At 72.8% G+C, this 57,671-nt stretch carries 50 protein-coding genes (1 of these 50 running past the window's edge); 31 read left to right on the top strand and 19 right to left on the bottom strand.

Going from position 1 to position 57,671, the window contains the following annotated elements; translation table 11 throughout:
* On the top strand, positions 1 to 3,040 hold the 3' portion of the coding sequence (locus tag AC0682_RS08925) for a molybdopterin-dependent oxidoreductase (RefSeq protein ID WP_478532050.1). Its footprint begins 1,340 nt before the window's first position; only the last 3,040 of its 4,380 coding nucleotides appear in the window; the start codon falls outside the window, past its left edge; its stop codon occupies positions 3,038 to 3,040.
* Between the two features lie 93 nt (positions 3,041 to 3,133).
* On the opposite strand, the gene AC0682_RS08920 is transcribed toward AC0682_RS08925, so the two are convergent.
* The 5 genes from AC0682_RS08920 to AC0682_RS08900 form a co-directional block, all read right to left on the bottom strand.
* Positions 3,134 to 4,165, bottom strand: coding sequence for a methyltransferase (locus AC0682_RS08920; RefSeq protein ID WP_478531819.1), 1,032 nt, complete (start codon positions 4,163 to 4,165; stop codon positions 3,134 to 3,136).
* 107 nt (positions 4,166 to 4,272) lie between these two features.
* Positions 4,273 to 5,697 carry an FAD-binding oxidoreductase gene (locus AC0682_RS08915; protein WP_478531817.1) on the bottom strand — a complete coding sequence of 475 codons (1,425 nt, stop codon included), beginning with the start codon at positions 5,695 to 5,697 and terminating at the stop codon, positions 4,273 to 4,275.
* Positions 5,698 to 5,853: 156 nt separating this feature from the next.
* Positions 5,854 to 6,348, bottom strand: coding sequence for an adenylyl-sulfate kinase (locus AC0682_RS08910; protein ID WP_478531816.1), 495 nt, complete (start codon positions 6,346 to 6,348; stop codon positions 5,854 to 5,856).
* A 16-nt stretch (positions 6,349 to 6,364) separates the two neighbouring features.
* A complete protein-coding gene (locus AC0682_RS08905; protein ID WP_478531815.1) occupies positions 6,365 to 8,017 on the bottom strand; it encodes an FAD-dependent monooxygenase in 1,653 nt (550 codons plus the stop codon).
* 16 nt (positions 8,018 to 8,033) lie between these two features.
* Positions 8,034 to 9,674 carry a carbamoyltransferase family protein gene (locus AC0682_RS08900; RefSeq protein ID WP_478531814.1) on the bottom strand — a complete coding sequence of 547 codons (1,641 nt, stop codon included), beginning with the start codon at positions 9,672 to 9,674 and terminating at the stop codon, positions 8,034 to 8,036.
* Between the two features lie 644 nt (positions 9,675 to 10,318).
* Here AC0682_RS08900 and AC0682_RS08895 point away from each other — a divergent pair.
* From AC0682_RS08895 to AC0682_RS08855, 9 genes are all read left to right on the top strand, one after another.
* Positions 10,319 to 11,659: an alkaline phosphatase family protein gene (locus AC0682_RS08895; protein ID WP_478531813.1), complete on the top strand. Its 1,341-nt coding sequence runs from the start codon at positions 10,319 to 10,321 to the stop codon at positions 11,657 to 11,659.
* Between the two features lie 81 nt (positions 11,660 to 11,740).
* Complete coding sequence (locus tag AC0682_RS08890) at positions 11,741 to 12,094, top strand: hypothetical protein (protein WP_478531812.1); 354 nt, start codon at positions 11,741 to 11,743, stop codon at positions 12,092 to 12,094.
* Positions 12,091 to 13,530: a hypothetical protein gene (locus AC0682_RS08885; RefSeq protein WP_478531810.1), complete on the top strand. Its 1,440-nt coding sequence runs from the start codon at positions 12,091 to 12,093 to the stop codon at positions 13,528 to 13,530. Before AC0682_RS08890 ends, AC0682_RS08885 begins: the two co-directional genes overlap by 4 nt.
* The gene (locus tag AC0682_RS08880; protein WP_478531808.1) at positions 13,527 to 14,735 is read left to right on the top strand and encodes a cytochrome P450; all 1,209 of its coding nucleotides are present in this window, start codon (positions 13,527 to 13,529) and stop codon (positions 14,733 to 14,735) included. Before AC0682_RS08885 ends, AC0682_RS08880 begins: the two co-directional genes overlap by 4 nt.
* Positions 14,732 to 15,484, top strand: coding sequence for a 4'-phosphopantetheinyl transferase family protein (locus tag AC0682_RS08875; protein WP_478531807.1), 753 nt, complete (start codon positions 14,732 to 14,734; stop codon positions 15,482 to 15,484). The genes AC0682_RS08880 and AC0682_RS08875 overlap by 4 nt, the downstream gene beginning before the upstream one ends.
* Before the next feature lie 92 nt (positions 15,485 to 15,576).
* Entirely contained in the window at positions 15,577 to 17,088 is a 1,512-nt protein-coding gene (locus tag AC0682_RS08870; protein ID WP_478531806.1) for an aldehyde dehydrogenase family protein, read from the top strand.
* A 43-nt stretch (positions 17,089 to 17,131) separates the two neighbouring features.
* Positions 17,132 to 17,971, top strand: a complete 840-nt coding sequence (locus AC0682_RS08865) for an LLM class flavin-dependent oxidoreductase (protein ID WP_478531805.1) — start codon at positions 17,132 to 17,134, stop codon at positions 17,969 to 17,971.
* 61 nt (positions 17,972 to 18,032) lie between these two features.
* Positions 18,033 to 18,797, top strand: coding sequence for a phytanoyl-CoA dioxygenase family protein (locus AC0682_RS08860; RefSeq protein ID WP_478531804.1), 765 nt, complete (start codon positions 18,033 to 18,035; stop codon positions 18,795 to 18,797).
* Positions 18,794 to 19,384, top strand: a complete 591-nt coding sequence (locus AC0682_RS08855) for a hypothetical protein (RefSeq protein ID WP_478531803.1) — start codon at positions 18,794 to 18,796, stop codon at positions 19,382 to 19,384. Before AC0682_RS08860 ends, AC0682_RS08855 begins: the two co-directional genes overlap by 4 nt.
* A gap of 45 nt (positions 19,385 to 19,429) precedes the next feature.
* Here AC0682_RS08855 and AC0682_RS08850 read toward each other — a convergent pair whose 3' ends face one another.
* From AC0682_RS08850 to AC0682_RS08835, 4 genes are all read right to left on the bottom strand, one after another.
* Positions 19,430 to 20,539: a DUF4346 domain-containing protein gene (locus AC0682_RS08850; protein WP_478531802.1), complete on the bottom strand. Its 1,110-nt coding sequence runs from the start codon at positions 20,537 to 20,539 to the stop codon at positions 19,430 to 19,432.
* Entirely contained in the window at positions 20,526 to 22,367 is a 1,842-nt protein-coding gene (locus AC0682_RS08845; protein ID WP_478531801.1) for a B12-binding domain-containing radical SAM protein, read from the bottom strand. The genes AC0682_RS08850 and AC0682_RS08845 overlap by 14 nt, the downstream gene beginning before the upstream one ends.
* Before the next feature lie 100 nt (positions 22,368 to 22,467).
* Complete coding sequence (locus AC0682_RS08840; RefSeq protein WP_478531800.1) at positions 22,468 to 22,752, bottom strand: acyl carrier protein; 285 nt, start codon at positions 22,750 to 22,752, stop codon at positions 22,468 to 22,470.
* Positions 22,753 to 22,784: 32 nt separating this feature from the next.
* Entirely contained in the window at positions 22,785 to 24,323 is a 1,539-nt protein-coding gene (locus AC0682_RS08835; RefSeq protein ID WP_478531798.1) for an alkaline phosphatase family protein, read from the bottom strand.
* A gap of 539 nt (positions 24,324 to 24,862) precedes the next feature.
* Between AC0682_RS08835 and AC0682_RS08830 the strand changes: the two genes are divergently transcribed.
* From AC0682_RS08830 to AC0682_RS08775, 12 genes are all read left to right on the top strand, one after another.
* Positions 24,863 to 25,807, top strand: coding sequence for a glycosyltransferase family 2 protein (locus AC0682_RS08830; RefSeq protein WP_478531797.1), 945 nt, complete (start codon positions 24,863 to 24,865; stop codon positions 25,805 to 25,807).
* Complete coding sequence (locus AC0682_RS08825) at positions 25,804 to 26,697, top strand: PIG-L deacetylase family protein (RefSeq protein WP_478531796.1); 894 nt, start codon at positions 25,804 to 25,806, stop codon at positions 26,695 to 26,697. Before AC0682_RS08830 ends, AC0682_RS08825 begins: the two co-directional genes overlap by 4 nt.
* Positions 26,670 to 27,782 carry a radical SAM protein gene (locus AC0682_RS08820; RefSeq protein WP_478531795.1) on the top strand — a complete coding sequence of 371 codons (1,113 nt, stop codon included), beginning with the start codon at positions 26,670 to 26,672 and terminating at the stop codon, positions 27,780 to 27,782. Before AC0682_RS08825 ends, AC0682_RS08820 begins: the two co-directional genes overlap by 28 nt.
* Position 27,783: 1 nt before the next feature.
* Positions 27,784 to 30,096 (top strand): AMP-binding protein, encoded by a 2,313-nt coding sequence (locus AC0682_RS08815; RefSeq protein WP_478531794.1) that lies wholly within the window; start codon positions 27,784 to 27,786, stop codon positions 30,094 to 30,096.
* Positions 30,096 to 30,869 carry an SDR family oxidoreductase gene (locus AC0682_RS08810; RefSeq protein WP_478531793.1) on the top strand — a complete coding sequence of 258 codons (774 nt, stop codon included), beginning with the start codon at positions 30,096 to 30,098 and terminating at the stop codon, positions 30,867 to 30,869. The genes AC0682_RS08815 and AC0682_RS08810 overlap by 1 nt, the downstream gene beginning before the upstream one ends.
* Positions 30,866 to 32,017 carry a Gfo/Idh/MocA family protein gene (locus tag AC0682_RS08805; RefSeq protein ID WP_478531792.1) on the top strand — a complete coding sequence of 384 codons (1,152 nt, stop codon included), beginning with the start codon at positions 30,866 to 30,868 and terminating at the stop codon, positions 32,015 to 32,017. The genes AC0682_RS08810 and AC0682_RS08805 overlap by 4 nt, the downstream gene beginning before the upstream one ends.
* Positions 32,017 to 33,120, top strand: coding sequence for an LLM class flavin-dependent oxidoreductase (locus AC0682_RS08800; protein WP_478531791.1), 1,104 nt, complete (start codon positions 32,017 to 32,019; stop codon positions 33,118 to 33,120). The genes AC0682_RS08805 and AC0682_RS08800 overlap by 1 nt, the downstream gene beginning before the upstream one ends.
* A 20-nt stretch (positions 33,121 to 33,140) precedes the next feature.
* A complete protein-coding gene (locus AC0682_RS08795) occupies positions 33,141 to 33,518 on the top strand; it encodes a hypothetical protein (RefSeq protein WP_478531789.1) in 378 nt (125 codons plus the stop codon).
* A 15-nt stretch (positions 33,519 to 33,533) separates the two neighbouring features.
* Positions 33,534 to 34,463: a transglutaminase-like domain-containing protein gene (locus tag AC0682_RS08790; protein ID WP_478531787.1), complete on the top strand. Its 930-nt coding sequence runs from the start codon at positions 33,534 to 33,536 to the stop codon at positions 34,461 to 34,463.
* Between the two features lie 104 nt (positions 34,464 to 34,567).
* The gene (locus AC0682_RS08785; RefSeq protein ID WP_478531785.1) at positions 34,568 to 34,990 is read left to right on the top strand and encodes an MmcQ/YjbR family DNA-binding protein; all 423 of its coding nucleotides are present in this window, start codon (positions 34,568 to 34,570) and stop codon (positions 34,988 to 34,990) included.
* A gap of 60 nt (positions 34,991 to 35,050) precedes the next feature.
* Positions 35,051 to 35,449, top strand: a complete 399-nt coding sequence (locus tag AC0682_RS08780) for a VOC family protein (RefSeq protein ID WP_478531783.1) — start codon at positions 35,051 to 35,053, stop codon at positions 35,447 to 35,449.
* A gap of 37 nt (positions 35,450 to 35,486) precedes the next feature.
* Positions 35,487 to 36,377 (top strand): ROK family protein, encoded by an 891-nt coding sequence (locus tag AC0682_RS08775; RefSeq protein WP_478531782.1) that lies wholly within the window; start codon positions 35,487 to 35,489, stop codon positions 36,375 to 36,377.
* Positions 36,378 to 36,520: 143 nt separating this feature from the next.
* Here AC0682_RS08775 and AC0682_RS08770 read toward each other — a convergent pair whose 3' ends face one another.
* From AC0682_RS08770 to AC0682_RS08755, 4 genes are read right to left on the bottom strand one after another with little or no spacing between them, the layout of a single operon-like run.
* Entirely contained in the window at positions 36,521 to 37,894 is a 1,374-nt protein-coding gene (locus AC0682_RS08770) for an alkaline phosphatase family protein (protein ID WP_478531780.1), read from the bottom strand.
* A 31-nt stretch (positions 37,895 to 37,925) separates the two neighbouring features.
* The gene (locus AC0682_RS08765; protein WP_478531779.1) at positions 37,926 to 38,363 is read right to left on the bottom strand and encodes a type II 3-dehydroquinate dehydratase; all 438 of its coding nucleotides are present in this window, start codon (positions 38,361 to 38,363) and stop codon (positions 37,926 to 37,928) included.
* Positions 38,360 to 39,727, bottom strand: coding sequence for an alkaline phosphatase family protein (locus AC0682_RS08760; protein ID WP_478531778.1), 1,368 nt, complete (start codon positions 39,725 to 39,727; stop codon positions 38,360 to 38,362). Before AC0682_RS08760 ends, AC0682_RS08765 begins: the two co-directional genes overlap by 4 nt.
* A gap of 16 nt (positions 39,728 to 39,743) precedes the next feature.
* Complete coding sequence (locus AC0682_RS08755) at positions 39,744 to 40,010, bottom strand: acyl carrier protein (RefSeq protein ID WP_478531776.1); 267 nt, start codon at positions 40,008 to 40,010, stop codon at positions 39,744 to 39,746.
* A gap of 510 nt (positions 40,011 to 40,520) precedes the next feature.
* On the opposite strand from AC0682_RS08755, the gene AC0682_RS08750 reads away from it, so the two are divergent.
* From AC0682_RS08750 to AC0682_RS08720, 7 genes are all read left to right on the top strand, one after another.
* Positions 40,521 to 41,687 (top strand): aminotransferase class I/II-fold pyridoxal phosphate-dependent enzyme, encoded by a 1,167-nt coding sequence (locus tag AC0682_RS08750; RefSeq protein WP_478531775.1) that lies wholly within the window; start codon positions 40,521 to 40,523, stop codon positions 41,685 to 41,687.
* Between the two features lie 132 nt (positions 41,688 to 41,819).
* On the top strand, positions 41,820 to 42,476 hold the full coding sequence (locus AC0682_RS08745) for an HAD-IA family hydrolase (RefSeq protein WP_478531774.1): 657 nt from the start codon (positions 41,820 to 41,822) through the stop codon (positions 42,474 to 42,476).
* Positions 42,473 to 43,486, top strand: coding sequence for an LLM class flavin-dependent oxidoreductase (locus AC0682_RS08740; protein ID WP_478531773.1), 1,014 nt, complete (start codon positions 42,473 to 42,475; stop codon positions 43,484 to 43,486). The genes AC0682_RS08745 and AC0682_RS08740 overlap by 4 nt, the downstream gene beginning before the upstream one ends.
* A 3-nt stretch (positions 43,487 to 43,489) precedes the next feature.
* On the top strand, positions 43,490 to 45,100 hold the full coding sequence (locus AC0682_RS08735) for a serine hydrolase domain-containing protein (protein WP_478531771.1): 1,611 nt from the start codon (positions 43,490 to 43,492) through the stop codon (positions 45,098 to 45,100).
* Positions 45,101 to 45,163: 63 nt separating this feature from the next.
* Entirely contained in the window at positions 45,164 to 46,006 is an 843-nt protein-coding gene (locus tag AC0682_RS08730; protein ID WP_478531770.1) for an SAM-dependent methyltransferase, read from the top strand.
* Between the two features lies 1 nt (position 46,007).
* Entirely contained in the window at positions 46,008 to 46,829 is an 822-nt protein-coding gene (locus AC0682_RS08725; RefSeq protein WP_478531769.1) for an SAM-dependent methyltransferase, read from the top strand.
* Between the two features lie 171 nt (positions 46,830 to 47,000).
* Positions 47,001 to 48,365, top strand: a complete 1,365-nt coding sequence (locus AC0682_RS08720) for a cytochrome P450 (RefSeq protein ID WP_478531767.1) — start codon at positions 47,001 to 47,003, stop codon at positions 48,363 to 48,365.
* A 70-nt stretch (positions 48,366 to 48,435) separates the two neighbouring features.
* Here AC0682_RS08720 and AC0682_RS08715 read toward each other — a convergent pair whose 3' ends face one another.
* Both AC0682_RS08715 and AC0682_RS08710 read right to left on the bottom strand, forming a co-directional pair.
* Positions 48,436 to 48,849 carry a PPOX class F420-dependent oxidoreductase gene (locus AC0682_RS08715; RefSeq protein ID WP_478531766.1) on the bottom strand — a complete coding sequence of 138 codons (414 nt, stop codon included), beginning with the start codon at positions 48,847 to 48,849 and terminating at the stop codon, positions 48,436 to 48,438.
* The gene (locus tag AC0682_RS08710; protein WP_478531764.1) at positions 48,846 to 49,880 is read right to left on the bottom strand and encodes an aldo/keto reductase; all 1,035 of its coding nucleotides are present in this window, start codon (positions 49,878 to 49,880) and stop codon (positions 48,846 to 48,848) included. The genes AC0682_RS08715 and AC0682_RS08710 overlap by 4 nt, the downstream gene beginning before the upstream one ends.
* 205 nt (positions 49,881 to 50,085) lie before the next feature.
* Between AC0682_RS08710 and AC0682_RS08705 the strand changes: the two genes are divergently transcribed.
* Complete coding sequence (locus tag AC0682_RS08705; protein ID WP_478531763.1) at positions 50,086 to 50,997, top strand: hypothetical protein; 912 nt, start codon at positions 50,086 to 50,088, stop codon at positions 50,995 to 50,997.
* 82 nt (positions 50,998 to 51,079) lie between these two features.
* Here the strand turns inward: AC0682_RS08705 and AC0682_RS08700 are convergent, their stop codons facing one another.
* The 3 genes from AC0682_RS08700 to cysD all read right to left on the bottom strand — a co-directional run bounded on the left by AC0682_RS08700 (position 51,080) and on the right by cysD (position 54,653).
* On the bottom strand, positions 51,080 to 52,105 hold the full coding sequence (locus AC0682_RS08700; RefSeq protein ID WP_478531761.1) for a 3-dehydroquinate synthase family protein: 1,026 nt from the start codon (positions 52,103 to 52,105) through the stop codon (positions 51,080 to 51,082).
* 76 nt (positions 52,106 to 52,181) lie between these two features.
* Positions 52,182 to 53,615 carry an MFS transporter gene (locus tag AC0682_RS08695; RefSeq protein ID WP_478531760.1) on the bottom strand — a complete coding sequence of 478 codons (1,434 nt, stop codon included), beginning with the start codon at positions 53,613 to 53,615 and terminating at the stop codon, positions 52,182 to 52,184.
* 132 nt (positions 53,616 to 53,747) lie between these two features.
* Positions 53,748 to 54,653, bottom strand: a complete 906-nt coding sequence (gene cysD / locus AC0682_RS08690; protein ID WP_478531759.1) for a sulfate adenylyltransferase subunit CysD — start codon at positions 54,651 to 54,653, stop codon at positions 53,748 to 53,750.
* A 437-nt stretch (positions 54,654 to 55,090) separates the two neighbouring features.
* Between cysD and AC0682_RS08685 the strand changes: the two genes are divergently transcribed.
* Positions 55,091 to 55,909, top strand: a complete 819-nt coding sequence (locus AC0682_RS08685) for a shikimate dehydrogenase family protein (protein WP_478531758.1) — start codon at positions 55,091 to 55,093, stop codon at positions 55,907 to 55,909.
* A gap of 155 nt (positions 55,910 to 56,064) precedes the next feature.
* On the opposite strand, the gene AC0682_RS08680 is transcribed toward AC0682_RS08685, so the two are convergent.
* A complete protein-coding gene (locus AC0682_RS08680; protein ID WP_478532048.1) occupies positions 56,065 to 56,748 on the bottom strand; it encodes a siderophore-interacting protein in 684 nt (227 codons plus the stop codon).
* Positions 56,749 to 57,671 lie beyond the last annotated feature (923 nt).

The following is a 57,671-nucleotide window of genomic DNA, read 5'->3' as shown; positions in this document are numbered from 1 at the left end:
CGCCACGCTGTGGGCGGAGTCCGACGGTGTGATGGTCAACTCGGAGCGGAACCTCACACTCGTCCAGGGCGTCGTCGACCCGCCCGGCCAGGCGCTGCCGGACTGGCAGCTGATCGCCCGGGTGGCCTGCGCGATGGGGTACGCCGACGCCTTCACGTACACGAGCGCGGAGGAGGTCTTCGACGAGCTGAAGCGCGCCTGGAACCCGCAGACCGGCTGGGATCTGCGGGGCGTCACCTACCGGCGGCTGCGCGAGACCCCGGTGCAGTGGCCCGCCGCCTCCCCGGAGGGTTCCGGCCGCCACCCGATCCGCTATCTCAACGACGGCCGGAGCCAGCGGCTGCTGGAACGCCCGGACGGGAGCCGCCCCCGGCTCGCGTTCCCCACCCCCTCCGGCAGGGCCCGGTTCTTCGCCCGCCCGTACCTGCCCGCCGCGGAACTCCCCGACGACGACTACCCGTTCGTCCTCAACACCGGACGCGTGCAACACCAGTGGCACACCCTCACGAAGACCGGCAAGGTCGCGAAGCTGAACAAGCTCGACCCGGGACCGTTCGTCGAACTCCATCCGGACGACGCGGCCGCCCTGGGAGCCCGGGACGGCGACCCGGTGGAGGTGGCCTCCCGGCGCGGCCGGGCCGTCCTGCCCGCCTTGGCCACCGACCGCGTACGCCCAGGCAACTGCTTCGCGCCGTTCCACTGGAACGATCTGTTCGGGGAGTACCTGAGCATCAACGCGGTCACCAGCGACGCCGTCGATCCGATCTCGTTCCAGCCCGAGTTCAAGGTCTGCGCCGTGGCAGTGCGGGTGGTGACCGCACCGCAAGGCCAGGAGGCCGACCCGCTGCCGGGCCGGCAGCCGCAGGAGGGTCCGGCGGCCGATGAGCCGACCGGCGTACGAGGAGGAGCGGAGGGAGCCGACGCCGCCCTGCCCGTCCCCGTCCCGGCTCTCGCCGCTCTCTTCGGCCTGCCCGGGCCCGCCGGGCTCCCCGGGCCGACGCTACGGGAGTCGGAACGGCAGTACCTGTCCGGTTTCCTGGCCGGTCTCGCGCAGGCGCCGCCGGGCGGGGTGCCCGTCCTGCCCGCGGCCGCGCCCCTCGACCCGGCGACGGCGCTGTGGGTGGACGGTGTGCTGGCGGGGGTGTTCTCCCGTGCCGCTCCCGGTCCCGAAACCCTCGCTCCTGCCTCACCGGGCCGCGCTCCCGTCCCGGCCGGTGACGCCGACGCGGCCCCCGCACCCCGGCGGCTGATCGTGCTGTGGGCCTCGCAGACCGGGAACGCGGAGGAGTTCGCCGCCGCCACGGCCGCCGGTCTCACCCGGGCGGGGCGGGCCCCGGCGCTGCTCGCCATGGCCGACGCCACGCCCGGCCGGTTCACCGCCGACACCGACCTGCTCGTCGTCACCAGCACCTTCGGGGACGGTGACAGCCCGGACAACGGTGCCGGGTTCTGGCAGGCCCTCTCCGCCCCCGACGCGCCCCGGCTGGAGGGCCTGCGCTACTCCGTCCTGGCCTTCGGGGACTCCGGCTACCACGATTTCTGCGGCCACGGCCGCCGCCTGGACGAACGTCTCGCGGAACTCGGCGCCACCCGTCTGCACCCGCGTACGGAGTGCGAACCCGACTACGAGGAGGCCGCCGCCCACTGGCTCGCCCAGGTCACCGCCGCCCTCTCCACGGCGGCCGACCCGCGGCCCGCGACGGTCCCGCCGTCGGCAAGGACCGCGACAGCCGGAGCGGGCGACGGGAGCGGCGCGGCGACACCGCCGACGACCCCGGCACCTCGGGCACCGCATACACCACCGACAGCTCAGGCACCATCAGCGGCCCAGGTGCCACTGCCATCGCACACCGCCGTACCCACCACATCCCCCGCATGCGCCCCGTCCTTCGCATCCGCCCCGCCGCCCGCATCCGCCGCTTACTCCAAGGCGTCCCCCTTCTCCACCCTGCTGGTGGGCAATCGGCTGCTCAGCCTGGCCGGATCGCAGAAGGAGGTCCGGCAGTTCGCCTTCGACACCCGGGGCGGAGAACTCGCGTACGAGGCCGGGGACGCGCTCGGCATATGGCCGGCCAACGGCTCCGCGCTGGTGGCCGAATGGCTCGCCCTCACCGGCCTTGACCCCGAGGGGCGCATCGCCCTCCCCGACGGCACCGACATGCCGCTCCGCGAAGCCCTGCGGACCCGGTTCGACCTGGCCCGCATCACCCCGGACCTCCTCGGGTTCGTCGTCGCACGGACCGGCGACCGCCACCTCCAGCAGCTCCTGCGCCCGGACAACAAGGGCGAGCTGGCCAAGTGGAGCTGGGGCCGGCAGGCGGCCGACGTGGTGGGTGCCCACCCCGTACGGGCCTCGGCGGCCGAGTGGGCCGGGGTCCTCAAACGGCTCCAGCCCCGGCTGTACTCCATCTCCTCCAGCCCCCTGGCCCACCCCACCGAGGTGCGTCTGACGGTCTCGGTCGTGCGCTACACCAACGACCTGGGCCGGGACCGCAAGGGGGTGTGCTCCACCTATCTGGCGGACTGCGCCGACGACGGTCCCGTCCAGGTGTTCGTCCGGCGCTCGCCGCACTTCCGCCCGCCGTCCGAGGCCACCACCCCGATGGTCATGATCGGCCCCGGCACCGGCGTCGCACCGTTCATCGGCTTCCTGGAGGACCGCCGGGCCCGGGGGCACACGGGCCCCAACTGGCTCTTCTCCGGCGGGCAGCGCGAGGCCACCGACTTCTACTACCGCCAGGAGCTGGAGGCCTTCGCCTCCACGGGCCACCTGGACCGCCTCGACCTCGCCTTCTCACGCGACCAGCGCAACAAGATCTACGTCCAGGACCGGATGCGCGAGCACGGCCCACGGCTGTGGCGATGGCTGGAGGACGGCGCCCACCTGTACGTGTGCGGCGACGCCACCCGCATGGCCGAGGACGTCGACCGTGCCCTGCGGGAGATCGTCTCCGCACACGGCGGCCTGGACACGGACTCGGCGGCCGCCTACGTCGGGCGGTTGGCCGACGACCGGCGCTATGTCCGTGACATCTACTGAAGGGGCGGCCGGGACACGTGCCCGCGGGCTGCCCCCGAGCGGAGGCGCGCCCCGGTCCGTGGTCCCGGGGCCACGTCAGCCCCGCGGCCCCGGTCAGGCCCGGCGGGTCTCCAGGATGCGCAGGTCGTCACTGACCGGGACCGTGCGCACCACGCGCAGGCCCGCCCGCTCGGCCAGGGCCCGGTAGTCCGACTCCGGCCGGTCCTGGCCACCCACCAGAACGGTCAGCAGCAGCCCTCGGAACAGGGCCTCCTGGTCGGACTCCTCGTCCACCACCCCCTCGATGACCAGCAGGGCGGAGTCCGGCCGCATCGCCGCCTTGATCTGCTCCAGGATGCGGACGATGGTGTCGTCGTCCCAGTCGTGCAGGGCACGCTTGATCGTGTAGAGGTCGGCACCGGCCGGCACCTGTTCGAAGAAGTCCCCGGCGACGACCTCGTACCGCCCGGCGACATCGGCCGCCTCCAGGTGCGCCTGGGCGAGCGGCACGATCTCGGGGCGCTCGAGGATCGTGCCGACGACCTCGGGGTGTTCGGTGAGTATCGCGGCCAGGAGACTACCGAGCCCGCCCGCGACGTCGACCACCGTCCGGGCCCGGGAGAAGTCGTACGCCCTGGCGACCCCGGTGGCCTCCTGCCGCGACACCGCGTTCATGGCCGCGTTGAACCGCTCCTTGGCGTCGGGGTCGTTCTTGGTCAGCTCCCAGAACGACACCCCGTCGTTGGCCACCTCGAAGGAGGAGCCGCCGGTGCGCACCGAGTGCAGGAGGTCGCCCCACGCGGCCCAGTGCCAGTTCGCCGCCATGAACCGCGCGTCGGTGGACTCGGGGTTGCCGGGTTCGGAGACAAGCACGGCCGACAGCGGTGACTGGGAGTAGGTCCGGCCGTCCGGGTGCCGCCGGAAGACCCCGAAGACCGACAGCGCGCGCAGCAGGCGGCCGAGGGTCGGGGCGTGGGTGCCGGTGAGCTCGGCCAGTTCGGGCACGGTGCGCTCGCCCTGCTCCAGCAGGTCCGGCAGGCCCAGTTCGACGGCGACGTGGATGGCGCGCGCCCGCCACGCTCCCTGGAGCAGCTCCACCATCTGCTTGTCGGGGCCCTTGTCCGCTGTGTCGATGTGCTCGTTCATCCGTCTCTCCGTCATCACTCGGCTGGCTGGGTCGGCTGGTGAGCACAGGAGATGCACCCGCGGGCGGTTCCCGGGTGTCGCTGGAACCGCCCTGGGAGATGGGAGGGCTACACCTCTGTGGAAACCGGCGGGATGTTGTGGTTGGCGCGGAACATGTTGCGGGGGTCCCACGTGGTCTTGAGGGCGCGCAGTCTCGCGTACGTCTGCGGAGTGAACGCCCGGCTGACACTCTCGGCGTCGGCGTGGGCGACGCCTGCCATGAAGTTGAGCATGCGGGTGCCGTTGTCCCACGGCGCGAAGCGCTCCACGACCCGGTCCTGATCAGCCAGTACGGCATCGTCCTCGCCGATGCCCAGGACCCCGGCCGCGTACACCTGGAAGGGGGCGTCGACGTGGGCGACGGCGTTGGGCACCTGGGGCGGGCGGGCCAGCGCTCCGCCGAGCTGGCGGACCTCCAGGCCCACGGCGCTCTGCTCGCCCGGCCCGACCTGGGCGAGGACGGCGTCCACCACGTCGTGGTCGAAGCGGCTGAGCTGGAAGGTGTTGATGTGGTAACGGCCGGGCGTGGGAGGGTCGTTGTGGATGGTTCCGACCTCGGTGTACGGCATGTCGGCCACCGTGTCGAGCAGGGTGGGGGCGAGGTCGCGCAGCGGCCGGATGAGCCGCTCGCCCTCCTCGGGCGAACCGAGGTAGCACAGCCGCAGGTGCAGGGCGAACTTCCCGCGCAGCTCCGGCGGCACCCCGTCGACGTCGGGCCAGTCGAGCATGAAGAACGAGGAGCTCATCTCCTCGGGCATGTCGGCGGCCCACTCGCTGTAGAAGTGCAGCGCCTCGCCGGCGGACTCGGCGGGGAAGAAGAGGCCGCCGCCGTAGATCCGCGCCACCTCGAACAGCTCGACCTCGATGGCCGTCACGACGCCGAAGTTGCCCTTGCCGCCGCGCAGCGCCCAGAAGAGGTCCGGGTTCTCCTCCTGGGTGGCGACCCGCAGTTCACCGTCCGCGGTGACGACCTCGATGCGCCGTACGTGGTCGGCCGCGTACCCGTGGCGCCGGGACAGGACGCCGATGCCGCCGCCCAGCGTGTAGGAGACGGCGCCGACGAAGGGGGCCGAGCCGTTGAGCGGGGCGAGGCCGTGCTCGGCCGCGGCCGGCAGGACCTCCTCCCACAGCACCCCCGCCTCCAGCCGCGCCACGCGCCGCCCGGGGTCCACCTCCACCCCGTTCATCCCGCGGGTCGCCAGGAACACGGTGTTCTCGTCGGCGGGCACGGCCGCGCCGTGGCCGGTGGCCTGGACGGCGACCGCCCAGTCTCGGTCGCGCGCGAAGCGGACCGCCGCCACGACGTCCCGCGCCTCGGCCACGGCCACGGCCACCGCCGGGCGGTGCTCGACGGCTCGGTCGAAGCCGTCCACGTGCTCCGTGTATCCGGGCTGGTCCGGCAGGAAGACCTCCCCCGCCACACGGTCGGCGAGTTGGCGCACCTCTTCGGGGGACAGTCCCGCCTTGTCCGACCCGCTCCTGTGCTCGCTCACTTGTCGCCCTTCTTTTCCGCTGTGCTGTTCATGTGTTCCACGACCCGCCCCTCCGGCCCCGGTTGGACAGGTCTACGGCGAGCAGCGCGTCTGCGCGACAGTACTGAAGCCACGGGGACCACCGGCCGGAACGAGCCACACCGCACCCCTCCCCCTTCACGCGAGTTCGCACCGCTCCAGCAGGTTCATCAGGTCCCTCACCGACTCCTCGGTGCTCTGCCGGTAGGCAGGAAGGGTGAGGTCGCACCGGTCCGACGCCCTGTGCGGGTCCTCGGCGTCCTCGGTCCCGGCGGCGAGGTGCACCTCCAGGCAGAGGGTGGCCGACCGGAGGTGGCGACGTCGGACGGCGTCCGTCTGTGTCGCGTCGGCGGTGGTCACCGGCACCAGGGCGAGGACGCCGTTGCGGGCCAGTACCTCGGCGACCAGGCCGACGTGCCGGACATCGGCGGCACACCGCGTGCGGCCGGGTTCGGGGCCGGGGCCGGACAGGGCGGGCTGATCGTCCCGGTCCAGCACGTGCACACGCCGGCCGACCGCCTCCAGGCGTCGGGCGAGTCCCGTCACCACGTTCGTCTTGCCCGCGCCCGGCGCTCCGGTGAGCCACAGGGTGGCACCGGGCCGGCAGGTGCAGAAGGAGCGGGGGGATGCCATGGGTCACTCCGGAGTGTCAGCGATGAGGGTGCGGCGCGGGCCGGGAGCGGGCGGCGATGCCGCGCACCGCCGATGCCAGCCCACGGTGGCGCCGGGCATCGGGCACGGGTTCGGCCGACTCGGTGCGCCAGGCCACGAAGCCGTCGGGGCGGACCAGCACGGCGCCTCGGGGCCCCGTACCGCAGGACCGGGCGAAGTCGGCGGGCTGGGCGGGGTCGGCCAGGACGGTGTGGGCGGCCACCGGGACACCGAGCTCGGCCGCCACCCCGGCGGCCGTGCGCGCCCACCGGCCGTCGGTGGCGAGCAGGGTGAGGCGGGGGCCGTCCGGGCCCGGCGCGCACAGGTCGAGGGTGGAGACCGGCGCCGCCCCCGCTGCGTGCGCGAGCCGTACCGGCACGTGCGGCAGCCGGGTGCCGGGCGCTCCCGACAGGTCGAAGGCGGGCGGAAAGGCTCCGCCGGGCTCCGCCTCCGAGCCGGGCACGGCCGTTGAGCGATAGCGGTAGCCCATGATGATGAGGCGGGGGTCGCAGGGGACCGCGCCGTCGAGCCGTTCGGGGGGCACCCCGTCGAGGAGGAGGGTCTGCTGGGCGGTGGCGGAGCCGACCGGCCGCCGTTCGGTGTCATAGGTGTCCAGGAGGCCGGGGGCCGCCCAGCCGCGCAGGACGGCCGCGATCTTCCAGGCCAGGTTGTGGGCGTCCTGCATCCCCATGTTCGAGCCGTAGCCACCGGCAGGGGGGTGCAGGTGCGCGGAGTCCCCGACGAGGAAGACGGGTCCGCGGCGGTACCGTTCGGCGACCTTGTGCCGTGCCTGCCAGCGCAGGGTCCCGGTGGCCTCCACGGCGACCGACGGGTCGCCGATCGCGGCGCGCACCAGGCTCAGGCACCGGTCCGGGTCCGGCGGGCCCTCGCCGACGGCCCGGCTCTCCACGGCGGCCGCCCAGCTGTGTGCCCCTCCCAGTTGCATCACCGCCCCGCTGAACTCCGGGTTCTCGATCATGCTCATGAAGAACCGGCGCCCCTTCACCAGGTGGCGGAGGTCCGCACGGAAGAAGATGCTGGTGCGGGAGGCCACCGTGCCCAGCCCCGTGGCGGCGATGCCCACCCGCTCCGCGATCGTGCCGTGGGCCCCGTCGGCGGCGATCAGGTACCGGGCGCCGAGCGTGTCCGTCCCCCCGTCCGGGCGGCGCACCCGGGCCCGCACCTCGTCCTCGCGGACCGTCAGCCCGACGAGTTCGTGTCCGAAGCGCACGTCCGCGCCCTCCCGTAGAGCGGCCTCTCTCAGCAGCGGCTCCATGCGGTCCTGGCCACACCAGTAGGGCGGGCAGGGGCCGGGGACCGCGAGCTCCTCCGCGCCGGTCTCCAGCACCTCGGCACCGTCCAGCTCGCTGAGCGAGCGGACGGCGACGACCGTGCGGGGCAGGACCCGCTCGGGCTGGGTCTCGACGCGCGGGTCGTGGCCCGTGACGACCTCGAAACCGGCCTCGGCGAGCGCGTCCTGGAGTCCCGCCTCGCGCAGCAGCTCGGCGGTGCGCCGGGTGACGTGGGTGGCTCGGGGCAGGGTGGACGTGGAGGCCCTGCGGTCGACGAGGACGACCGGGACGCCGACGCGTGCCAGGAAGACGGCGGACGACAGCCCCGCCGGTCCGCCGCCGACGACCAGTACGGACATGGGGCAGCCCCTCCGCTCAGCCCTTGCTCACCAGTTGGTCGCCGACGACGAGGTGGTCCAGGTTCATGGACGCGAAGGCCGCGAGAGCTTCCTCGGGGGTCTCGACGATGGGCTGACCGGCGACGTTGAAGGAGGTGTTGAGGATCACCGGACACCCGGTGATCCGCTCGAACTCACCCAACAGGCGGTGGACGGCCGGGTTCTGGCGCTGTTCCAGCGTCTGGTGCCGGGCCGTGCCGTCCACGTGGGTGGCGGAGGGGATGGCATCCGGCCGGGTCACCTTCGTGACGATGAGCATGTAGGGGGAGGGCTGGTCGAGGTCGAAGAAGTCCGCGCTGCGCTCGGCGCGGATGACCGGGGCGTAGGGGCGGAACCACTCGCGGAACTTGACGTGGTCGTTGAGGTGGTCGCGTACCGAGGCGGGAAAGGGAGCGGCGAAGATGCTGCGGTGGCCCAGTGCCCGGGGCCCGAACTCGCTGCGCCCGTCCCACCAGCCGACGATCCTGCCGTCCGCCAGCAGCCCGGCGACCGTCTGTGGCAGGTCCTGGGGGCTCCGGGCGGGGAGCCCGGAGGCGGCGACGGCCCGCTGGGCCCGGTCGCGCGGGTAGGCAGGCCCCAGGTAGGCGTCGCGCAGAGCCGGCAGGCGGTCCAGGGGAACGCCTTCGAGTTCGTGCAGTCCGTAGTAGGCGCAGCCGAGGCTGACGCCGTTGTCGCCTGCGGCGGGGACCACGAAGATCCGCTCGAAGGGGGTCTCCTTCAGGATGCGGCCGTTGGCGACGCTGTTGAGGGCCACTCCCCCGGCCAGGCACAGGTCGGTCAGTCCGGTCCGCTCGTGCAGGGCCCGGGCACAGTGCACCAGGGCACGTTCCAGCACGTCCTGGGCCGCCCGGGCGATCGCCGCCTTCGTGTCGAAGTCGGCGTTCCTGGCGAGCCGGGACAGGACGTGTGCGCACTTGCTCGCCGAGATGCTGATCCCGCCTCCGGGCAACAGCGTCACCAGCTCCGACAGTTCGTCGACGAAGCGCTCGTCGCCGTAAGGGGCGAGCCCCATCGTCTTGCCGTCCTCGCTGACCGGGAACGAGGTCTTGGGCCCCGTGTAGGCGAGCCCTATGGCGATGCTCGCCGTGCGGTAGAAGTGGCCGAGCGAGTTGTCGGTCTCGCCGGGCTGGTAGTAGGCACTCTCCGAGCCCGCGTCCACCAGGTGGGTGCCGCTGACGCGGTCGAGCAGCCGGATCCCTCTCCCGTCGGCCACGTACGAGCTGATGGTCTCGGCCTCGCGGACACCGGAACCGGCCTTGTCGCCTGTGGTCAGGCTGCCGGAGTTGTCGCACACCAGCACGGCGGCCCGACTCATGCCCGAGGCGCCGAACGCGCTGTAGGCGTGGGCGAGGTGGTGGTTGATCACCCGCACCCGGCGGCGGAAGGAATGGTAGAAGGGGCGCGGCACCAGTTCGCAGGCGACCACGTGCTCCACGTCGGCCCCGGTGGTACCCAGCTGCTCCAGGCACGCGCGGCGGCTGGCGCCGGCCAGCAGGTCCGCGCCCAGACCGTACTTGCTGCGCATCAGGCGTTCCTCGTCGACCGCGACGAGACGCTCGCCGTCGGTGGCGCACGCCGCCCAGTCATGACCTGATCCGCCGAGGCCCAGCACGGACATGGCGCGTCCTTTCCTTGGAGGGAGACCGATCCCCTTGGCGGACATCGATCGACACATGCCGCAGCCCTGGCCCGGTGTGAGGGAACGGACGGCGAAGTGCCGCGCACGGCGGGGGCACGCGTGCCCCGCGCCTCGGCGAACGAGCTGAAGCGGAACGGGGGCGGGAGGCGCTCTGAGAAGCGACAGACGTCGTAACGGATCTCTGAGGAGCAGGAGTTCAGGAAACCGGAGCGGTGGGCAACTCTAGCCAACCGGCCGCGCGCACTGTCAAGGACGGGGCGCTCCTGCACGGCCGGTTGTCCGAAACGCCATCACCACCCGGCCGTGTTCGCGTTCCGTCACACTCCGGCGGGGGCACCGGACCCACAGGTGGTGCGCGGCGCCGCACCACGGGTCCGCACACCGCCCGGCGCGTGGCCTGCCGCAGCTTTCGGTCATCGTCGGCCGGAGACGGGCGGGAGAGAACCCGAGCATGTACGGTCGCACTTGTGCTGGGGGACGCTCTTCCACGTCCCGCGATCGCGCCCGTCCCATCGGCGTGACCCCCCGCGTCCCGCGGACACCTCCGCCGGAACGCGGCGCACCACCGACATCCCGTACATGGCATGCCTGTATCCCCGGACCGCCGGACGAGGGAGTGCTGGGTGGCAAAGCAGCGACGCACGATCGTCATCATCACGGAGGGCGCGGCGCCCGCCCTGCTGGATCGCTGGTGTGCCTCCGGCCTCCTGCCGGGATACGCCCGGCTCCGAACCGAGGGTTCCCACGGAGCGCTCCGCGCAGAGGGAACTCCCTACGAGCCTCCGGGGCTGTTGAGTGTCCTCACCGGTCAACGCGCCGCCGACCACGGGTTCTTCTCCTACTGGACGTGTCACGACCCCGAATACGTGCCGCAGGTGCTGGGCTCCGCCGACCGCCGGCATCCGCTGCTGTGGCAGCAGGATTCCTTCGCGGGTCTGCGCTTCGCGTCCATCGGCCTGTTCGGCACCCACCCCGTCGAGCCCATGGACGGGGCGGTGATCAGCTATCCGATGCACGCGACCCTGCACGCCTGCCACCCCCGCGACCTCCAGCGCCGGCTGGCCCGGCAGGGCATCCGCCCGGTGCACGACGTCTCGATCTTCTGGACCGGCCAGCCCCGCGAGCAACTGCTGCCGCGGCTGCTGGAGGCGGACCGCCACCGGGGCAGGGCGGCCCTCGCTCTGCTCCCCGAGTCGAACGTGGTGATCGTCAACCTCACCAGCATCGACCGCACCTCGCACATCTACTGGCAGGAACTGGAGCACGGTCCCGAACACGAGCAGGAGAGCGCGGTGTTCGCCGCGTACCGCACCTGCGACCAGATCATCCAGGACGCCCTCGCGCTGGCCGACGACCACACGGACGTCCTGGCGTTCTCCGAGATCGGATTCGGGCCGCTGCGCGACTACTGCTCCGTCAACGACGATCTCGAACGGGCAGGTCTGCTGGCCAGGACCCCGGACGGGCAGATCGACCGGGCCCGCACGACGGCCTTCGAGGCGGTGCAGGGCACCCACGGGGTGAACATCAACGTCCGCGACCGCTACAAGCACGGCACGGTCCGCGAGCAGGACTACGAGCGGGTGCGCGCCGAGGTCGGCGCGGCGCTCGGGGAGATCCTCAACCCCCGGACGGGCCACCTCCTCCTCGACGCGGTGCACACCCGTGAAGAGGTGTACCCGGGCACCGCCACGGCCGGTGCCCCCGATCTGGTCATGGAGCCGGCGGACTGGCGCTACCTGCCGCTGGGCGACCCCCGCTGGGCCACGCATGTGCACCGGACCTGGCAGAGCGGCTGGCACCGCCGGGAGTCGTACTGGGCGGGGCTCGGCCCCGGCTTCGCCGCCGGCCACACCGACGCGGCCGCGGCCTCGCCGGTGGACATCCCGGTCACCCTGAGCCGACTGCACGGACGTGCCACCCCAGGGAGCTGGCCGGGCCGCGCCCTCGCGACAGCCGCCTGACCTCGCCCTTCCACCACCGCCTGCCCCTGACTTCCCGTACTCCCTCCCCGTCCGCACTCTCACACTCTGTGGAGGTCCTCCGTGCCCGAGGTACGTGCACCCGAACGACGGCGCGAACAGCGCAGGTCCGTGACCGAGCCGGGCACGGAGGCGAACCGGCGCGAGCTGGCCGGGGCCGCCCGGTTCACCGAGTGGCGGCCCGCCACGGCGGACGCGCTCTCCTGGGAGGGGACCCCGGAGCAGGCTCCCGCCGAGCTGCTGAGCGCGGCGCTGCTGGAGGGGCTGCTCGGCCACCCCTGGGACCACGGCTTCCCCCGGTACGCGTGGCACCGGGACGGCGACATCGTCCAGGAGTTCCGGCTGACCGGGCGGGCGCCCGGCGAGTACACCGGCTACACCCTGCACCCGAGCGAATGGCCGGAGGGCATCGCGTGACGACACTTCCCGACCTGTCGCTCAGCTGGAAGTGGCAGCCGCCGCCCGCCGGGACCGAGGGCGAGACCGGCGCCACCTGGGCCGAATTCGAGATGTCCGTCGGTGGCCTTCCGCCGCTGACGACGGTGGAGGACCCGCGGGCGGGCACCCTACGGCCGTACACGGTGGGCTCGCTCTACCCGCTCGCCGAGTGGATCGCCTTCAACTGGTGGTCGCTGCTGGCCGACGCGCGTCCCGGCACCCAGATCTCGCAGCTGCGGTTCGCCTACCGCAACGGCGTCGGCGACCCCCGCGGCTCCTGGTGGTCGCGGTCCCGGCGGCACATCCTGCGCGCCGCCTGCGACGGCTTCCGCTGGCCCGACGTGCTGTTCGTCCCCGAGGGCCACCAGACGCGGATCGTGTGGATGCCCGACGGGGGCCCGGACCCGCGCGGGGGCACCCGCTTCACCGGCCGGGGCAACACCGTCGTCGGCAGCGCCTCCCTCGCCGAGACGCTGCGCGGCTTCGTCGACGCCGTCGTCGCCCGGCTGGTCGAACGCGAGGTCGAGGGCACACCTCTGCAACAGGAGTGGGCCGCGATCGGGGCGACCGGGGAGGAGGAGGCGGAGTTCTGCCGCTGCGCCGCCCGCCTGGGACTCGATCCGTACACGGAGTCCGCCCCCTACGCACCGGCCATCGCCCGGGCCCGCGGGGAACTGCCCGAGGTGATGGGCCTCGACTTCTTCAACTCCGTCAGCCCGGACCGGATCGCCGACCAGCTCCAGTGGATCGAGCGGGCCCGCCGGGTGGCCGGTGACGCGCCGCCCGGCCGTCCCCTGGACCCGGCGATCGCGGAGCTGCGGGAGGTCTGCGCGGACGTGAGGGAGCTGTTCTACGACCCCGACCGCCTTGAGAACCCCTGGCACCTGGGGTACGAGCTGGCCCACCGGGTCCGTGCCTGGGCCGGAGTGGCGGACACCGAGCGCTTCGACCCGGACGCCCTGCTCACGTACTACACGGAGCCGGTGCCGTACGTCGACCGCGGGCTCGTGGCGTACGGCAGCCGGAACGCGGCGGCCGGCCCGGCCCTCGTCTCCAGCCGCCGCTACACCGAGCGCCCCCGGCGGTTCCTCCAGGCGCGCGCCCTGTGCCACTTCCTCTTCGACGAGGACGAGAACTTCCTCATCGTCGCCTCGCACACGCACCGCCAGCACCTGGCCCGGGGCTTCGCACTGGAGGTCCTGGCGCCCGCCCAGGGCATCGCCACCCTGCTGGGTCGGCCGACGGGCCTGGTGACCGCCGAGGACGTGGAGCAGATCGCCGAGGACTACGGCGCCGGCACCATCGTGGTGGAGCACCAGCTCGACAACCGGGTGCTGGCCCAGGACTTCCCCTTCGAGCCGGTGGCGCCCTCCGTGCGCAGGGCCGGGGCCTACCCGCGAGGGTCGGGCCGGTGAGCACGTCGGCGGACGACGTGTTCCCCTATCCAGCGGGGCCGGACGGCACCGTCCCGCCCCGGTACGGGCGGCTGCTCGCCGAGGAGCCCGTCTCCCGGGTACGCCTGGCCGACGGGGGCGAGCTGTATCTCGTCACCCGGCACAGCGACGTGCGGACCGTCCTGACCGACCCGGTCTTCAGCCGGTACGCGGCGGCGGTACTGCCCGGCAAGGGCTTCGGCCGGGGGCAGGGCGCCGGGATCGTCGACCTCGACCCGCCGCAGCACACCGTGCTCCGCACGCCGGTCGTCTCGGCGTTCGGCCCGGCCCGGGTGGCACGCCTGCGCCCGCGCGTCGAGGCGATCGCGGGCGAGCTGCTGTCCGGGCTGGGCGGCGAGACGGGCCCGGTGGACCTCGTGCGGTCCTACACCGCGCCGTTCGCGGGCCGCGTCATCGTCGAGCTGCTGGGATTCGAGGGGGAGCGATGGCAGGGCGTCACCGGTGACGTCGAGGCGCTGCTGATGTCCGGGGATGCCGAGAACCCGCGGGCCGCTGCCTGCCGGGACCGGCTGCAGGACGCCTTCACCACGCTGCTGAAGGCGCGTGACCGGGAACCGGGCGACGACGTCGCCACCGTGCTGCTCGGCCACGACGACCCCGCGGCCGGTGGCGGAGCGCTCACCGGGACCCAGCGGATCACGCTCCTGCACGGACTCGTCATCTCCGGCTACATCGGTATCCGTGACCTGCTGGCACGCCACCTGTACGGGGTGCTCGCCCGGCCGGGGGTCCGGGACCGGCTGGTGGCACGGCCCGAGCTGGTGCCCGGCGCCGTCGAGGAGTTGCTGCGCTTCTACCCGTCCAGCAACGACGGCCTGCTGCGGCTGGCCACCCGGGACGTGGAGCTGTCCGGGCACACCGTGCCGGCGGGCAGCCCGGTGCTCCCCCTGGTCTCGGCGGCCTGCCGCGACCCGCGTCTCGTGGAGCGGCCCGACGAGCTGCTGGTGGACCGTGCCCCGACGCCGACGCTCGCCTTCGGCGCCGGGCCTCACCAGTGCCCGGCGGCCGACCTCGCCAGAGTCCAGCTGGCCACCGGCATCGGGCGGCTGCTCGCCGCCCACCCCGGTGTCCGCCTGGCGGTCCCGGCGGCGGACGTCGAGCACACCTCCCAGCTGCTGCCGCTCGGCATCGCCGAGCTGCCCGTCCTCCTCCACTCCCCGGCATGAGCGCCGCGCCCGCCCACGTACGCCTGTGGTGCGTGTCCACTCAGGCCACGGCACCGGTGACGGCACACGCCCGGGAGCTGCTGCCGGTCCAGGACCGCGAGCGGATGGCCCGGCTCCGGGCGGCCGCGGACCGGGACCGGTTCGCGCTCAGCCATGCCGTTCTGGCCCGCTGTCTGGGCTCGCTGACCGGGGTCGCCCCGACCGCGCTGCGCTTCGCCCAAGGCGGTGACGGCAAGCCCGAGCTGGTCGGGCGGGGGTCCGGTGCCCGGCCCGCCTTCAGCCTCTCGCACACGGCGGGGCTGACCCTGCTCGCGGTGACGTGGGGCAGCGCGGTGGGGGCCGACGTGGAGCGGGTGCGGCCGGTAGCCGCGGCGAAGATCGCGCGGCGGTACTTCCCTGCCGAGGAGGCGGCGGCGGTGGCGGCCCGCCCCGCGTCCACCGCGCCGGAGCTCTTCTTCCGGCTGTGGGTACGCAAGGAGGCCGGCGTCAAGGCGTGGGGCGGGCGACTCGTCCAGGGGCTGCGCACACCCGTCTGCCCGACGGCCCACGGGCGGCCCGGCGACTTCACCACCCTGGGCGCCGACGGGCGCTCCTGGCGGGTGCGGGACCTGCCCGGGGTGGCGGGGCCCTACCTCGCGGCGGTGGCGGTGGCCGGGGAGGAGGCACGGGGGCGGATCGAGGTGCGCACGCTGACCGTGGAGGAGTTCCTCCGGCGGGGGCCGTCCGCCGGCCGTGCCCTTCGCGAGTGACCTGCCCGGCGCGCCGTGCGGGCGGCAGCCCGGCGGCGGGCCGGGTGAGCCGGACCCGGCGACCATGACCGACCTGGAGTCAGGAGGGCCCGATGGGCGAGCACTTCCCGAGGTACGTGGACGGCCGGCCGGCACCGGCAGCGGACGGTGCGACCTTCCGGTCGTTCGAGCCGGCGACCCGGCGCCACCTCACCGACGTGCCGCGCTGCGGCGAGAGTGACGTACGCGCGGCCGTAGCCGCGGCGCGCCGTGCGTTCGACGAAGGCCCGTGGCCCCGGATGGAGCCCCACGAGCGGGCCGCCGTACTGCGGCGGGTCGCCGAACGCCTCACCGAGGAGTCCGGGCGCCTGGCCGAACTGGAGGTGCGCGACAACGGCACGACGCTGCGCAAGGCGCTGGGTGCGGACGTGCCCGGCGCCCGCGCGGCCTTCGCCTGGAGCGCCTGGTGGGCCGAGCAGCTGCCCGACCGGCTGGCCCAGGGGCACGGTGTGGCGGACGCGCGGTATCTGCGCTGGCATCCGCTGGGCGTGGTGGCCGCGATCGTCCCCTGGAACCTGCCGCTGCTGCTGTCCTCGTGGCGCGTCGCGCCCGCCATCGCGGCGGGCAACACCTGTGTGATCAAGCCTGCTTCGTTCACCTCGGTCACCGCGCTCGAACTGGTCCGGCTGCTGCACGAGTGCGGGCTGCCGCCCGGGGTGGTGAACGTGGTCACCGGGCCCGGCGGCACGACCGGTGACAGTCTGGTACGGGCCCCCGGTGTGGACCTGGTGGCCTTCACGGGCTCGGACGCGGTGGGCGAGAGCATCCGGCTCGGCTCCTCGGGCACAGGAGCCGCGCCCCGGCTGGACCTGGGCGGCAAGTCGCCGAACGTGGTGCTCCGGGATGCCGACCTCGATCGGGCTGCCGCGGGGGTGGCCTGGAGCATCTTCCTGCACAACGGGCAGGTCTGCATGGCCGGTTCACGCGCGGTGGTCCACACGGCGGTGTACGAGGACTTCGTGGAGCGGGTGCGCGGACTGGCCGGGCGGCTGCGCCTGGGCGACCCGCTGAGCCTGGAGACGGATCTCGGCCCGCTGGTCTCGCGCCACCAGGCCCGCACCGCCCAGCACTTCGTCCGCGTCGGGGTGTCGCAGGGGGCGGAGGTGGTGTGCGGCGGGGGCCCTCCTGACGCCGACGTGCTGCCTGAGGGGCTGGACCCGGGCGCGTTCTTCCTGCCGACCGTCCTCAGTCACGTCGACCCCGGCAGCACGGTGGCCCAGCAGGAGATCTTCGGCCCCGTCCTGTCGGTGATCAGAGCAGACGACGACGCGGAGGCCGTGCGCATCGCCAACGGGACGCGGTACGGGCTGAGCGCCGGGGTCTGGTCGGCCGACGCGGAGCACGCGCGCTCGGTGGCGGAGGCCCTGCGTGCCGAGCAGGTGTGGGTGAACGACTACCGGCTGGTCGACCTCGAACTCCCGCCCGAGAGCACGACCACGGCCGATGCCGTCTGGACGCGGCTGACCTGCGAACTCGACGGCTACCGCCGCCGCCAGTGCGTCGCCGACGTCTCCTACGGCCGGGCGGCGCACGCCGTGACCCCCTACGGGCTGCTGGGGCTGTGACGGTGCCCGCCCCGCCTCTCCTCCTGCGCTGCGGAGTCCTTCCATGAAGATCGGTATCGCGTTCCCCAACACCGTCCCCGGCGCCTCCGGGAAGCTCCAGGTCGACTGGGCCGTCCGCGCCGAGAGCCGGGGCTTCTCCACCGTCGCCGCGACCCAGCGCCTGTGCTACCCGGGGCACGAGCCGCTGGCGGTGCTGGCCGCCGCCGCCGCGGTGACCTCGCGGATCACGCTGGCGACCAACATCCTGGTGGCTCCCCTCACCACGACGGCGGTGCTCGCCAAGGAGGCGGCGACGGTGTCCTCGCTCGCGGGCGGCCGGTTCCTGCTGGGGCTCGGCCCCGGCGTGCGGGCGGACGACTTCGAGGCGGCGCGGCGCGACTTCGCGTCCCGGGGCGCTGCCTTCGACCGGCAGTTGGCGGAGCTGGCCCGGCTGCGCGAGCACCACGACCCGGGCACACTCCCCGGCCCCGTACCGCCGTTGCTCGTCGGAGGGCTCAGCCCCGCCGCGGTACGGCGCACCGTGCGCTGGGCGGAGGGCTGGACCGCGCCGGGGCTGGCACCCGACCGGATCGCGCCGACCGCCGAGCTGGTGCGCGAGGCCTGGACGGCCGCGGGCAGGGAGGGCGGACCGCGCCTGGTCGCGCTCTCCCGGTTCTGGCTGGGCGAGGAGGTGGCGTCCGAGGCCGCCGCTTTCGTGCGGGAGTACTTCGGCGTCCTCGGCCGCGAGGCGGACGCCTTCGTGGCCAGTACCCCCTGTACCCCGGAGCAGGTGCGTGATCAGGTCGCGGCACTGTCCGCCGCCGGTTTCGACGAGGTGGTGTTCCATCCGACGGCGGCCCACCTGTCCCAAGTGGACCGGCTGGCCGACGTCCTGATTTCCTGAACGGCTTTCACCGGCTGCTGTCCTTCTTACGCCCCGTAGCACGCGCTGATAAAATCTCCTCATGTATGCGACCGTGACAGGAAGCAAGCAGAAGGCCTTGAAGGATCTTCAAGAATTCGGTTATTGCATTCTTGACTCCCCCTTGTCCAAGCAGCGGTTCAAGCTGCTCAGCGCCCGTCTCACCGAGGTTGCGGCACAGGAGCGCGAGGACGGCACCGCCTTTCTCTACGACGGCGGAAACCAGCGGGTCTTCAGCCTTCTCAACAAGGGCGAAGAGTTCGAGCACTGCGTGCAGGAGCCGTCGGTCCTCGCCGTGATGGAGGAAGTGCTGGGCTTCAATTTCCTGCTCTCCAGCACCCACGCGAACATCGCGGGCCCCGGTGGCTCCCCGATGAACGTGCACGCCGACCAGACGTTCGCCCGGCCGCCCTGGCCCCCCTACGCGCTCGTGGCCAACAGCATGTGGATGCTCGACGACTTCACGGCGGAGAACGGCGCGACCCGTGTGGTGCCGGGCAGCCATCTCCTGGGGCGTCAGCCGGACTACGACCGGGGCGAGGGGGATGTCGAGACGGTTCCGGTCTGTGGCCCGGCCGGCAGTGTCATGATCTTCGACGGGCGGCTCTGGCACCAGACCGGGGCCAATGTGACCGGGCGGGCGCGGCACGGCATCCTCAACTACTACTGCCGCGGTTACGTGCGTCAGCAGCAGAACTTCTTCAACGGCCTGAAGCCGGAGGTCGTCGAGCGCAGCGGGCCCAGGATGCGCAGGCTGCTGGGGTTCGAGAACTACTTCGCGCTCGGGCTCGCGGACGGACTGTCGTGAGCACCACCCCCTTCGACACCCGCCAGGTGCTGCGGGCCCCGGGGCCGCGGCCCGTGCTCAGCCTCGTGGTGGCCGACCCGGCGGGTGTCGTCGGCGGCCCGCTGCTGCGGGAGTTCGCCCCGGAGCTGAGCGTGTCCAGGGTCGGGCCCGGAGCTTCCCTGGCTCCCCCGGCGACCACGGTCCCCGCCCTGCCCTGGGCGCTGCTCGTGCTGGCGGACGGGGCTCCGGGGGCGGGCGCCGCCGTCCTGGCCCGCGCCGTGCGCGCGGCGCGGACCGGGCCGCCGCCGGTTCATCTGCTGCTCGGCGCCGGGCCGTTCCGGGGGCCGACCGGACACCACGGGTTCACCACGGAGGCCGTGCTCGGGGACGTGGACGCCCCCCTGCCCTGCCCGGTCACGGTGCTGCTCTCGGAGGAGCTGCCGTCGGGCGGGCGCACGGGGTTCCCGGGCATCGCCGCCTCCTGGCTGCGGCTCTCCCCGGACGCGTTCACTGTGCGGCTGCTGGGTCCCGGCGCCTTCGGCCCGGGTCCGGACGGCACCGTCACCGCGCGGATCGTCAAGGAGGAGCTACGCGTCTCGCCCGCGTGAGGCCCCGCTCTCCCCCGGACCCTCGTGGGCGCGCCCTCGGAACGGTCAGGCGGCGAAGGTGCCGTACAGCTCCAGGGGGCTGGAGCGGCGCAGATCGATGTCGGGGGGCAGGTCCAGGCCCAGCTCCTCCTCCAGCACGATGGCCAGCTCGATCATGCGGGCGGAGTCCACGGAGAGCTGAACGCCCAGCGGCACGTGCGGGTCCAGCTCCGTGCCCTGCGCCCCCAGGCCGTCGACGACGGCGGAGAGGAACTCCGCCAGGCTCAGCCGGTGCTTCGGCGGTTCGCTGATGGCCCGTACCTCCCTTCGTGCGGGGACCGGCCGCACCAGGCGCACCGAGGCTCTCGGGGCGCGCAGGGGCAGGTCCTGGTCGTATTCGAGCCCCAGCCGCAGAGCGGTCTCGGCCTTGGTCAGCTCACCGCCGAGGTAGCCGGCGTGCGAGGGCTCATGGATCACCCGGGCGTTCAGCAGGCCGAGCAGCATGGACTCGGCCCGTGTTCCGGTCATCTCGTGCCGGGGCGTGAGGTCGTTGTCGTAGTGGCGCAGGACGATGAGCCGGGCCCGCCGGTCGAGGCTGATGACCACGAAGCCGTTCAGCGAGCCGCTGATGCCGGACCGCCGCCCGCCCGCCCGCAATCTCCTGAAGCCGTTCTGGTCGCCGTGCGCGGGCTGCGGCGGCCGTGCGGCGGCCCGCTCCCGGCCGGCCGGGCCCACGCCGGCGTGCTCGGGCGGGCTCAGCTTGGCCACCAGCTCGCGCAGCACCGAGGGATCGCACTCCCCCACCGCGTCCACCAGCTCCACCCGTGAACGCACCCGCTCCACATCGGCCAGCGAGACGGTGGGCAGCACCGGGAGGTAGCCCGCGGCGCCCCGGATGCGCCGGCAGTCGGCGTCCACGCCGCGGCGGAAGAGGGCCAGGAGGCTCTGCCCCGCATGGAAGCGCGGCGAGTCGCGGCCGCAGACGAGCAGGGTCCGGATCGCGGGCCGGCGCGCCAGGGTGCGCACCAGCTCCTCGATGCCGAGGTTGGCGGTCATCAGCGTCCCCACCAGGGCCACGCCCGGCAGTTCCGAGAGCGGCTCCAGCAGCTCCCGGCTGCTGAGGCTGCACACCGCGATCCGCTCTCCCCCGGCGGCCGGAGGTTCACCAGGTGGCACCGGACCCCTCCCCGGTGTAGTTGCGGGGCAGGCCGCCCGGAAGGACGGGCGGCAGGGTGGAGCTGATCTCCGTGACCCTGGCCCCCAGCCTGGCCAGCCGCTTGCCCACCCGCAGCTGCTCCGAGCGCAGCCGGTCGAGCCGGTCACGGAAGTACTCCTCCACCTCGACGACCTGACGGGCCTGCTTCTCGGTGTCGAGGGCGTCGTTCATCACGGCATCCAGATTCGCCATGAAGAAGTTGTAGTTGAACTGGCCCATCTCCTGGCGCACTTCGTGGACGATGTCCTTGAAGTCCTCCATCACCTCGTTGACGCCGGGGAGCGGCGCGAAGCGGCGTTGCAGCCGCGAGATGAAGGTCTGGAGCACGACGTTGTACGTCTCGAACTCGAAGACCGCCGACTGATCGGTGATCACCCCGTGGCGGTGGTAGTCCTCGTTGTTGTAGAGCTGGGCGAAGTGCCTGGCGAGCCTGCCGACCCGTTCGTCGGCGAACTCGTAGCCGTAGGGGTCCAGATCCTCCTTGTACGTCGGCGACAGCAGCCCGTCGCCGTCCATACGGCGGGCGATGGAGGTGCCGGGGTAGATCTCCAGCCGTTCGGTCATCCGGCGCAGGTTGTGCCCGGCGTTGTCCCGCAGGAATTGCGCGTTGGCGATGAGCGTCTCCACGGTGGCGTACGGGTGGAAGGGGAGGAAGCCCATCGCCAGGTAGATGCCGTGCTCGCGGAGCATGCGGATGATGGTGACGTTGTCCTCGACCGTGGCGCGCTTCTCCCACAGCAGCAGTTCCTCGGCCGTGCCGGACTCGATGCCGACGTTGACCTTCTCCAGGCCGGAGCGGGTGAGCAGGTCGAGCAGGGCGTGGTCCTCGGGGGTGTCGCGCCAGTTCTCCGCCCGCATGCAGACGTTGTAGTAGATGTCGAGACCCCGGTCGAGGAGGCCCTGGGCTATCGCGCCCGCCCGTTTCTTGCCGACCCGGCCGCCGTCGGGGTCCTCGAAGGTGGAGTCGACGAAGTCGAAGGTACGGAACTGGTGGCGCTCGACGATCTGCGCCACCTCCTCCACGATCTGCTCCGGTCCGCGCCCGCGCCACGCCTTCCCCGCCTGCACCCGGTTCTTCAGATGCGGGGCCGAGCAGAAGGTGCAGTTGGCGACGCAGCCCCGGCTGGTGCTGACCCGTACGTACTCCAGCTTGTCGCCGTGCTGGCTGAGCTGGTCCCTGGCGGGGAAGGGCAGCGCCTCCAGGTCGTGGACCAGGGGGCGTGCGGGGTTCTGCCGCAGCTTGCCGTCGGCGTCGCGATAGCAGATCCCGGGGCAGTCGGCGAGGGGTTCGCGCAGATACAGCCGCTGGGCCAGGTCGAGGATGATGGGTTCGCCCTCGCCGACCGCGACGATGTCCGCGTAGGGGTTGTTGCGCAGGACGTCGAGGCCGGCGAAGGTCCCGGCCGGGCCGCCGCAGGCGATCGGGGTTTCGGGGCATGCCTCGCGCAGTCGGCGGCAGAAGCTGAGGCAGCTGGTCAGGTTGAGGCTCATCAGGGTGAAGCACACCAGGTCGGGCTGGTAGTCGCGCAGATGGTCGATGACGGAGGCGTGCGCCTCCTCGCCGTGCTCCACCTCGCGGATCTCGGCGGTGAAGCCCACGGCACGCAGGACGCTCGTCATGTACGCCACCCCGAGGTGCTCCGGGGACATCACGAGGTCGCCGTCCAGCAGGATCAGAAAACTGACCTTGAAGGACGCTGGATCGGTGATGCGGGGATCCAGGGCCAGCTCGAACTCGCCTGGCTTCTTCCGGGCTGTCGCCCGTTCGATGGTGATGTCTTCGATCATCGGCCCTCCTCGGGGGCGGCGCCCGCTCCGTCCCGGCCGGCGCCGCGCTCGAGGGCGAGCCGGGTCTCCCGAGGCTCGGGCGGCGACGGGCGTGAGCTGCTCAACCGGTCTGTTCGGCCAGGGGCTCGTCCTGCTTCATCCGGCTCCTGACGTAGTCGGCGAGGAGGCCGAGGTCGTCGATGAGCTTGATCGACAGGTCCTCGTCCGCGATCTCCACGCCGAACTCGCTCTCCACCCAGATGAGAAACTCGATGGTGTTGATGGAGTCCAGCCCCAACGCCTCCACAAGCCCCTGATCGGGAACGTCGGACGGCTCGATCGACAGTTCCAGGGAGTCCACCAGTACCTTGCGCAGCCGGGCCTTGATCGCCTCGGTCTCCTCCATGAACGTCTTCCCTTCCTCGGTGTCGCGGCGACTCAGAGGTATCCCATCTCACGGAGTCGGCTGCTCGTGTAGTCGTCCTCGTCCGCGGCCTCCGCCGCCGGCCCGGCCTCGGGCACCGACTCGTTGCGGGCCGTCACCCGGGGATCGAGGGCGGGGACCGGGTGGTCCTCGGTGAAGATCTCCGTGCGGGGGTTCCCGTCGATGTCCGTGGGCCAGGAGGCCCCCAGGTCCATCAGCAGGGTGGGCAGAGCGTCCACGAGGGGCACCGTGCCCGGGATGCGCCCGGGGCGCACCCGCGGTGAGCGCTGCGCCCAGATGCCCTGGTGCCGGTGGAGGCCCGTCTGGGCGCTGGGTGCCCAGAGTTCGCCGGTGAGGTCGGTGACCGGCAGGACGGACTCGTCGGCGGGCACCATGAGCAGGTCGGGGGCGCGGCCCCGGTGCTGTCCCGGATAGGCCTGGGCGCTGGGCAGGACGGCCTGGAACACCGGTTGGCCGGTGGGTCCTTCGAGGCCGCCGAGGAGGTCGGCGACCTCTGCCGTGACGCGGTCGCGGTCCCTCGGGGCTACCGTGCCCCGGGCCTGCCTCGCCCGGAGGTTGAGGTTGAGCCCGTAGCTTCCGGGGACCGGCATGTAGACCGCGGTGCGGGCGAAGTCGACGCGCCGGCCGCCGCCGACGAACCAACTGGCCTCGCCGGCCGCGGGCGCGTCGCCCGGCTCGGTCGCCAGCAGGCCGGCCTCCTCCAGCAGCCGGTGCACGGCCAGGGCATGACTGCCCCGGCCGAGGCCGTGGTCGGAGACGAGCGTGACCACCGTGTCCTCGTCCACCAGGGAGAGCAGTTCACCGACCGCGGTGTCGACGGCCTGGTAGGCCCGGGTGTTGGCCCGGTCCCAGCCGGAGCCCGCAGGGGCCTGCTCGTGGCGGGGGTGCCCGGTGTCCTCGTAGTGCCAGTAGTGGTGTCCGACGCGGTCCACCTCGGTGAGGACCACCATGACCACGTCGGTGGGCCGGGTGTCCATGAGGTGGCGTACGGAGCGGGTCCGGGCCTCGACGTTGCGTTCGGCCTGCTCCAGATAGCCCATGTCGCCGCGGAACATGGTGGCGAGATCGGACTGGAAATGGGCCTTGGCCGCCGCCAGTTCACGCAGCAGCGAGTCGGGGCGGCAGTGCCGCAGGGTGCGTTCGAGCGGCCAGGTGATCTGGTAGCCGGGCAGGTCGGCCGGTGGGTGGGACATCGGGATGTTGACCAGTCCGAGGGTGTACTCCTGCGCCGCCAGCCAGTCCCAGGCGTTGGTACGCCCCAGGTCGTCGGCCCGTGTCAGCCGTGCCCGGTAGGCGGGGTCCTGGGTGTCGTAGAACTGGTAGATGCCGTGGTTGCCGGGGTGGCCCGCGGTGACGAAGGTGCTCCATCCCGGGGCTGTGTGGGCCGGCCAGGTGCAGGTCGTCCTGCTACTGGCCGAGGACCGCAGCAAGCGGTCGATGTTGGGCAGCAGCCCACGAGCCGCCAGGGGATCGATGACATCGAATGTCCCCCCGTCTATACCGATGACGAGGGCGCGCGGTGAAGGTGGCATCAGTGTCTCCAACCGTGGACAACACCTGCGGCGGAAGGCGGCGCTAACACGGCCGTCGGCGATCCGGGCGACCGTATCACCGAACAAATATCCACCTCAACGGAATCAACGATTCGGATCTTGACACTGTCCAGAACAGGCACCTCACCTCTGCCGCACCCGCGCACCGCTCACCCGCTCAGCGTTTCCGCAACGCCCCTGCGCAGGGGATCCTTTACCACCGTTCGCACCTCGCCCGAATATCATTCACGGGCTCGGCAACGTGGCCGGAACATTTCGCTGATCCCGCAACGATCCCCACCGGGCGAAATCGATCACCGAAATCTCACGCGATCAAGAAAACGGTGTTGACTTGTCTCGCTTCGGTGGTGGAACCTCAAGTGGAAAGCCGTACGAGAGTGTCCTTGGCAGAAATCTGTCCTTTCTCGTCCGGCTCCTCTCATTTCCGGTGACGTCCCACGGTTCCTCACTTCGGGAACGGACGAGGAAATGCGAAGGGCAGCGCACATTCGCCCCGCTGATGGAGAGGCCGATCTCCGATGTCTCCGCCCTCGCCTGCCGCCCCCTCGACTCTGTCCGTCGTGGTCCCCACCCGGGGCGACCACGAGCGACTGCGGCTCACCCTCGCCTGCCTCGCGGCCCAGGCCGAAGCGCCGCCCCACGAGGTGGTCGTGGTCGACGACAACGCCCGCGACGGCGAGGACGCCCGGGCCCTGGCCGCCGTACTGGAGGAGGTGCGAGGGCTTCTGCCGGTGCGCACGGTGGCCGGGCCCGGACGCGGGCGGGCCGCCGCGCGCAACACCGGCGCGGCGGCCGCCGACGCCGCCTGGCTCGTCTTCCTCGACGCCGATGTGGTGGTGGGACCCGGATTCCTGCGCGCGCACGGGGACGCGGCCCGCCCCGGCCGCTTCCTGCACGGCCGGATGCGTGAACTCCCGTCGGCCAGAAGGCTGCTGGACCGAGTGCGGGGGGCGTCGATCGCCGAGGCGCAGGCAAGCGGGGCCGCGCTGCACGCCGCGCCCGGGGCGGGCGCCGAGCGCGGCCCGATGCGGCGCACGGTGGCCAACGCCCTGGAGCGGACGATCGAGGCGATGGCCGAGGGCGTGCTGCCGGACGTGGCCCCGTGGCTGGGGCTGGTGGGCGCCAACTCTGCGGTGGAGAAGGAGTCCTGGCGCCGGACGGGGGGGTTCGACGAAGGCTTCGGCCGGGTGTGGGGCTGCGAGGACCTCGAATTCGGGCTCCGACTGCACCAGGCGGGACCGCGTCGCCTCCTCGTGCCCCGCGCCCTGGGCATCCACCTCAGTCACGCCCGGCCCGACCGGTGGGAACAGCACGGGGTGAACATGGACCGCTTCACCGCCCTGCACCCCCTGCCGTCCGTGCGGGCGCTCCCCGCCCTGCTCGGCGCCGAGGGGAGCCCGGAGCGCTATGTGGCCGCCGTCCGGGCCGGGTCCCCGACGCCCGGCTTCGTGGAGACGCCGTGAGCGCGACGGACCGCGCCGAGGCGCACGTGGTGGTCTCCCCGCACCCGGACGACGCGGTCTGGTCCCTCGGGGGGCGGCTGGCCCGCTGGGTCGCCCGGGGTGTCCCGGTCACCGTCGTCACCGTCTTCGACGGCCCGGTGACGGCGGGTGCGCGGGGCGGCGGGATGCCCGACGCCGCGCACGGCCCGGACGCCTGGCGCTCGGTCGCGCGGCCCGCCCTCCGGCGCCGCGAGGACCGGGCGGCGCTGACCCTCCTGGGTGCCGCGCACGTCTCCCTCGGCTTCACCGACGCCGCCCTGCGCACCTCGCACGAGCGCTACCGCTACAGCTGCGCACCCCGCGTCCGCGGTCCCCGGCACGCCGACGACGCCCGCCTCGCCGACGAGTTGGGCGCCGCACTGCGCACCTGCTGCCCGGCCGGAGCACGCGTACACGGCCCGTTGGCGGCGGGCCGCCATGTGGACCACGTACTCGTCAGAGAGGCCGTGGAACGGCTGGGGCAGCCGGACACGGCGTGGTACGAGGACTTTCCCTACCCCCTGCGCCGCCGCGACCACGCGGGCATGGCGGTCGGCTTCGCGCCTCTCACGCCGGCCGAGATCGAGACCTGGCTGGCCGGGGCCGTGGAGTACGCGAGTCAGGCGCGGGCGCTCTTCGGCGGTACGGCCGAGCTGCGCGGGGGACTGCTCGCCCGCGCCCGTGCCCACGGCACCGCCGCGCGAGTTCCGTACGCCGAACGCTTCTGGCTGCGTTCCGCACACGCCGCGCCGGACGCGGGCCACCGGCCGCCCGGAGAGCCGCCACCACCACCGGACGAGAACCGTGCCCGCGCACCCTCGGACGACCGTGAAAGGAACCCATCGTGCCCCCCAACACCCCACTACCGCTGATCGGCAACGACCTCGTCATCAACGAGGACTCGTGCAACCTGAGTTGCACCTACTGCCTCACGGGACAGAGCAACCTCAAAGAGGGCCACTCGCTCCAGCTCATCTTCGATCCGCCCAAGCGTGACGACTACGGGCCGACCACGGAGCTGGGCAAACGCGTCAACACGGTGGCCGACCGGATCAACGGCCGTTTCGACCTGCCGCTGCTGAAGGTGACCGGCGGCGAGATCTTCCTGGTGCGCGGGATCATGGACTTCCTGGAAGAGCAGTCCCGCCAGTACGAGGTGCTGGTCCTCCAGACCAACGGCGTCCTGGTCACCGAGGAGCATCTGGCGCGGATGCGCTCCTGGGGCAACGTGGTGCTCCAGGTCTCGCTGGACAGCCACCTCTACCCGGGCAACAGCCACCGTGTGCAGTCCGAGTCGCTGCACGCAAAGGTGGTGCGCTCGATCACCCGGATACTCGACTCCGGTCTCCCCGTGGAGGTCTACGCCGTCCTCAACGAACGCAGCGTGGCTGAGGTGTCTCAGTTCGCGGGCTGGCTGAACGAGTTCCAGCACCCTTTGACGTTCTTCCCGTTCCCGGTACGCGGCCCGGACTCCGACAACTTCACGATCCGGCCCGATCAGATCGGTCACATCGAGGAACTGGTCGCACGCTACGACGAGTTCAGCGGCATCCTGCCGCCGCGCCCGTACTTCGACCGGCTGCTGAGCTTCTACCGCCTGGGCCGGCGGACCTTCCGCTGCCATCTGCCCCGGCTGGTCGTCTCCAGCTTCAGCGACGGCGTCATCACCCCCTGCCCGAACATCTGGTTCTCCGACATGGGCAACATGCTGGGCGACGACGCCGGCACGGTGCTGGACAAGCTCGGCAGCAGCGGGCTCTACCAGGCGCTGCTCGCTCCTAAGCCGCGGCTGAGCGCCTGCCACGGCTGCTTCACCCCCTGGGACACGCTGTCGATGTACTTCGAGGACGAGATCACCCTGGACGAGCTGTGCGCCGCGCCCACCTACGCCCCGCCGCGCATCCGCTCGATGATCGAGAACGCCAAGTCCGACTACCTGGCGGGCGCCGGTGCCTGAGGTGACCGCGTCCCCCGGCACACTCCTCGACGCCGTCCGCCGGCTCGACCCCGGGTACCCGGTGCTGGAGGGGCTGACGCGGGGCGAGCTGACGTCCAGGTCCCAGACGGTCGCCGAGGCCGTACGCGCCCACGACGCGGTCGGCGAGGCGGTGGTCCTGCGGATGCCCAACGGGCCCGGCTGGGTCGTCGCCTTCCTCGGGCTGCTGGCGGGCGGCGGACTGCCGCTCCCGGTGGCGCCGGACACCCCCGACGCCGAGGTGCGCCGACTGCTCGCGCTCGCGGGCGGCGGACGGGTGCTGGCCCGCCCGGGACGGCCCGGCGAGGAGATCGCGCTCACCGGGCCGCCCGGGGCGCGTGTCAGCGGCGGGCCGGGTGTTCTGCTCCCCACCTCCGGCTCGACCGGCTCGCCCAAGCTCGTACGGCGGGACGAGGCGAGCTGGCTGTCGGAGGCCCGCCGATACCGCGACGGCGTCGGCGTGAGCGAAGAGGACACCCTTCTCCTGCCGGTTCCCCTCTCCCACGCGTACGCGCTCGGCTGGCTGTGCGGCGGGCTGCTGTCCGGCGCGGCCCTGCGCCCCGTACCGCCCACGGCCCTCGGACAGACGGCGCGGGAGCTGGCCGAGGGAGCCACCGTCATCGCGCTGGTGCCCACCACGGCCCGGCTCCTGGCCACCCGGCAGCGGCTGCGCGCCCGGCGCGCACACCCCGGCTCCCCCGCGGCCCCGCGCCTGCGGGTCGCCATGGTCGGCGCCGGTCCCGTCGACTCCTCGCTCGACGCCCTGTTCACCGAGGCCTACGGGATCGGCGTGGCCCGCAACTACGGCTCCACCGAGCTGGGCGCGGTCCTCAGCGGCCCCGCGGGCCTTCCTCCGCTGTGTGTGGGCGCACCGCTGCCCGGCGTCGAGCACCGGCTGGTGGACCCCGTCACGCGAAGGCCCCGGTCCCAGGGCCCCGGGGTGCTCCAGATCCGCACCGACGCGGTACCCGACTGGCACGACACGGGTGACCTCGCGGTGCCCGAGGCGGGATCGTTGCGGATTCTGGGCCGCGAGGGCACCGCCGTGCGCCGGGGCGGACGCTGGGTCGCTCCGCTGGAGATCGAGGCGGTCCTCCGCGCCCACGAGGCCGTGCGGGAGGTCCGGGTCAGCGGCAGGCCCCGGGGCCACGAAGGCGAGGACGGGATCGAGGCCGAGGTGGTGGTCGCCCCGGGGGGCCCCGACGAGGGGGAGCTGCGCGCCCACGCGGCCCGCCATCTCGCGCCGTACAAGGTCCCGGACACCATCGTGCTGCGCAGCGCCCTGCCGAGGACCGCGAGCGGGAAGACGGCGGCCGCGACCCGGTACCGGCTCACGCCGCGCGCGATCGAGGCGACCCGCGCCTACAAGTCGGCCGAACTGCTCTTCGCCCTGCACGAGCTGGGTGCCCTCACCGCCCTGGCCGAGGGCACGGCCTCGGCCCCGCTCAGCACGGAACTGGGCTGCGACCCGCAGGCCCTGGAGATCCTGCTGGACACGGCGGCGTCGCTGGGCCTGCTGTCCACCGCGCCGGGGCACGAAGGCGTCGGCCGCGCCCACCTCGCCGAGCTGGACGCCTTCATCAGGCTGGAGGAGCGGCTCTCCCGCGACCTGGTGACCCGGGAGGCGCTCGCGGCCGTCGCCCGCTCGGGTCAGGCGCGACGGCCGTTCGAGCGCCGGCCGCGGGACGCGGACCACGCGGAGCTGGTGTCGGTGTACCAGGGGGCCATGTGCGGCCCCTCGGCGCTGGCCCGTACCGCCCTCGGTCTGCGCCTGCTGCGCCCGCGGCCCGGCGCCCGGCTCGTCGAGGTGACCGCGGGGCCGGGCCGCTATCTCGACCGGCTGCTTGCGAAGGACCCGACGGCGGGCGGCCACCTGTGGCAGACCGGCCGGCTCAGCGGCCGGGCGGCCGGCCGGGTGGACGAGGCCGTCACCGCCGGACGGGTGAGCACCGGCCCCGCCCTGCCGGTGGGGCGGGCCGACGTCTGCGTCATCTCCAACGCCGTGCACGACCCCGCGTCGGGCGCGCTGCTGTCCACCGTGCTGGCCGCCCTGAGACCGGGGGGCCTCCTGCTGGTGGACGACGTGTTCCTGCCGTCCGGCAAGCCGGGCGGTGGGGACACCGGACCCGCCGCGGGCGCCGAGCTGGCGCTGGACTGGCTCACCCACGGCGGCACCGCCTGGACCACCGTCGAGGCGCTCACCACCGGACTGGCCGAGGCAGGTGCCGACGTCGTGCGCCATCTGCCCTTCGATCCCTCTCCCTGTCATCTCGTCATCGCGAAGGAGGCCGACTGATGGGCGAACTCTCCGCCCGCATCGCGGAAAACATGGGCCAGCGTGGCCGGGTCGTGGTGGTCTCCGGCGCTTCCGGCGACATCGGCAGCGTCTGCGCCCGCCAACTGGCCGAGCTGGGTGCCACGGTGGTGGCGGGCTACCACCGGCGTGAGGAGAAGACGCAGAAGCTCGCCGCCGAGGTCCAGGCGGCCGGCGGGACCCTCGTGCCCGTGCGGGCGGACCTGTCGGCACCGGAGGGCCCCGCCCAGTTGGTGCGCGCGGCCGTCGAGCGCTTCGGCCGCGTCGACGGCCTGGTCGCCGCGGCCGGGCTCCGCACCCGGCGGCTGGCGATGGCCACCGACGCGGCGGCGCTGGACCGGCTCCTCCAGGTGAACCTGGCGGGGACCGTCAACCTCGCCAAGGCGTGCCTGCGCCCCATGATGCGCGCCAAGTACGGCCGTATCGTGCTCTTCGGCTCCCGGGCGGGCACCAGCGGCCTGCCCGGCCACGCCGCCTACGCGGCCACCAAGGGCGCCCTGCACCCCTGGGCGGCCTCCCTCGCCGGCGAGGTGGGCGGGCACGGCATCACCGTCAACGTCGTCGCGCCGGGGGCGATCCGGGCGGAGGTCATGGACTTCTCCCCCGAAGAACGCGACCTGGTCATGAAGTTCATCGGCGCGGGCCGACTGGGCGAGCCCGAGGAGGTCGCGGCGGCGGTCTCCTTCCTGCTCTCCCCCTCGGCCTCGTACGTCAGCGGCAACACCCTCGTGGTGGACGGCGGTGCGCGCTTTTGAGCCCCGGCGAACCGCCCCTGCGGATCGCGATCCTGGGCGCCGGCTGGGTGTCGCGCACCGTGTGGCAGCCGCTGCTGGAGGCGCACCCCGCCTTCGAGGTGGCGGCGGTCGTGGACACCGACCGGGCGGCGGCCCGACAGGTGGCGGCCGGGGGCCGACGGGTGGCGGCACTGAACCGGACGGCGGAGCTGGCGCAGCTGGAGCTGGACGCCGCGGTGATCGCGCTCCCCAACCACCTGCACGTACCCACCGCCTGCGAACTGCTGGGCCGGGGCGTGCCGGTGTTCGTCGAGAAGCCGGTGTGCCGCACGCGCGCCGAGGCCCGCGTCCTGGCCGATGCCGCACTCGGGGGCGGGGCGGTCCACGCCTGGAGTGCGGCCCGGCACCGCGGTGACGTCCGGGCGCTGGCCGGGCTGCTGCCCCGGCTCGGCGAGGTGCGGGCGCTCGGCCTGAACTGGACGCGCGCCTCCGGGGTGCCGCAGCGCGAGGGCTGGTTCGTCGACCGCGACCTGGCCGGCGGCGGCTCCCTGCTCGACCTGGGCTGGCATCTGCTGGACGTGGGGCTCGACCTGCTGGACTGGCCGCCGGTGACGCAGGCGCTGGGCACCCTGTCGCTCGACTGGATGGGCCGTGCCGAGGCGACCTCCGACTGGCGGGCCGGGACCGGCCGCACCGGGCCCGGTGCCGCGCGCGCCGCGCCCGTGGAAGACACCGCCCGCGGATTCCTGCTCACCGAAACGGGGGTCGCCATCTCGCTGGAGTCGCGCTGGGCCTCGCACCACGCCATGGACAGCACCACGCTCACCGTCGAGGGGACCGAGGGCGTCGCGGTGCTGCGCTGCACCTTCGGCTTCAGTCCGCACCGGGCGGACCGGCCCTCGCTGACCCTGCTGCGCCACGGCGAGGAGACCGAGGTGCCGCTGCCCGAGGAACGCGTCGGCGTCGAGTACGAACGCCAGGTCGCCGAACTGGCGGTGCGGCTCACCGGCTCGCGTGCCGACCGGGGCTCCGCCGAGGCGGACTCGCTGGCCGAGATCGTCTCGCTGGCCTCCTGCGTCGACCGTCTGTACGAGGCGGCCCGGATCCCCGGGCCCGCCGTGTCCCCCCGATCCCTGGAAACCACCCACCCTCGGCTCCGGAGCCTCTGATGGAATCCGCGTACTTCACCCATGTCTGGGGACGGGACGGCGTCACCGTCCGTGAACGTTACGAGCAGGTGTGGCAGGAGGTCGAGGCCGCCGACAGGCTGGGCTTCGACTACGCCTTCTCGGTGGAACACCACTGCACCCCGCACGAGAGCTGGATGCCCTCGCCCGCGGTGTTCTGCACCGGTGCCGCCCTGCGCACCGAGCGCATCCGGGTCGGCCCGATGGGCTGGGTGCCGCCGCTGCGGCACCCGCTGCACGTGGTGGAGGAGGTCGCCACCCTGGACCAGCTCCTCGGCGGGCGGTTGGAGGTGGGGCTGGCCTCCGGCGTCAGTGAGGAGCCCTTCCTCCCCTTCGGGGCGGACTTCGCCGGCCGCAAGCTGCTGAACACGGAGTGCGCGGACCTGCTGCGCACCGCGCTGACGGCCGACGGCCCCTTCGACTTCGACGGCCCGGTCCACCGGCTCAAGAACGTGGAACTGTCGTTCGGGGCCCTGCAGCGGCCGCATCCACCGCTGTGGATTCCCACGACGGACCGCAACACCCTGCGCTACCTCGCCCGCACCGGGGGGCACACCTCCTCGACGATGATCGTGCCGCGCGCGGCCATGGGCGTGGTCTACCGCCACTATCTCGACTGGTGGCGCCGGGAGGGGCAGCCGGGCCTGCCCCGCATCGGCTACTGGAGCCTGGTGCACGTGGCCGAGACGGACGCGCGGGCGGAGGCGCGCGCGGCCGGGCAGGTGACCGACACCTTCGTCGACGTCCTGCGCTACGGCTCGGTGAAGAGGTCGGGCACACCGGCGGCCCCCGCGAGTCGGCTGAGCACGCCCGACATCCTGGCCGGGAGCGGGGACTTCCGGTTCCTGATGGACCAGAACCTGGTGTTCGTCGGCTCCCCGAGCACCGTCGCCGAGCGCATCCGGGCAGCCGCGTCCGAAGGCCTCTTCAACACCGTCCTCGGCGAGTTCGCCTTCGGCGACATCGCGGGCGCGGAGTCGATCGCCTCGATGGAGCTGTTCTCCCGCGAAGTGATGCCCCTGCTGGCCGACTTCACCCCCTATCAGCCCGAACAGACGGACGAGCCGCACGCCTCCGTCTCCTGATCGACGGGAGTACACGTTCCATGACTGCACCGGAGAGTGTCCTCATCGGGTTCCCGGGCGGCGACGACGACGCCGGCCGTGCCCTCGCCCGGCAGCTGGCCGATGCCGTGATCAAGCGGGGTGTCCGGGCCACCGTGCTCAGCGGTGGGGCGGTGCCCGAAGGAGTACGGGCGGCCGCCTGTCCCCCCGAGGGCCGACCGGCCCTCGCCGTGGAGGTGACGGGCGGGCCCCGGGCGGACGAACCGCTGCTGGTCGGCCCGGCCGAGCCGGACCCGGTGGGCAGGGTGCTGGGCGAACTGGAGCGGCACGGGCTGCCGACGAGTGCCCCGGCGCCCTACAGCCCGACGGAGGAGGACGAGGTCGCCCGGCGCCTCGAAGCCCTCGGCTACATCGACTGACGACGGAGGTGCGTGATGGCGAGGTCCCTCGGCGGCGCGACCCGCGACTCCCCCGCCCCGGCCCCGGCCCTGCTCGGCGACCTCGTCCGGCAGCTGCGCCAGGTGCCGGACCGCCACCGCCGGTTCACGGTCACCGCAGCCGGGGTGCGCCGTCTGTACCGCATCCGGCCCGAGTTGCTCGACGGGCTGATCGGCGCGGGGCTGCCCTACATCGGCGAAGGCGCCGACCGGCTGTACGACGGGTACGACCTCGGCAACGCGGCCCTGCACCTGGGGCTCGTCTCGGTGCAGAGCCGCTCCATGCGGTCCTGGGCCAAGGCGCTGGAGACGGCGGCCGCGGGCGGCCCGCGCTACCGCATCGACGTCGTCTCCTCCTGCCCGGTGCCCGGGCACCGGGGGCCGTGCCCGTACTCGGTGCTGCTGCCGGACGGCACCCGGTCCGTCGAAGGGCCCGCCGCCGACGCCCGCCTGGCCGCCTTCGAGGTGTCCCCGCTCTCCCGCTGGCCCGCTCTGCCCGGGGCCGTACGGGAACTGCTGCACGAGGTGGACGGGATCGGGTTCTTCCTGCTGCCCGAAGCGGTGCGCTGGGACCTGGAGTTCATGTGGCGGACCCGGATGTCGGACTGCGGGGGCGCCGCCGCGTGGCTGGTCGCGGAGGGGACCCGCAGAGGGCTGACGGTCCGGTTCTCCTTCGGGCTGCTGGTGGCCAGGCCGTACTCCACCCCGCACTGCTGGGCCGAGTTCCTGGTCGACGGGGTGTGGGTGCCGGTCGATCCCCTGCTGGTGCGGGCCCTGAACCGGTGGGGCGGGCTCGATCCGGTCGCCTTCCCGCCCGACGGGCGGCCCGGGGCGCTCTTCCACCGGCTGACGGACCGCTTCACCAAAGTCGTCAGCCATGGCGGGATCTGGGCCCACGCGTCCCTGCCCACCGAGCCCGCGGACTGAGGCGGCTCTCCCGCCCCCAAGGGGGAGAAGGGCCATTTTCGGCCTTCCTGGTGGGGCGACCGTGGCACGGGCTCGGCCGCCCGGAACACGCCCTAGGGTGGTCCATGCCCCTGGAGCCCCGTAGGCCCAACCACTCCTTCGTCGACGAGAGGACGGGGATGACACCCCAAGAACTGGCGGACTACGCCTTGGAGTTGCCCGGCACCACGGACGACGAGGCTTTCGGCCCCGGCGCCACGGTGTTCAAGGTGGAGGGCAAGGTCTTCGCGATTCTCCAGGACGCCGCGCAGGAGAAGCCGGCGCAGGTCACTCTGAAGTGCGAGCCGAACCTGGCCCTGCATCTGCGCGACGAGTACCCGGCGGTGGGCCCGGGCTACCACGTCGACAAGCGCCACTGGAACACGGTCGTCCTCGACTCCACCGTTCCCGCGCCCGCCGTGCGCGAGATGGTGGACCACTCCTGGGACCGTGTGGTCTCGGGGATGAGGAAGGCCGACCGCGAGCGGCTGACACTCCAGCGCGGCTGAGGCCGTCGCGGCACGCCGCCCGCCCCGCACCACCCCCTTCCAAGAGAGAGAGCACCACTCATGGCAGTTCCCAGGCTGACCCTGTTCGCGATCGTGGCGAAGGACATGGCCGCTTCCCTGGCGTTCTACCGCCGGCTCGGGCTCGACATCCCGGCCGACGCCGACGCGGCCCCTCACGTCGAGACGGTGCTGCCGGGCGGCATCAAGCTCGCCTGGGACAGCGTCGAGACCGTCCGCAGCTACGACCCCGACTGGACCGCACCGACCGGCGGTCACCGCTCCGCCGTGGCCTTCGAGTACCCCGACCCGCAGGCCGTCGACACCGCGTACACGGAGTTGGTCGACGCCGGCTACGTCGGCCACATCAAGCCGTGGGACGCGGTCTGGGGCCAGCGCTACGCGATCGTCCTCGACCCCGACGGCATCGCGGTGGACCTCTACGCCCCCCTGCCCGCCTGAGAGGTAGCGGGCGGAACACGACCGGAGGGCGAAGCCGTTGTCGTACCTCGGCATCGACATAGGCGGTACGAAGACGGCGCTGCTCCTGGAGCGGCCCGGCAGCCCTCCGGCGTACGCCCGGTTCGACTGGCCCGCGGCGGCGGACACCGAGGCGGACCTGGCCGCCCTCGCCGGGGCCGTCCGCCGGCTCACGGGCGCGGACGGCCCGCGCACCGTACGGGCCGCGGGCATCGCTCTGCCGGCCACCGTCCGGGACGGGCTGATGGTCACCTGGCCCTCCCGTCCCTCCTGGACGGGGCTGCGGGTCGACGCCCTCCTGGAGCGGGTGCTGCCGGGCGTCCCGGTCGCCTACGAGGACGACGGCAGCCTGGCCGCCCTCGCCGAGGCGGCCGCGACCGGGGTGCGGGATCTCGCGTATCTGGGCGTGGGCACCGGCATCGGCGGCGGCCTGGTGCTCGGCGGCGCACTGCTCGGCGGACCCCGTGGCGGGGCCGCCGAGTTCGGCCACATGGTGGTGGACCCCGGCGGCCCCGTCTGCGTGTGCGGTCGCGTCGGCTGCCTCCAGGCCGTCGCTTCGGGCCCGGCGACCCTGGCGCGGGCCGCGGCCCTGCTCGGGGCGCCGGTCACCCCGGACGCCTTCCGCGCGGGCCTCGCGCGGGAGTGCGCCTGGGCCGGGGATGCCCTGCGGCCCACCGTCGCGGCCCTGTCGGTGGCGGTGGTCAACCTGGGCGAGCTGGTGCGGTGTGCCGACGTCCGGATCGGCGGCGGCTTCGGCCTCGGGGTGCCGGGGCTGGTCGCCGCGGTACGCGAACAGACCCGGCGGCTGGCCCGGCCGGGGGCCCCTCCCCCCGCGGTGCGCAAGGCCGCCGCCGGTCCACGCTCATCCCTGCGGGGCGCGCTCCTGCTGGCCCGCGCGACGGCGCCGTAGGCCTTGCGTCCCACTGCCGCCTGCCGTAGGGCGCCAGGCTGCGGCCACCGGCCCAGCCGGACACGCACGGAGCCGGGGCGCTTCCCGGTCGGCGGCCGGGGCCGTCGGCCGAGCGCACGGAGGCCCGCCCGGTCTCCCCTGGCTCAGCCGGGCAGTCGGCCGCCGCCCGGCAGGCCCAGCAGTTCGCGGAGGGCGGGAGCGACGTCGTACAGCGACAGGGCGCCGGCCGGGCCGGGGGCGAGGCCGGGGTGGCTGAGCATGAAGATCCCGGTGTCCCCGTGGTTGGCGTGGTCGGGGCCGGTGTCGTTCTCGGTGGTGTAGAGGCCCTGCCCCATACCGAGGGTGGCCAGCGCGCGCCAGCGCAGGTTGCCCACGTAGACCAGCAGGTCGGGGGCGATCCCGTTGACTTCCGGATAGAGCTGGTCGGGGCGCATGGCCCGGGTGCCCATCGGCTGCCCGACGTCGTCGTCCATGTCCTCCAAGGCCTTGGCGATCGTGTCGAGCGTGCTCTCGTACGCGTGGGCCGGCACGGTGCCCTGGGGCTCGCGGCCCTCCACGTTGAGGAAGACGCGGCCGTAGTAGCCGCCCTCCGCCCAGGCCGTGGTCCGCTTCCAGTCGACGTCGGCCTTGGCCATCGGGGTGGGGCCCGCGGGTTCCCTGGCGAGGACGAGCAGGCCCTGCTCGCGCAGCCACTCGTTGATGAACAGTCCGCCGACCATGGGCTGGGCCCCGTGGTCGGACACCACCATGACGGATGTGCCCTCGGGGAGACACTCCAGGAACTCCCCGATGTGGCGGTCCAGGGACCGGTAGTAGTCGCGGAAGAGGTTCTCGTACGGGTTGCCGGGCTCGTGGCGCGGGTGGGAGGGGTCGCAGTACTTCCAGAAGCCGTGGTGGAGCCGGTCGGGACCCATGTCGACGAAGGAGAAGAAGTCCCAGTCCTGCGTGGTGGCCAGGTGCCGGGCCACCTGGAAACGCTGCTCGCTCAGGTCGAAGATCTGCTGGGAGACCCGGTCCAGCTCGGGCGAGCGGAAGTTCTCCACGTCGAGCAGGTACCCGCCGGTCAGCTTCTCCAGGTCGTCGCGCAGACCTGGTGGTGAGGTGTACTGGGCGCGGGTGGACGGGGCCAGGAAACAGGAGACCATGGCACCGCGGATCGGCGTGGCCGGATAGGTGCCGGGCACACCGAGCACCACGCTCTCCCTCCCGGCGGCCGACATCTCGTCCCAGATCCGGGGTGCCTTGATGCTGTGCGAGGTGGCGAAGGCCAGGGGGCCGTAGTCGTGGGCCGCGCGGTCACGGAAGCCGTACACCCCCAGCTCGCCCGGGGTCCGGCCGGACATCATGCAGGACCAGGCGGGCATGGTGATGGGCGGGTCGACGCTGCGCATCGGCCCCCACAGCGAACGCTCCCGCAGGGCGGTGAGGACCGGCATGTCCTCGGCGAACCGGTCGAAGAGGAGTTGGGGGGTCGCCGAGTCCAGTCCGATCACGGCTACCCTGCCGGGCTGTGGCATCTGCTGCTCCCTCTCTCGTACGGGGCGGTGGTCAGGAGGCGGGCACGAGCCGCGTGAGCGCGCCGGCGGCCATGCGGTAGCCGAGCGCGCCCATTCCCATGACCACGCCGGCGGCGAGCGGTGCGGTGACGGACGTGTGACGGAACTCCTCCCGGGCCCAGACGTTGGTGAGGTGGACCTCGATCCAGGGCGGCGCGTAGTCGGCCAGGGCGTCCCGCAGTCCCCAGCCGGCGATCATCAGGGCACCGGGGTTGACGATCGCGCCGAGCGCGTCGCCGTGCTCCTGGAGCACGTCGATGAGCTCGCCCTCTCCGTTGCGCTGCTCGGACACCACCTTCCAGCCCCGGACGGCGATCTCCTGGGCCACCGTCTCCTCGATCGCCGCCAGGCCGGTGGTGCCGTAGATCTCCGGCTGCCGGGTGCCGAGCGTGCCGAGATTCGGTCCGTTGAGCAACAGCACATGGCTCATTCCCGACCCCCGTCCACGACGCCGAGGACGAGCTCCCCGTCCAGCCCCAGTGGCTGCACCCCGATCGAGGCCAGCACGGTCGGGGCCACGTCCACCATGTCCATGGGGGTGTCGCCGTCCGGAGCCGGTGCCGCGCGGCGGTAGAAGAGGGCGTTGTCGCGCGTGTGGGTGCCGGTGAGCATGGCGTCGGCCCGCACGACCCCGCTCCCTCCCCAGGCGCCACGCAGTTGGACGCCATCGGCCGGCAGGACCAGCAGGTCGGCGGCCTGGGAGAGCAGGGGGCCCTCGTACAGCTCCTCGGCCCGCAGCACCTGCGAGACCAGCAGCGGACCGTCCGCGTCGGCGCCCGCCCGCGCCCCGTCCGAGCGCAGCCGCAGCAGCTCGTCGGCGATCTCCTCCGCCATCTCCTCCGCCTCCCCGTCGGAGAGCCGGCCTCCGGGGAAGCGGCTCTTGCGGTTGAGGTAGATGCGGGCCGGGTCCAGTGCGAAGGCGGCGCTGCGGGAGTCGAGGCCGATGAGCTCCTTCGTGGAGTCGAGATCGGCCAGGTAGCCGGACTCCCGCAGCCAGGTGTTGACGTAGCACTGCCGGTCGGCGGGGCCGAACCCGTGGTCACTGACCATGAACAGTTCGTCGTCCGGGCGCAGCAGGGCGACCAGTCGGCCCACGCACTCGTCGACCAGCCGGTAGAAGCCCCGTACCGCCTGGTGCAGGGGGTCCTCGGGGTCGGCCACGGCCCGCCACAGGAAGTGGTGCACGCGGTCGGTCTCGGTGAAGACCGCCACGCCCAGCTCCCAGGACTCGTGGGTGAGCAGGTGCTCGATGGCATCGGTGCGGGCGCGCAGGGCCCGGATCGCGCGGGTGAGGAAGCCCTGCGGGTCGGCGACGACGTCACCCACCTCGACGTCCAGTTCGTAGCCGAAGCTGCGCAGTCGGGGCAGGACCCGGGCGGGGGTGACCGCGTTTTCGAAGCTGGGGGCGACGAATCCGGCGACCAGGACACTGTCCATGGGGACGGCCGGATAGGTGCCCGGTACGTTGACGCACACCGTTCGCCGTCCCGCAGCCGCGGCCAGCGCCCAGAGGGCGGGTTCACGCAGGTGGAGGAGGTTGGGGAAGTGCACCCGGTACCCCTCACCGGGGACCAGGTCGGTGAAGCCGAAGATCCCGTGGCGGGCGGGATTGGTGCCGGTGAGGAAGGTGGCCCAGGACGTGGAGCTGATTTCCGGTACAGGGGCCCGTAGTTCTCCGCAGACCCCCTCGGCCAGCAGACCCGCGACATGGGGCAGCGTCCCCTCGGCGGCGAGCTGGGCGAGCAGAGAGCGGGGCATACCGTCGAGCCCGATGATCAGGGCACGCTCTGCCATGGCCGGTCTCCTCTCGTCAGGCGTTCGGGATGCCGGCGGGGACAATTCGCTGGTCGACATAGTCGGCGAGGAGACCGAGATCGTCGATCAGCTTGATCGACAAATCCTCGTCCGCGATCTCCACGCCGAACTCGCTCTCCACCCAGATGAGAAACTCGATGGTGTTGATGGAATCCAGCCCCAACGCCTCCACAAGCCCCTGGTCGGGAACGTCGGACGGCTCGATCGACAGTTCCAGGGAGTCCACCAGCACCTTGCGCAGCCGGGCCTTGGTCTCATCCACAGTGCAACGTCCTTTCACGAGGCCGAACGAGCCGAAAGGGTGACGGAATCCCTGGCCATACAGGATGCGGGCGACGCGAGGCGGCGGCAGGACCCGGAGGGCGCGGAAGAGTACCGGAAATAGGGAGTGATCGGGTGCCGCATGAGCGAAAATCCGGTGCCGTACGAACGGCGCACGAACATCAATGCATTGCCGACGCCGATTCAGAGTAGAGCCACATGAGGTCACCCGGGGGGTGCCCTTCTGGCCATTTCCGCTTCACAATGTGGTGTTGACGCACTTCTCGGGGCTTGGTAAATCTGGTTCCCCATAGCGGCGAGCGGCACTTCCTGCCGCCGTTCTCGCACAGGACCGCGCGCCACGGCCCGGACCACCGGGTCTCCACATCCAGCACCACGGTCGGCCGATCCCGGGGCCCCCGCCTGCGCGCCCCCCGTTCTCCCGACCGGACCGAACGCATGTCGTCCTTCAGCGCCCGGCCCCGCCCGCCCACGACCGAGAGGCACGTCTATGTCATCCACCCGGGTCGACGAGGTTCTGACGTTCCCCGCGTGGCCGCAGCACGGCCCAGAGGAGCGCACGGGTCTGCTGCGGGCACTGGACCAGGAGGGGTGGTGGCGCAACGGAGGCAGTGAAGTCGACCTCCTGGAGGAGGAGTTCGCCGCGGCACACGGGGCGCCGCGGGCGCTCGCGACCACCAACGGCACGCACGCCCTGGAGCTGGCCCTGTCGGTGCTGGGCGCCGGGCCGGGCGACGAGGTCATCGTCCCCGCCTTCACTTTCATCTCCTGCTCGCTCGCCGTGCAGCGCACCGGCGCCGTGCCCGTCCCCGTCGACGTGCGGCCGGACACCTACTGCCTCGACGTCGACGCGGCGGCCCGCGCTCTCACCCCGCGGACGAAGGTCGTCATGCCGGTGCACATGGCCGGGCAGTTCGCCGACATGGACGCGCTGGCCGAGCTGAGTTCGGCCACCGGTGTGAGCGTCCTTCAGGACGCGGCACACGCGCACGGGGCCCGCTGGCGAGGCCGGCGGGTCGGCGAGTTGGGCTCGATCGCCGCCTTCAGCTTCCAGAACGGCAAGCTGATGACGGCGGGCGAGGGCGGGGCCCTGCTGCTGCCGGACGAGGAGGGCTACCAGGAGGCGTATCTGCGCCACGGCTGCGGCCGGCCGGCGAAGGACCGGCTCTACGAGCACCGCACCCAGGGCTCCAACTACCGCATGAACGAGTTCTCTGCCGCGGTGCTGCGTGCGCAGCTCTCCCGGCTGGAGGAGCAGATCGCCGTGCGCGAGGAGCGCTCGCGCCATCTCATGGCGGCCCTGGCGCGCATCCCCGGCGTGGTCCCGCAGGGCAGGGACGAGCGCGGTGAGGTCAAGTCGCACTACATGGCCATGGTCCGGCTGCCCGGCACGACGCCGGAGCGCCGGTTGGCGCTGGTGGACCGGCTGACAGCGCACGGCGTCCCGGCGTGCGTCGCCTTCCCTCCGGTCTACCGCACCAGTGGCTTCTGGCAGGGCCCGCACACCGGCGACGCCGACGACCTCGCCAAACGCTGCCCGGTGGCCGAGGAGATCGGCAGCGACTGCGTCTGGCTGCACCACCGGGTCCTGCTGGCCGATGTCCCGGTCCTGGACCGGCTCGCGGAGGTGTTCGCCTCGGCCGTGGCGGCCTGCTGAGGGTCCGGGCAGGGCGCTGCGGCCCCTGCCCGCACGCTGTTCCCCCCGCTCTCCGCGCACTCCTCCCCGCCCGTACCCCCTCTCGCCCGACGCGGGAACACGCAGGGGCCTCCTGTAAGGAATCGTGAGTACATGACGGCGCATCATGGGTACCGCACCGTGGTCTTCGATCTGGACGGCGTGCTCATCGACAGCTTCCAGGTGATGCGCGAGGCGTTCGCCCTCGCCTATCGCGAGGTCGTGGGCGAGGGGGAGCCGCCCTTCGACGAGTACCGCACCCACCAGGGTCGCTACTTCCCCGACATCATGCGGCTGATGGGGCTCCCCCTGTCGATGGAGAAGCCCTTCGTCGAGGCGAGCCGGAGCCTCGTCACGGAGGTGAAGGTCTACGAGGGCGTCCCGTGGTTGCTGGAACGGCTGCGCGCGTCGGGGGTCGGCACGGCCATCGCCACCGGGAAGTCCGGTGAGCGGGCACGCCATGTGCTCGACGTGGTGGGCCTGCTGCCGCTGCTCGACACCGTCGTCGGCAGCGACGAGGTGCCCCGCCCCAAACCCGCCCCCGACATCGTCCTGAAGGGCCTGAGCCGACTGGACGCGGAGCCCCGGCACGCGGTCATGGTGGGCGACGCGGTCATCGATCTCCAGGCGGGCCGGGCCGCGGGCACGGCCACCGCGGCGGCCCTGTGGGGCGAGACCAGCGCGGGACCGCTGCACGACGAGCGGCCCGACCATGTGCTGAAGGAGCCGGCGGAGCTGCTGCCCGCCGTACTCCCCGGGGCCTCCCGGTGAACGGCCGGGCGGCCGGGCCGCGTCGCAGCGTCATCGCACCCCAGGGCGCCCGGCTGGAGCTGACCGGGCTCGGCGGGGCGCGGGCGTGGCGCACCCTGGTCGAGACGGCCGAGCTGGCGCGGGCGTCGGGGTATGACGCGCTGTGGCTGGAGGACCGGACGGACACCGGGCCGCGCCGTGAGCCGCAGCCCGTCGTCGAGGGGTGGACCGCCGCCGGCGCCCTCGCGGCGAGCGTCGCCGACATCGGCCTCGGGCTGCTGAGCGCCCTGCCGCCGCACCGCAGTGCCGTCGTCCTCGCCAAGCAGGCGGCGTCGGTCGACATCGTGTCCGGCGGACGGTTCCGGCTGGGCCTGCCCACCGCCGACCATCTCCCCGAACACGTCGCGGCGGGGAGCACTCTGCTGGGCGCCGACACCGCGTCCGCTCTCACCGAGACGGTGGAGGCGTTGCGGACGCTGTGGTCCGGCGTCCCCGCCGTCGTCGACGGTGACGTGGTGAAGCTCGCCCGTGCGCATGCGGTGCCCGTTCCCTCGCAGTCCCCGCTGCCCCTGGCGGTCCGCGCGGACGCGGCGCACCCGGACGCGGTCGCCCGGCTGCCTCAAGCCGTGGTCCGCGCCTGCTCGTCCGTGCAGTGGCAGGGCGAGCCGGAGGAAGTCGCCCACGCGGTGAGGGAGTTCGGGCGCCGCCGTGAGTCCTTGCGGCTGGACCCCGCAGGCGTGCGGCACGCCGTGGTCGCGGAGTGCCGTGTCTTCGACGACCTGCTCGGGCTGGAGCGCTGGCTGTCGAGCCCGCATGTGGTGGTGTTCTGGAGCCATCACCCCGACCTGCTGGCCCGGCGCAGTCTGTACGGGACCGCGGAGCGGCTCACCGAACGTGCGGGGCAGTACACCGCGAGCGGGATCGAGGAGTTCGTCCTCTGGTTCCGCGACTACCCCTCGACCGAGAGCCTGCGCCGCTTCGCCGAGGAGATAGCGCCCCGAGTACCCGCCGCCCAACCCGCGGAGGTGTGAGCGATGGGGTACGGCACCTCGACCGCGACCCGCGCCTTCCTCTCCGCCGACTGGCTGGCCGCCGCCGGACGGCTGCCCGCTCCCGACCCGGCGCCGCGCAGTACGGTCGCCTACCGGCTGACGGTCACCGACCCGCCACCGGGCACGGAGCCCGTCACGGACGTCCTCGTGGACCTGGCGGGCGGACGGGTGGGGGTGAGCCGGGCGGAGGGGGAGCCACCCGGCCTGCTGATAGCCGCGCCGTACACCGCCGCGTACGACCTGTTGCTGGGCCCCGCCAGGGCCAGGGTGGAGACGCTGGAACGCGGTGACCTGCGGATCGTCGGCAACTTCAGTCTGCTGTTCTTCGTCGACGCCGCCCTGGAACGCGACCTCGCGGGGCAGGTCGCGGCCCTGCGCGCGGTCACCGCCGTGCCGCCCGGGGCCGTACGCGCATCCGGGGCGCGGGACGCGGTGCGGGGGCACGGCGACGGCGCGGTGGATCCCCGCTCGGCCGCCCGGGCGGTGGAGCTGGCGGCGCAGAGCCTGCCGAGGACGGTGCGCGAACTGCGCCGCGAGGTGGGCGGCTCGACGCCCGGGGCGCAGTTCTACGTGTCGCTGGACGGCAGGACCGTGGCCGACGCCGGACTGGGCGCGGCCCGCCCCGGCGTCGCCATGACGGCCGACTCCCTGCCGCTGTGGTACTGCTGCGCCAAACCCCTGCTGTCCGTAGCGCTGGGCCGGCTCTGGGAGCGGGGGGACTTCGACCCCTACCTGCCGGTGGCCCACTACCTGCCCGAGTTCGCGCCCGGCGGCAAGGACGCGATCACCTCCATGGAACTGCTCACCCACACCGCGCCTGTCCCGACCGGCCGGGACCCGCTGCACGGTGTGGTGGGCGCGGCGGACGGGGTACGGCTGCGGCGGGCGTTCGAGACGGCTGTGCCGAAGCGGACGCCGGGGGCCCCGGCCGGTATCAACTACAGCCAGTGGTGGGCCTGGTTCGTGCTGGCGCGTCTGCTGCCGGTGCTCGACGGACGCGACTACGGCACCTATGTCGCGGAGGAGATCCTGCGTCCCTGCGGGATGGAGCGCACCCGGGTGCACCTGACGCCTGAGGAGTACGACGCGTACGGAGATCGGCTCCCGCTGATCCATGTGAGCAACCTGGGCGGCGATCCGCAGCCCACCTGGTTCTGGTCGACCCCGGGGGCCACCACACGCTGCATCCCCGGTGTGAACACCCGGGGGCCGCTCAGCGACCTGGGCCGGTTCCTGGAGATGCTGCTCGCCGCGGGGGCCGCGCCCGGCGGGCGCGTCCTCTCCCCGACGGGCGTGGCCGCGCTGACCGCCCGGCACCGCACCGGGGTGCGCGACCGGTACGGCAACGCCGACTGGGGCTTCGGCCTGCGCCTGGAGTGCGCCTCGATGGGAGAGGAGTTCATCAGTTTCTCCCGGCACGCCTCGCCGCGCGCCTACGGCCACGACGGGCTGTGGACCGCCACCGCCTTCGCCGACCCGGACACGCGCCTCGCCGTGGCCATCCACCTCAACGGCAAGGTGGAGCACGAGCGGCACCGGGAGCGCATGTTCCGCATCACCGACGCCGTCCACCAGGACCTGGGACTCGTCTGACCACTTCCCTGCCGCCCCGCCCGGCTCCGGGCGTCGGCGTACCGCGCACGAGAAAGGCGCCCGATGGCACAGCAGCCCGCTCCTCCCGCTCTCCCCGTACCCGCCGAGGTCGGCCGACTCTACGACCGTTACACCGACCTGGGCAGTGCCACCCTGGGGGAGAACCTGCACTTCGGCTACTGGGACAGCCCGGACAGCACCGCGCCGCTGCATGAGGCGACGGACCGGCTGACCGACCTGATGACCGACCGGCTGCGGATCGGGCCGGGCTCCCGCGTCCTCGACCTCGGCTGCGGCACCGGTGCCCCCGGCACCCGGATCGCCCGGCGCACCGGCGCCGACGTCACCGGTGTCTCGGTGAGCCAACGGCAGGTGGAGCTGGCCAACAAGCACGCCGCCTCGCTGGACCTGGCGGACCGGGTGCGCTTCGAGCGCGCCGACGCGATGGACCTGCCGTACGCCGACGGCTCCTTCGACGGCGTCATCGCGCTGGAGTCGCTGATCCACATGCCGGACCGGGCGCGGGTGCTCGGCCATGTCGCCCGAGTGCTGCGCCCCGGCGGCAAACTGGTGCTCACCGACTTCTTCGAGCGCGCCCCGATCCCCGACTCGGGGCGCCCGGCCGTCGAACGCTATCTGCGCGAGTTCATGATGACCATGGTCCAGGCGGAGGACTACCCGCCGCTGCTGCGCGGGGCCGGTCTGTGGTTCGAGGAGCTGACGGACATCAGCGAGCCCACCCTGCGCCGCACCTTCGTCGAGCTGTCCGCCCGCCTGACCGGCTCGGCCCCCGCGCTGTCCGCCGACTACGGCAGCGAGCTGGTCGAACAGTTCAACCCGGGCGACCTCGTCGACGTGACGGAGTTCGGCCATCTGCTCGTCGTCGCGCAGCGACCCGGTGCCTGAGGTGCCGGGGCCCGGGAGCGGTGTCGGCGACCTCTACGACCGGGTCAACGACGCGATGGCCGAGGCCATGGGCGGCTTTCTGCACGGCGGTTACTGGAGGGGGGCGGACGACCCCGGTGCCGTGGAGGAGGCGGGCGTCCGGCTGACCGACTTCGTCTCCGACCGGCTGCGGCTGGTCCCCGGGGACCGGGTCCTGGACGTGGGTTCGGGCAACGGCAAGGCGACGGCGCACATCGCGCGCCGCCACGGGGTGAAGATCACCGGCATCACGCTCAGCCCCTACCAGGCCCGGCAGGCGACCCGGCTGGCCGAGGAGTCCCGCCTCACCGGCTCCGTGGAGTTCCAGGTCCACGACATGCTCGACATGTCCTTCCCGGACGCGTCCTTCGACGCGGCGTACGCCATCGAGACGGTGTGCCACGCCCAGGACCGTACCGACGTCTTCTCCGGGCTGGCCCGGGTGCTGCGGCCGGGCGGGCTCGTGACCGTGACCGACTTCCTGCTGGTGCGGCCGCTGGAGAGCGAGGAGCACCGCTCGCTCGTCGAGGACGCCATGAAGAACTACCAGCAGGGCCCCATGCTCACCCGGAGCGCGTACGAGGAGTGCGTGCGCGCGGCCGGTCTCGAGGTCGTCGAGTTCCTCGACATCGGTGAGTTCGTGCGGCCCTCGTACCGGATCGTCGGCGCCGCGCTGGCCCGGTCCGGAGAGGCGCTGCGCAAGCTCGTGACCGAGGAGGAGTTCCGGTACATGGTGAACGACCTCAGCCGCTTCGGGGACATCACCGAGTTGGGTTACGCCGTCGTGACCGCCCGCAGGCCCTAGGGAGGCGTCTTGTCGATCAGGCCGGGTCGAGGAGAAGGGACCGGTGCCGCGCGGCACGAGGCGGAGGAGAGAGCGACGACAACGCCGCACGGTGCGCCGCCGGGGCACGCGGTCCCGGCACGACCGGCGCGACACACCCGGGCCGCGGCCACCGACAGAAGGAGCTGAGCCATGCCCGGTCCCGAGACCAGGCCCGCCCCCGCGGGCCGGTGGTCCGCGGCGTCCGCACCCGGCCGACTGCCGCTGCTGGGGCATCTGGTCCCGATGCGGCGGCGCCCGCTGGAGTTCCTGACCTCCCTCCAGTACGAGGCCGACGTGGTCCGGCTGGAGATGAGGGGGCGGCCGATGTACATGGTCTGCCACCCCGAACTCATCGACCGGGTCCTCAAGGAACCCCGGATCTTCGACCGGGGCGGCCCCTTCTACGAGAAGACCCAGCTGCTCATGGGCAACAGCCTGGGCAACTGCCCCTACGCCGACCACCGGCGCCAACGGCGCCTGGTACAGCCCGCGTTCCGGCGTGAGCGCATCGCCTCCTACCCGGAGGTGATGCGCGAGGAGGTGGAGGCGGAGACAGCCCGCTGGCGGCCGGGCGGGACGATCGACGCCAACGCGCGGATGCATGCGGTCACCGCCCGCATAGGCGCGCGCGTCCTGCTGTCCACCGACATCGGCAGGGACCACGTCGAGCGGATCGTGCGCTGCCTGCCCGTCGTCCTGGCGGGGATCTACCGGCGGATGGTCGCGCCGTTCGATCTGCTGTACCGGCTCCCCGGTCCCGAGCGCCGCGGCTTCGAGGGTGCCCTGAAGGAACTGCGCGTCCTCATCGACACGGTCATCCGCGACTACCGGGCCGCCGGGGTCGACCACGGGGACCTGCTGTCCGGGCTGCTCGCGGCCCGCTACGACGACGGAGACCGGCTCTTGGACCAGGAGATCCACGACCAGGTGATGAACTTCCTCACCGCCGCCACGGAGACCACCGCGACCGCCCTGGCGTGGGCCCTGCAACTGCTGGGCCGGGAGCCGGAGCACGAGCGGAGGCTCCAGGACGAGGCGGATGCCTGGGCGGCACGGGAGCGGCCGCGGGGACAGGGCCCAGACGAGCTGCCGTACACCGGGCGGGTGATCACCGAGGTGTTGCGGATGTATCCACCGGGCTGGTTCGTGACGCGGGTCGTCTCCCGGGACACCGAACTCGGGGGGCACCCGCTGCGGGCGGGAACGGTGGTCTTCTACAGTTCCTACGCCCTGCACCGCCACCGCTCCCTCTTCCCGCACCCGGAGCGCTTCGACCCGGACCGGTGGGCGCCGGAGCGCTCGGGAGAGGTGCCACGCGGCGCGATGATCCCGTTCGGCGCCGGCAGCCGCAAGTGCATCGGGGACGACTACGCGATGGCGGAGACGAGCGTCGCGCTGGCCACGATCGCCTCCCGCTGGCGGCTGCGGCCCGTTTCCACGACCGAGGTGCACCCGACTCCGCGTGCCCTGGTGGGTATGGGGCCGCTGCCCATGGTGACGCAGCCGCGCGCCTGAACGGCGGTGTGCGGTGCCCCCTCCCCGTGAACACCGCACACCGCGGCGCCACATGCGCGGGCGGCGTCGTCTACCCGATGTCGAGGACCCGTTCGGGCACGAGACGGACGAACACCAGGTCCTCGTCGGCGGGGGCGCTCCCGCCGAGGAACTCCGCGTGCGACAGCCCCGTGTACTTGCGGGAGATCTCATCCATCAACCCGGCGTGCCGCTCGTGCGGTTCGAGTTCCGCCGCACCCCACAGCGACACATAGCTGTACGGGGTCCCCGGCGGGAGCAGGAGGACACCGGCCCGTCCCGAGCGCCTCAACTCGCGCTCCTTCCGGCTGCCGCGCTCGATGCCGAACAGCGGATGCGAGCCGTCACGGGTGACCCAGACCACGGACTGGTGCGGCGTTCCGTCCGGCCCCACGGTGGCCACGACCGCGAAGACCGGCGCGTCCAGCAGGGCCCTGGCCCGGTCCGTCAGAGGGACGCCGGTCACCGTGGCTCCGGGCCGCGCATCGGGCGCCGGCGCAGGCCGGGGTCCAACAGCACGCGCGGTACGTAGTGATGGTCCGCCCGATTCAGGTCGGTGCCGGGCGGCACGACGGCGTCCAGCCGGTCCAGGACGTCGTCGTCCAGCACCACATCCGCACCGGCCAGCAGGTCCGTCAGCTGTTCGGGGGTGCGGGGGCCGAGGATGACGGCGGTGACGGCGGGGTGGGCACGGACGAAAGCCAGAGCCAGATGGGTGAGCGAGACACCGGCCTCCGCCGCGACCCTCCTGAACGCCGCCACCGCCCGTGCCTTCGCCGCGTTCTCCGGCACCGACAGGTCGAACCTGCGTGCTTCCAGCACCGCGCGGCCCACCCCTGGCCGGATGTCCTTGCCGGTCAGCCAGCCCGCGCCCAGCGGCCCCCAGGCCAGCACGCCCATCCCGTGCCGTCGAGCGGCGGGCAGGACGTCCCTCTCCGCCCCGCGGGCGAGGAGCGAGTACTGCGGCTGCTCGCTGCGGAAGCGGACGTGGCCGCGGCGCTCGGCGGTCCAGTGCGCCTCGACGAGTTGGTCGGCCGGGAAGTTCGACGTGCCGATGGCGAGGACCTTTCCCGACCGGACGAGGTCGGACAGGGCGGAGAGCGTCTCGTCGATGTCGGTGTCCGGGTCCACCCGGTGCACCTGGTAGAGGTCGATGCGGTCGGTGCCGAGTCGGCGCAGCGACCCCTCGACGGCGCGCATGATCCAACGACGCGAGTTCCCCTGGTGGTTGGGGTCCTCGCCCATGGGGCTGTGGAACTTGGAGCAGAGCACGATGTCATCCCTGCGCCCCTTGACCGCCCTGCCGACCATACGTTCGGAACCCCCCTCTCCGTAGATGTCGGCCGTGTCGACCACATTGATGCCCGCGTCCAGGGCGAGCCCGACGACCCGGGCGGCCTCGGCCTCGTCGGTGTTGCCCCAGGAGCCGAACATCATGGTGCCCAGGGCGAATTCGCTCACCGAGATGCCGCTTCCGCCCAATATCCTTCGCCGCATACGACGTACGCCTCCCTGTCGGCCAACCGGTGGGCCATGGTCGTATCACTGTGCCCACCGCCCCCCGGTCGCGCCAGGGCGCCTGCCCGGTACGGCCTGTCCGCCCGTACGCGGCGCGCGTCGCGTGCCGCTCCGTCAGGTGCGTCGCCCGGCGGCCGTGGCCGGCCACGGCGCCGACCGCACAGATCCACCACACGAGGTATCCATGTCTGCATCGCCCAGCGTCATCGACCGTGCGGAGCGGTTCATCTGGCTGTCCGCCCGAGTCCTGGAACAGCACCGATTCTCCTACCACTTCCTCGGTGGCGGGGCGGACGCCGTGGAACGGTCCCTGGCGGCCTACGCCCGACCCGACGGCGGCTACGGCTACGCGCTGGAGGCGGACGTGCGCGGTCCCGCCGCACAGCCGCTGCATGCCGCGGCGGCCCTGGGCGTCCTGGACGAGATCGGGCGCTGCGACCCGGCGCACACCGCCCCGCTCCTCGACCACCTCCCCTCGCTCACCTCGCCGGACGGCGGTGTCCCCGCGATCCACCCCGAAGGGGCCGGGTACCCGTCGGCCTCCGTACTGCCGCTGCAAGACGACCCGCCGGGGGCCCTTCTGTCCACCGGCGTGATCGCGGGGATCCTGCACCGCAACCGCATCACGCACCCGTGGCTGGAGGCGGCCACCGCGTTCTGCTGGGAGGCGATCGACTCGCTGGAGGCCTCCCATCCGTACGAGGTGGAGGCGGCGGTCACCTTCCTCGACGGGGTCGCCGGCCGGGACCGCGGGCGCGCCACCGCGGCGGCCGGGCGACTGGGGGCGCTCGTGCGTGACGAACGGCTCGTGGTGACCGCCCCGGAGCGCGCCGCGGAGTTCCCCGTGCACCCCTCGTACACGCCGGGCGAGTACCACTACGTGTACGACGTCGCGCGCACCCCCGGCTCCCTGGCCCGCCGCTGGTTCTCCGACCGAGAGGTCGACCAGGCGCTGGAGCACCTGCGCGCCTCGCAGCAGGACGACGGGGGCTGGCCCGTGCTCTGGAGGGCGTGGGCGCCCGGCACGCTCGCCGAGTGGCGCCCCATCGTGACGCTGAACGCCGTGCGCACGCTCCGCGCGTACGGCCGGATCTGAACGCACCGCTCGTCCGTGGGCGTCCCTGCTCCGCTCGCTCCCCCGGCCCCGCCCTTCTCGTCCCCTGCTCCGCGCACGGCCCTCACCTCCGCTCGCGCTCCATCTCCGCGAGGGTGGACACGACCACGCTCTCGGGGACGTCCTCGACCCGTTCCACGCCGGAGGGGCCGTCGAGTACGAACGTCAGGCCCGCCGTCGCCTTCTTGTCCTGGCGCATGAGGGAGACCAGTTCGGCCGTCCGCACGTCGGCGGGAAGCCTCTCGCGCAGGCCGTAGGCGCGTACGGTCTCCAGGTGCTCGGCCACCCGGGCCGGGCCGATCCGTCCCAGGGCGCCCGCCAGCCGGCCGGCGAACACCGTGCCGATCGCGACGCCCTCGCCGTGGCGCAGCGTGAAGTCGGTGGCGCGTTCCAGCGCATGGCCCAGGGTGTGCCCGTAGTTGAGGATGTGGCGCGGCCCGGCATCCCGTTCGTCGGCGGCCACGACGGAGGCCTTGAGTGCGACGCTCGCGGCGATCTGCTCGTGCACCGGCAGGCCCCGGAGGTCGCCGGCGCCGATGAAATGGCAGCGGGCGATCTCACCGTACCCATTGGCCCACTCCTCCCGGGGGAGGGTGCGCAGCAGATCGGTGTCGCACAGGACCGCCCGGGGTTGCCAGTAGGCACCTACCAGGTTCTTGCCCTCGGGCAGGTTCACCGCCGTCTTGCCGCCGACCGCCGCGTCGACCTGGGCGAGGAGGGTGGTCGGCAGGTGCACGACGGCGACCCCCCGGTGGTAGAGGGAGGCGGCCAGCCCCACGACGTCCGTGGTGGTGCCACCGCCGCAGGAGATGACGAGATCGGTCCGGGTGAGGCCGAACTCGGCGAAGGCGCGGCACAGTTCGTGGACCGTGGCGAGCGTCTTGTGGTGCTCCCCGTCCCGGGCCGGGATCACCTGGTGCGCCACCCCCGGGTCCGGTACGGTCCCGGGGGGCCGTGCGGACACCACGACCGCCCGCGCCGCGCGGGTGCGTGCCACGACCCCGGGGAGCAGCGAGCGCGCCCCGGGGCCGATGTGCACGGAATAGGAACGCTCACCCAGCTGTACGTCGATTCGGCGCGCAGTCGTCATGCGGACAGTCTGCGGACCCGGTCGCCCGCCGAACAGACCGCCACCGGCCAGGCGGTCCACCGGCCCCGCGGCCGGGTCATCCCGCCGCGGCGCGCTGCTTCCTGGGCAGGAGCGCCATCATGAACGTGCTGGCCAGGATGATCAGTCCGGCCACCAGGAAGGCACGCCCGTACCCGGAGGCGAGCGCCTGGGCGCCCTCGCCCGCCTGGGCCGCGCGGCTGGTGGAGACCGACGCCAGCAACGAGAGGCCGACGGCCCCGCCGATGGTGCGTGTGGTGTTGACGAGTCCGGCCGCCAGGCCCGCCTGGCTCAGGTCCACCCCCTCGGTCGCCGACACCGCCAGCAGGGTCATCATGAGTCCCGCGCCGAAGGACAGGAGGATGCCGGGTCCCAGCAGGGTGCCCAGGAAGGTGCCGTCGGGGCCCATGAAGCTCTGCCAGAGGAAGCCGCCCGAGGTGAGCAGACCGGCCAGCACGAGCAGGGAGCGGCTGTCGATCCAGCGCAGCAGACGGGGTGCGAACTGTGACGCGATGATGATGGAGAGGGTGTGCGGCAGGAGGGCGAGCCCGGTCTCCACAGCCGTGTAGCCGAGGACGTTCTGCATGTAGAGCGACAGGAAGTACCACATCGCGTAGAACCCGGTGCCGCTCACGAGCGTGATGGCGTTGGCCACCGAGACGGATCGGACGCGGAACAGTCCGAGCGGCACGATCGGTTCACTCGCGCGCGACTCCACCACGACGAAGGCCACGAGCCCCACGCACCCGGCCAGCAGCCACACCAGGGTCTCTGCGGCCGTCCAGCCCTTCACCTCGATCCGTGAGATGCCGTAGGTCAGGCTCCCCACGCCGATGGTGACCAGCAGGGCGCCCGGTACGTCGATACGCCGGCTCTCCGGCCGATGGCGGTCCTTCAGCCACACCGCCGCCATGACGAGCCCGACGACGCCCAGCGGCACATTGATCAGGAGCACCCAGCGCCACGAGAAGTGGTCGGTGAGCAGCCCGCCCACGAGGCCGCCGAGCGCTCCGCCTCCGGTGCCCACGGCCGTCCACACGGCGACGGCCCGCACGCGTTGCGGACCCTCGGTGAAGGTGGTGGTGAGGATGGTGAGCGTGGCGGGCGACAGCAGGGCCGCCCCGACGCCCTGGAGCGCCCGCGCCGCGATGAGAACCCACGCCTCTTCGGCCCGCCCGCCCAGCAGGCTCGCCAGCGTGAACACCCCGAGGCCGACGACGAAGGCCTTCTTGTAGCCGAACAGGTCGGAGGCCCGGCCGCCGAGCATGAGGAGTCCGGCGAAGGTGATGACGTAGGCGTTCACCACCCACTGCAGGCCGCCCTCGTCGATGCCGAGGTCGGAACGCATCGACGGCAGGGCGACGTTGATGACGGAGATGTCGAGCACGACGACGAACTGCCCCACGCACGCGGCCAGGACGGCCACCCACAGGGGGCCGCGGCTACGTCGCGACTTCTCTTCACACGCTGCCTTCGCAGTTGCTTCTTCCACGTCCGGCGTCTCCTCAGTTCGTCCCTGGCGGTCAGGGAAGCACCGGCGAACTCGGCCCGGCACGCGGGGGGTCGCGGCGGCGCACGGTCGGGCACTACCCGATCACCGAGCGTATCCACGATGCGGGTCGGGTCAGAAATAGCCGTCACGCTTACGGTCTTCCATCGCGGCCCCGGAGAGCTGGTCGTCGGCGCGGGTGGCTCCCCGCTCCGACACCCGGGACGCGGCGATCTCGGCGATGACCTTCTCGACGGTGTCGGCCGCCGACTCGATCGCGCCCGTGCAGGACATGTCGCCGACCGTGCGGTAGCGCACCCGGCGCTTCTCCAGGCGCTCCCCCCGCACGGGCCCGCCCCACTCGCCGGACGCCAGCCACATGCCGCTCCTGGCGAACACCTCGCGCTCATGTGCGTAGTAGATGGCGGGCAGTTCGATCTCCTCGTGCCGGATGTACTGCCAGACGTCCAGTTCGGTCCAGTTGGAGAGCGGGAAGACCCGGACGTGCTCACCGGGCGAGTGACGGCCGTTGTACAGGTGCCACAGCTCGGGGCGCTGGCGTCTGGGGTCCCAGCCGCCGAACTCCTCGCGCAGGGAGAAGATCCGCTCCTTGGCCCGCGCCTTCTCCTCGTCCCGGCGCGCGCCACCGAGCACGGCGTCGAAGCCGTTGCGGTCGATGGCGGCCAGCAGCGGCAGGGTCTGAAGGGGGTTGCGCGTCCCGTCGGGCCGCTCCAGGAGTTCCCCGCGGTCGATGAACTCCTGCACCAGGGCCACGTGCAGGCGCAGCCCGTGGCGGGCGACGGTGCGGTCCCGGTACTCCAGCACTTCGGGGAAGTTGTGCCCGGTGTCGACATGGAGCAGCGGGAAGGGCACGGCCGCCGGCGCGAAGGCCTTCAGCGCCAGGTGCAGCATCACGATGGAGTCCTTGCCACCGGAGAAGAGGATCACCGGCCGTTCGAACTCACCGGCCACTTCCCGCAGGATGTGGACGGCCTCCGACTCCAGCAGTTCGAGAGGGGACAGGACCGGGTCCGTGCTCAACAGCGTCCTCCACGAGGTCCAAGCGGCTCCGGAACATCGCGTGCCGGGGCATGGGGCGGTCGGTGACACCGCCGCCCGGCCCCGCGGTCCTGGGCGTCGGTGCGGTACGTCGCGGGGCGGCCCGGGAAGGACCGTGCGCGTCCCCCATGGCGGCAGACCACCCGGCCGCGCGGCCACGTGGCGCGGCGCGGAGAAAGGTGTGCGGGACCCGGGGTTTGGACCATTAGACTGTGGCAACCCCCCTACGTCACAGTCAAGTTGGCCTCCGGCCGCCGCGCCGATGTGACCGAAAGTCCCCCTGTCGGCCGCTCCTTGGTCCGACTCCCGGCCATACGGTGGTGGCCCCTGGCTGGGCCCGCAGCCCACTGTTAGGTTGACGCTGCACGCAACCGGGCCCCCGCACCCAGGGGCCGTTCGCAACGCGGCAAGGGGAGCGAGTGGACGAGACGACGGCACCCTCCATCAGCGGCACCACGCGACTGTTCGCGGTCATCGGCGACCCCGTCGCCCAGGTCAAGGCCCCCGCCCTGCTCAATCCGCTCTTCGCCCGCCTGGGCCTGGACGCGGTCCTCTTCCCGGTGCACGCCGAGCCACAGCACTTCGCACAGGTGATCACGGGGTTGCAGCGCACCACGAACGTCGACGGGCTGCTCATCACGGTCCCCCACAAGATCAGCGCGTGTGCGTTCGCGGACGAACTCGGACACGCCGCCGCACTGACGGGCAGCGCGAACGCGATGCGCCGCGACGGGAAGGGCCGGTGGCTGGCGGAGAACTTCGACGGGCAGGGCTTCGTCGCGGGGCTGAGCCACCACGGCCACGCACCGAAGGGGAAGGTCGTCCGCCTCGTGGGCGCCGGGGGCGCGGGGCGCGCCATCGCGGCGGCCGTCCTTCAGGCCGAGGCGGCGCATCTGCTGGTGCACGACCCGGACCAGGAGGGGCGCGAGGCGCTGCGCGGCCGCCTGGAGGAGCACTGGCCCGGCAGGATCACCGTGCTCGGCCCGGCGGAGGGGGCGCTCGACTGCGACATCGCCGTCAACGCCACCCCTCTCGGTATGCGCCCGGGGGACCCGCTGCCCTTCGACCCGGGGTCCCTGGGCGGGTCCACCGTGGTCGCGGACATCATCATGGAGCCGCGCGACACGCCCCTGCTCCTGGCGGCGTCCGCACTCGGCCTCCCGATCCTTCGCGGACACCACATGCTCGACCACCAACTAAGCCTCTACCGGACGTTCTTCGGGCTCAGGAAGGCTTGAGGCGAGCGCAGGCCTCCGGTGCGGTCGGAGGTGGGCCGGCGCGACGGAGGCGGGCCGGCGCGACGGCCGCCCGGTCGGCAGTCCCGCGAGTCGATACAGCCACGCCATGCGCCCGGGCCCGCACGGCGTGGCGCGTACGGCGTGGCGGGCGGGCCTCAGAGGCCGCTTCTGCCCGTCGCCCAGTGCACCTGCGTGCGCACCGCGTAGCGCGGCCAGGCCCGTTCGCCGCACAGGTGACGCACGATGGCACGGCAGGTCGCCGCCTCGCCCGCGACATAGGCGATGCCCGGCGCGGCCGGCAGCTCCAGCCGCCGCACCCTGTCCACCAGCAGGCGAGAGGCCACGGCGGACGCGCGGCCTCGGTGCACCCAGGGCAACGAGCGGGTGCCGTAGGGGGCCGAGAACTCCTCCTTCGGCCCGGTGGTCTCCAGCGCCCCGTGGGCCTCGGCCCCCTCCGGCAGCGCGGCCAGCATGGCCAACAGGGGTACGGCGCCCGTCTCTTCGCCGACGAAGACGTGATAGCGCGCCTTGGGGTCCAGCGAGATCTTGTTCCTCGGCGCGCCCACCCTGGTCCGGGCCCCCGCCTCGACGGAGCCGGCCCACCGGCTGCCCGGCCCGCCCGGCCGGTGCAGGGCGACACGTAGCGTCAGTCTCGCCCGGGAGGGGTCGGCCGCCCAGACGGAGTACGTCCGCAGCTGCGGGACGCCCGCTTCGTCCGTCACCTCCACCGGCAGGTGTGCGCCCGGTCTGCTGCGCAGCACCGCGAGGGCGGGGCCCACGAGGGTCAGCTCCCGTATGTGCGGTGTCACCTCACGCACCTCGGCCACCTTCACGTCCACCAACCGGGTGTCCTGGAACCGGTGCCGCTGCCCCGTGCCCCTCCCGGACATGCCGGAGAAACCCACTTGTCCACCCTTCACCGGCCCAGAACGCCGACCTCGGCCGACTCCCGGAAATTGACCGGCAGATGAATCGTCCTGCTACCGATGTCGACGGCCGCCCATTCTAAGGGCTGCCCCGCAACCCCTGGCGGATCAGCGCGCGGCGTCGGGTGCGGTGCATCGCAAGGCGGAGGGACGTCCGCATACGGGATGTATGCGGGCGTTCCGACAACGCGGCGAGGCGCCGTAGCTGTCGGAGCGCCCGCCAGGGATCGCGGGACAGCCCGTAGTGCCGTGCCGGGTGGTCACCCCGCCTCAGCGAGCCCTCCCTCGCGCCTTCAGCGGCGACGCGGGCAGCGCGGGCGCCGGAAACCTTTTTGCAGCTCAGGCATCCCGTGGCTCGCTGGCGGCCGGCAGACCGTCATCATCGATCTCTCGGGCCTGCCCTCGCTCCGCCACGAGAACAGCATGGCGTGTCCGCGCTGCCCGGACCGACACCCGCACGGCGCGTCACAGCAGAGCGAACGTTGCCTGATGCGGCACTGGAGACCGGAAGGGCAGTACCCGGATCAAAGGAAATCCCTACTTGCCGACTAATTGCCGCTGTAGTGTGACGCACACGCCGCCACGTCCCAACTGAGCTGACACTGAGGCACGTTGACGGGTGGCATCTGACCTCCGTGGACCTCAGAGGGCGGGACGAACGCGCATGAGCACACCCCAGCAGACAGGGACCCTGCGTGTTTGTGGGTTGGGTGGGATCGCCCGGTGATGACCGGTCGTGTTGGGTGGGTCCGGATGCAGGTGCAGGCACGGTCTCGTTGATCATGTGAGTGTCGAGTTCACGTGACCACAACCGAAAACCATGCCTGCTCTCTCAT

The organism is Streptomyces sp. NPDC043746, from assembly GCF_056436485.1.
This window is presented reverse-complemented; position numbering and strand designations above follow the sequence as displayed.

Bases quoted from the DNA above. Each gene is read 5' to 3' on its own strand.
- AC0682_RS08920 (WP_478531819.1), bottom strand. From the start codon at position 4,165: ATGAACGAGCACATCGACACAGCGGACAAGGGCCCCGACAAGCAGATG.
- AC0682_RS08910 (WP_478531816.1), bottom strand. From the start codon at position 6,348: ATGGCATCCCCCCGCTCCTTCTGCACCTGCCGGCCCGGTGCCACCCTG.
- AC0682_RS08905 (WP_478531815.1), bottom strand. From the start codon at position 8,017: ATGTCCGTACTGGTCGTCGGCGGCGGACCGGCGGGGCTGTCGTCCGCC.
- AC0682_RS08900 (WP_478531814.1), bottom strand. From the start codon at position 9,674: ATGTCCGTGCTGGGCCTCGGCGGATCAGGTCATGACTGGGCGGCGTGC.
- AC0682_RS08875 (WP_478531807.1), top strand. From the start codon at position 14,732: ATGAGCGCCGCGCCCGCCCACGTACGCCTGTGGTGCGTGTCCACTCAG.
- AC0682_RS08870 (WP_478531806.1), top strand. From the start codon at position 15,577: ATGGGCGAGCACTTCCCGAGGTACGTGGACGGCCGGCCGGCACCGGCA.
- AC0682_RS08865 (WP_478531805.1), top strand. From the start codon at position 17,132: ATGAAGATCGGTATCGCGTTCCCCAACACCGTCCCCGGCGCCTCCGGG.
- AC0682_RS08860 (WP_478531804.1), top strand. From the start codon at position 18,033: ATGTATGCGACCGTGACAGGAAGCAAGCAGAAGGCCTTGAAGGATCTT.
- AC0682_RS08845 (WP_478531801.1), bottom strand. From the start codon at position 22,367: ATGATCGAAGACATCACCATCGAACGGGCGACAGCCCGGAAGAAGCCA.
- AC0682_RS08840 (WP_478531800.1), bottom strand. From the start codon at position 22,752: ATGGAGGAGACCGAGGCGATCAAGGCCCGGCTGCGCAAGGTACTGGTG.
- AC0682_RS08835 (WP_478531798.1), bottom strand. From the start codon at position 24,323: ATGCCACCTTCACCGCGCGCCCTCGTCATCGGTATAGACGGGGGGACA.
- AC0682_RS08830 (WP_478531797.1), top strand. From the start codon at position 24,863: ATGTCTCCGCCCTCGCCTGCCGCCCCCTCGACTCTGTCCGTCGTGGTC.
- AC0682_RS08810 (WP_478531793.1), top strand. From the start codon at position 30,096: ATGGGCGAACTCTCCGCCCGCATCGCGGAAAACATGGGCCAGCGTGGC.
- AC0682_RS08800 (WP_478531791.1), top strand. From the start codon at position 32,017: ATGGAATCCGCGTACTTCACCCATGTCTGGGGACGGGACGGCGTCACC.
- AC0682_RS08795 (WP_478531789.1), top strand. From the start codon at position 33,141: ATGACTGCACCGGAGAGTGTCCTCATCGGGTTCCCGGGCGGCGACGAC.
- AC0682_RS08790 (WP_478531787.1), top strand. From the start codon at position 33,534: ATGGCGAGGTCCCTCGGCGGCGCGACCCGCGACTCCCCCGCCCCGGCC.
- AC0682_RS08785 (WP_478531785.1), top strand. From the start codon at position 34,568: ATGCCCCTGGAGCCCCGTAGGCCCAACCACTCCTTCGTCGACGAGAGG.
- AC0682_RS08780 (WP_478531783.1), top strand. From the start codon at position 35,051: ATGGCAGTTCCCAGGCTGACCCTGTTCGCGATCGTGGCGAAGGACATG.
- AC0682_RS08770 (WP_478531780.1), bottom strand. From the start codon at position 37,894: ATGCCACAGCCCGGCAGGGTAGCCGTGATCGGACTGGACTCGGCGACC.
- AC0682_RS08765 (WP_478531779.1), bottom strand. From the start codon at position 38,363: ATGAGCCATGTGCTGTTGCTCAACGGACCGAATCTCGGCACGCTCGGC.
- AC0682_RS08760 (WP_478531778.1), bottom strand. From the start codon at position 39,727: ATGGCAGAGCGTGCCCTGATCATCGGGCTCGACGGTATGCCCCGCTCT.
- AC0682_RS08750 (WP_478531775.1), top strand. From the start codon at position 40,521: ATGTCATCCACCCGGGTCGACGAGGTTCTGACGTTCCCCGCGTGGCCG.
- AC0682_RS08745 (WP_478531774.1), top strand. From the start codon at position 41,820: ATGACGGCGCATCATGGGTACCGCACCGTGGTCTTCGATCTGGACGGC.
- AC0682_RS08735 (WP_478531771.1), top strand. From the start codon at position 43,490: ATGGGGTACGGCACCTCGACCGCGACCCGCGCCTTCCTCTCCGCCGAC.
- AC0682_RS08730 (WP_478531770.1), top strand. From the start codon at position 45,164: ATGGCACAGCAGCCCGCTCCTCCCGCTCTCCCCGTACCCGCCGAGGTC.
- AC0682_RS08720 (WP_478531767.1), top strand. From the start codon at position 47,001: ATGCCCGGTCCCGAGACCAGGCCCGCCCCCGCGGGCCGGTGGTCCGCG.
- AC0682_RS08710 (WP_478531764.1), bottom strand. From the start codon at position 49,880: ATGCGGCGAAGGATATTGGGCGGAAGCGGCATCTCGGTGAGCGAATTC.
- AC0682_RS08705 (WP_478531763.1), top strand. From the start codon at position 50,086: ATGTCTGCATCGCCCAGCGTCATCGACCGTGCGGAGCGGTTCATCTGG.
- AC0682_RS08700 (WP_478531761.1), bottom strand. From the start codon at position 52,105: ATGACGACTGCGCGCCGAATCGACGTACAGCTGGGTGAGCGTTCCTAT.